49 protein-coding genes (1 of these 49 cut by a window edge) are annotated in these 52,237 nt (G+C 62.6%); 39 read left to right on the top strand and 10 right to left on the bottom strand.

Annotated elements, in window-relative coordinates; genetic code table 11:
- Nucleotides 1–36: 36 nt before the first annotated feature.
- The 4 genes from APH44_RS02380 to APH44_RS02365 form a co-directional block, all read right to left on the bottom strand.
- Nucleotides 37–447: a SufE family protein gene (locus APH44_RS02380; protein WP_054891089.1), complete on the bottom strand. Its 411-nt coding sequence runs from the start codon at nt 445–447 to the stop codon at nt 37–39.
- A complete protein-coding gene (locus tag APH44_RS02375; protein ID WP_054891088.1) occupies nt 444–1,649 on the bottom strand; it encodes a cysteine desulfurase in 1,206 nt (401 codons plus the stop codon). Before APH44_RS02375 ends, APH44_RS02380 begins: the two co-directional genes overlap by 4 nt.
- A gap of 121 nt (nt 1,650–1,770) precedes the next feature.
- Nucleotides 1,771–2,805: a 2,3,4,5-tetrahydropyridine-2,6-dicarboxylate N-succinyltransferase gene (gene dapD, locus APH44_RS02370; protein ID WP_054891087.1), complete on the bottom strand. Its 1,035-nt coding sequence runs from the start codon at nt 2,803–2,805 to the stop codon at nt 1,771–1,773.
- 36 nt (nt 2,806–2,841) lie between these two features.
- Complete coding sequence (locus tag APH44_RS02365; RefSeq protein ID WP_054891086.1) at nt 2,842–3,189, bottom strand: ArsC family reductase; 348 nt, start codon at nt 3,187–3,189, stop codon at nt 2,842–2,844.
- Between the two features lie 282 nt (nt 3,190–3,471).
- On the opposite strand from APH44_RS02365, the gene APH44_RS02360 reads away from it, so the two are divergent.
- On the top strand, nt 3,472–5,118 hold the full coding sequence (locus APH44_RS02360; protein WP_054891085.1) for a Na+/H+ antiporter: 1,647 nt from the start codon (nt 3,472–3,474) through the stop codon (nt 5,116–5,118).
- A 43-nt stretch (nt 5,119–5,161) separates the two neighbouring features.
- On the opposite strand, the gene dapC is transcribed toward APH44_RS02360, so the two are convergent.
- Genes dapC through map form a run of 3 tightly spaced genes read right to left on the bottom strand, consistent with a single transcriptional unit; the run spans nt 5,162 to nt 9,884 of the window.
- Nucleotides 5,162–6,358 (bottom strand): succinyldiaminopimelate transaminase, encoded by a 1,197-nt coding sequence (gene dapC, locus APH44_RS02355; RefSeq protein ID WP_054891084.1) that lies wholly within the window; start codon nt 6,356–6,358, stop codon nt 5,162–5,164.
- Between the two features lie 21 nt (nt 6,359–6,379).
- Nucleotides 6,380–9,079: a [protein-PII] uridylyltransferase gene (locus APH44_RS02350; RefSeq protein ID WP_054891083.1), complete on the bottom strand. Its 2,700-nt coding sequence runs from the start codon at nt 9,077–9,079 to the stop codon at nt 6,380–6,382.
- A 22-nt stretch (nt 9,080–9,101) separates the two neighbouring features.
- Nucleotides 9,102–9,884, bottom strand: coding sequence for a type I methionyl aminopeptidase (map, locus tag APH44_RS02345; RefSeq protein WP_054891082.1), 783 nt, complete (start codon nt 9,882–9,884; stop codon nt 9,102–9,104).
- 344 nt (nt 9,885–10,228) lie between these two features.
- Here map and rpsB point away from each other — a divergent pair, with 344 nt between their 5' ends.
- The 23 genes from rpsB (at nt 10,229) to ispD (ending at nt 36,178) form a co-directional block, all read left to right on the top strand.
- On the top strand, nt 10,229–10,966 hold the full coding sequence (rpsB, locus tag APH44_RS02340; protein ID WP_054891081.1) for a 30S ribosomal protein S2: 738 nt from the start codon (nt 10,229–10,231) through the stop codon (nt 10,964–10,966).
- Between the two features lie 186 nt (nt 10,967–11,152).
- Nucleotides 11,153–12,016 carry a translation elongation factor Ts gene (gene tsf, locus APH44_RS02335; RefSeq protein WP_054891080.1) on the top strand — a complete coding sequence of 288 codons (864 nt, stop codon included), beginning with the start codon at nt 11,153–11,155 and terminating at the stop codon, nt 12,014–12,016.
- A 180-nt stretch (nt 12,017–12,196) separates the two neighbouring features.
- Nucleotides 12,197–12,940 carry a UMP kinase gene (gene pyrH, locus APH44_RS02330; RefSeq protein WP_023381972.1) on the top strand — a complete coding sequence of 248 codons (744 nt, stop codon included), beginning with the start codon at nt 12,197–12,199 and terminating at the stop codon, nt 12,938–12,940.
- Nucleotides 12,937–13,494 (top strand): ribosome recycling factor, encoded by a 558-nt coding sequence (gene frr / locus APH44_RS02325; protein WP_054891079.1) that lies wholly within the window; start codon nt 12,937–12,939, stop codon nt 13,492–13,494. The genes pyrH and frr overlap by 4 nt, the downstream gene beginning before the upstream one ends.
- Nucleotides 13,495–13,509: 15 nt before the next feature.
- On the top strand, nt 13,510–14,265 hold the full coding sequence (uppS, locus tag APH44_RS02320; RefSeq protein ID WP_054891078.1) for a polyprenyl diphosphate synthase: 756 nt from the start codon (nt 13,510–13,512) through the stop codon (nt 14,263–14,265).
- Nucleotides 14,265–15,080 carry a phosphatidate cytidylyltransferase gene (locus APH44_RS02315; protein ID WP_054891077.1) on the top strand — a complete coding sequence of 272 codons (816 nt, stop codon included), beginning with the start codon at nt 14,265–14,267 and terminating at the stop codon, nt 15,078–15,080. Before uppS ends, APH44_RS02315 begins: the two co-directional genes overlap by 1 nt.
- A complete protein-coding gene (ispC, locus tag APH44_RS02310; RefSeq protein WP_054891076.1) occupies nt 15,077–16,267 on the top strand; it encodes a 1-deoxy-D-xylulose-5-phosphate reductoisomerase in 1,191 nt (396 codons plus the stop codon). Before APH44_RS02315 ends, ispC begins: the two co-directional genes overlap by 4 nt.
- A gap of 46 nt (nt 16,268–16,313) precedes the next feature.
- Nucleotides 16,314–17,666 carry an RIP metalloprotease RseP gene (rseP, locus tag APH44_RS02305; protein ID WP_054891075.1) on the top strand — a complete coding sequence of 451 codons (1,353 nt, stop codon included), beginning with the start codon at nt 16,314–16,316 and terminating at the stop codon, nt 17,664–17,666.
- A 76-nt stretch (nt 17,667–17,742) separates the two neighbouring features.
- Nucleotides 17,743–20,091 (top strand): outer membrane protein assembly factor BamA, encoded by a 2,349-nt coding sequence (gene bamA / locus APH44_RS02300; RefSeq protein WP_054891074.1) that lies wholly within the window; start codon nt 17,743–17,745, stop codon nt 20,089–20,091.
- Nucleotides 20,092–20,135: 44 nt separating this feature from the next.
- Complete coding sequence (locus APH44_RS02295; protein ID WP_054891073.1) at nt 20,136–20,639, top strand: OmpH family outer membrane protein; 504 nt, start codon at nt 20,136–20,138, stop codon at nt 20,637–20,639.
- A 1-nt stretch (nt 20,640) separates the two neighbouring features.
- Nucleotides 20,641–21,696 carry a UDP-3-O-(3-hydroxymyristoyl)glucosamine N-acyltransferase gene (gene lpxD / locus APH44_RS02290; protein WP_054891072.1) on the top strand — a complete coding sequence of 352 codons (1,056 nt, stop codon included), beginning with the start codon at nt 20,641–20,643 and terminating at the stop codon, nt 21,694–21,696.
- Nucleotides 21,697–21,809: 113 nt separating this feature from the next.
- Nucleotides 21,810–22,250, top strand: a complete 441-nt coding sequence (gene fabZ, locus APH44_RS02285; protein WP_054891071.1) for a 3-hydroxyacyl-ACP dehydratase FabZ — start codon at nt 21,810–21,812, stop codon at nt 22,248–22,250.
- On the top strand, nt 22,247–23,023 hold the full coding sequence (gene lpxA / locus APH44_RS02280; RefSeq protein ID WP_054891070.1) for an acyl-ACP--UDP-N-acetylglucosamine O-acyltransferase: 777 nt from the start codon (nt 22,247–22,249) through the stop codon (nt 23,021–23,023). Before fabZ ends, lpxA begins: the two co-directional genes overlap by 4 nt.
- A 1-nt stretch (nt 23,024) precedes the next feature.
- A complete protein-coding gene (gene lpxB, locus APH44_RS02275; RefSeq protein WP_054891069.1) occupies nt 23,025–24,152 on the top strand; it encodes a lipid-A-disaccharide synthase in 1,128 nt (375 codons plus the stop codon).
- A gap of 1 nt (nt 24,153) precedes the next feature.
- The gene (rnhB, locus tag APH44_RS02270) at nt 24,154–24,777 is read left to right on the top strand and encodes a ribonuclease HII (RefSeq protein WP_054891068.1); all 624 of its coding nucleotides are present in this window, start codon (nt 24,154–24,156) and stop codon (nt 24,775–24,777) included.
- A gap of 90 nt (nt 24,778–24,867) precedes the next feature.
- On the top strand, nt 24,868–28,392 hold the full coding sequence (gene dnaE / locus APH44_RS02265) for a DNA polymerase III subunit alpha (RefSeq protein WP_054891067.1): 3,525 nt from the start codon (nt 24,868–24,870) through the stop codon (nt 28,390–28,392).
- 105 nt (nt 28,393–28,497) lie between these two features.
- Entirely contained in the window at nt 28,498–29,445 is a 948-nt protein-coding gene (gene accA, locus APH44_RS02260) for an acetyl-CoA carboxylase carboxyl transferase subunit alpha (protein ID WP_054891066.1), read from the top strand.
- A gap of 105 nt (nt 29,446–29,550) precedes the next feature.
- Nucleotides 29,551–30,846, top strand: a complete 1,296-nt coding sequence (gene tilS, locus APH44_RS02255; protein ID WP_054891065.1) for a tRNA lysidine(34) synthetase TilS — start codon at nt 29,551–29,553, stop codon at nt 30,844–30,846.
- Nucleotides 30,847–31,115: 269 nt separating this feature from the next.
- A complete protein-coding gene (locus tag APH44_RS02250) occupies nt 31,116–32,744 on the top strand; it encodes a CTP synthase (protein WP_054891064.1) in 1,629 nt (542 codons plus the stop codon).
- A 3-nt stretch (nt 32,745–32,747) separates the two neighbouring features.
- Nucleotides 32,748–33,593, top strand: a complete 846-nt coding sequence (kdsA, locus tag APH44_RS02245; RefSeq protein ID WP_054891063.1) for a 3-deoxy-8-phosphooctulonate synthase — start codon at nt 32,748–32,750, stop codon at nt 33,591–33,593.
- 153 nt (nt 33,594–33,746) lie between these two features.
- On the top strand, nt 33,747–35,036 hold the full coding sequence (eno, locus tag APH44_RS02240) for a phosphopyruvate hydratase (protein WP_054891062.1): 1,290 nt from the start codon (nt 33,747–33,749) through the stop codon (nt 35,034–35,036).
- Nucleotides 35,037–35,192: 156 nt separating this feature from the next.
- Nucleotides 35,193–35,474, top strand: coding sequence for a cell division protein FtsB (gene ftsB, locus APH44_RS02235; protein WP_054891061.1), 282 nt, complete (start codon nt 35,193–35,195; stop codon nt 35,472–35,474).
- The gene (ispD, locus tag APH44_RS02230) at nt 35,471–36,178 is read left to right on the top strand and encodes a 2-C-methyl-D-erythritol 4-phosphate cytidylyltransferase (RefSeq protein WP_054891060.1); all 708 of its coding nucleotides are present in this window, start codon (nt 35,471–35,473) and stop codon (nt 36,176–36,178) included. The genes ftsB and ispD overlap by 4 nt, the downstream gene beginning before the upstream one ends.
- Before the next feature lie 24 nt (nt 36,179–36,202).
- Here the strand turns inward: ispD and APH44_RS02225 are convergent, their stop codons facing one another.
- Nucleotides 36,203–37,099, bottom strand: a complete 897-nt coding sequence (locus tag APH44_RS02225) for a LysR substrate-binding domain-containing protein (protein WP_054891059.1) — start codon at nt 37,097–37,099, stop codon at nt 36,203–36,205.
- Between the two features lie 106 nt (nt 37,100–37,205).
- On the opposite strand from APH44_RS02225, the gene APH44_RS02220 reads away from it, so the two are divergent.
- The 8 genes from APH44_RS02220 (at nt 37,206) to rpoS (ending at nt 44,365) form a co-directional block, all read left to right on the top strand.
- A complete protein-coding gene (locus APH44_RS02220; protein WP_009686067.1) occupies nt 37,206–38,318 on the top strand; it encodes an S-(hydroxymethyl)glutathione dehydrogenase/class III alcohol dehydrogenase in 1,113 nt (370 codons plus the stop codon).
- Between the two features lie 8 nt (nt 38,319–38,326).
- Nucleotides 38,327–39,181 (top strand): S-formylglutathione hydrolase, encoded by an 855-nt coding sequence (fghA, locus tag APH44_RS02215; protein WP_054891058.1) that lies wholly within the window; start codon nt 38,327–38,329, stop codon nt 39,179–39,181.
- Between the two features lie 72 nt (nt 39,182–39,253).
- On the top strand, nt 39,254–39,727 hold the full coding sequence (gene ispF / locus APH44_RS02210; RefSeq protein ID WP_054891057.1) for a 2-C-methyl-D-erythritol 2,4-cyclodiphosphate synthase: 474 nt from the start codon (nt 39,254–39,256) through the stop codon (nt 39,725–39,727).
- Nucleotides 39,724–40,782 carry a tRNA pseudouridine(13) synthase TruD gene (gene truD / locus APH44_RS02205; protein WP_054891056.1) on the top strand — a complete coding sequence of 353 codons (1,059 nt, stop codon included), beginning with the start codon at nt 39,724–39,726 and terminating at the stop codon, nt 40,780–40,782. The genes ispF and truD overlap by 4 nt, the downstream gene beginning before the upstream one ends.
- Nucleotides 40,770–41,519 (top strand): 5'/3'-nucleotidase SurE, encoded by a 750-nt coding sequence (surE, locus tag APH44_RS02200; protein WP_054891055.1) that lies wholly within the window; start codon nt 40,770–40,772, stop codon nt 41,517–41,519. Before truD ends, surE begins: the two co-directional genes overlap by 13 nt.
- Before the next feature lie 41 nt (nt 41,520–41,560).
- Nucleotides 41,561–42,199 (top strand): protein-L-isoaspartate(D-aspartate) O-methyltransferase, encoded by a 639-nt coding sequence (locus tag APH44_RS02195; protein ID WP_162714454.1) that lies wholly within the window; start codon nt 41,561–41,563, stop codon nt 42,197–42,199.
- 188 nt (nt 42,200–42,387) lie between these two features.
- A complete protein-coding gene (locus APH44_RS02190; RefSeq protein ID WP_054891053.1) occupies nt 42,388–43,248 on the top strand; it encodes a peptidoglycan DD-metalloendopeptidase family protein in 861 nt (286 codons plus the stop codon).
- Between the two features lie 109 nt (nt 43,249–43,357).
- Nucleotides 43,358–44,365 (top strand): RNA polymerase sigma factor RpoS, encoded by a 1,008-nt coding sequence (gene rpoS, locus APH44_RS02185; protein WP_054891052.1) that lies wholly within the window; start codon nt 43,358–43,360, stop codon nt 44,363–44,365.
- Nucleotides 44,366–44,867: 502 nt separating this feature from the next.
- Here the strand turns inward: rpoS and fdxA are convergent.
- Both fdxA and mutS read right to left on the bottom strand, forming a co-directional pair.
- Entirely contained in the window at nt 44,868–45,191 is a 324-nt protein-coding gene (gene fdxA, locus APH44_RS02180; protein ID WP_054891051.1) for a ferredoxin FdxA, read from the bottom strand.
- A 136-nt stretch (nt 45,192–45,327) separates the two neighbouring features.
- Entirely contained in the window at nt 45,328–47,898 is a 2,571-nt protein-coding gene (gene mutS / locus APH44_RS02175; protein WP_054891050.1) for a DNA mismatch repair protein MutS, read from the bottom strand.
- Nucleotides 47,899–48,045: 147 nt separating this feature from the next.
- On the opposite strand from mutS, the gene APH44_RS02170 reads away from it, so the two are divergent.
- The 7 genes from APH44_RS02170 to APH44_RS02140 all read left to right on the top strand — a co-directional run.
- Complete coding sequence (locus APH44_RS02170; RefSeq protein WP_153773116.1) at nt 48,046–48,486, top strand: hypothetical protein; 441 nt, start codon at nt 48,046–48,048, stop codon at nt 48,484–48,486.
- 64 nt (nt 48,487–48,550) lie between these two features.
- On the top strand, nt 48,551–49,285 hold the full coding sequence (locus APH44_RS02165; RefSeq protein WP_054891094.1) for an XRE family transcriptional regulator: 735 nt from the start codon (nt 48,551–48,553) through the stop codon (nt 49,283–49,285).
- 540 nt (nt 49,286–49,825) lie between these two features.
- Nucleotides 49,826–50,149: a phage holin family protein gene (locus tag APH44_RS02160; protein WP_054891048.1), complete on the top strand. Its 324-nt coding sequence runs from the start codon at nt 49,826–49,828 to the stop codon at nt 50,147–50,149.
- A gap of 11 nt (nt 50,150–50,160) precedes the next feature.
- Nucleotides 50,161–50,658, top strand: coding sequence for a hypothetical protein (locus APH44_RS02155; RefSeq protein WP_054891047.1), 498 nt, complete (start codon nt 50,161–50,163; stop codon nt 50,656–50,658).
- Complete coding sequence (locus APH44_RS02150; RefSeq protein WP_054891046.1) at nt 50,655–51,215, top strand: phage baseplate assembly protein V; 561 nt, start codon at nt 50,655–50,657, stop codon at nt 51,213–51,215. The genes APH44_RS02155 and APH44_RS02150 overlap by 4 nt, the downstream gene beginning before the upstream one ends.
- Before the next feature lie 87 nt (nt 51,216–51,302).
- Nucleotides 51,303–51,629, top strand: a complete 327-nt coding sequence (locus tag APH44_RS02145) for a GPW/gp25 family protein (RefSeq protein ID WP_054891045.1) — start codon at nt 51,303–51,305, stop codon at nt 51,627–51,629.
- Nucleotides 51,626–52,237, top strand: the 5' portion of a protein-coding gene (locus APH44_RS02140; RefSeq protein ID WP_054891044.1) for a baseplate J/gp47 family protein. It continues 270 nt past the right edge of the window; 612 of the gene's 882 nt are visible here — the first part of the coding sequence; it begins with the start codon at nt 51,626–51,628; its stop codon lies beyond the right edge, outside the window. Before APH44_RS02145 ends, APH44_RS02140 begins: the two co-directional genes overlap by 4 nt.

The following is a 52,237-nucleotide window of genomic DNA, read 5'->3' as shown; positions in this document are numbered from 1 at the left end:
GGGGCTGGATTTATCCGCGAATCACGTGCTGCCGACTCAAGGGTTGGTCACCAACTCCGTCATCCGCAACAACACCGCATGCAGCCCATTGCTGCGTGAAGGCGAAAGCTGCCGCTCCAGCCCCAGTTGTGTGAACCACTCACGCAGGTCCAACCCGGCCAACGCGTCGCTGTCCAGCCCCTGTACCCGCACCAGCAGCAGCGCCAGTAGACCGCGCAGCAGCCGGGCATCGCTGGTTGCCTTGAAGCGCCACTGTCCGTCGACCTGGCCAGCCACCAACCAGACCAGGCTTTCGCAGCCATGCACGCGGTTGGCGTCGGTCTTGTCAGCCTCGTCCAGTGGCTCCAGGCGATCGCCTATCTGCATCAACAGGCGTGCGCGCTGTTCCCAGCCTTTTGCCTGGGTGAAGGTGTCCAGTGCCTGCTGGGCGTCGGCAGGCAGGCTCACCGCAGCAGCTCCAGGCCCTGGTCGAGCGCGTCGAAGAAGCGCTGCAGGTCGTCGCTGTCGTTGTACAGCCCCAGCGAAACGCGGATCGCGCCTTCCAGCCCCAGTCCCTTGAGCAATGGCATCGCGCAATGGTGGCCGGCGCGCACTGCGATCCCTTGTTCGGTCAGCAGGTGGGCGATATCGGCGTTGTGCACGCCATCGATGACGAAACTGGCCAGTGCGCTCTGTGGGGTGCCGAGCATGCGCACGCCTTCGCGGTCGGCCAGGCCGCGCACCAGGTGCTGGTGCAGGCTGGCTTCGTGGGCTGCCACGGCCGCAGGATCGAGGCTCGCGAGGTAATCGAGGGTCGCGCCCAGGCCGATGACACTGGCGATCGGCGGCGTGCCCGCCTCGAAGCCCAGTGGCGCGGGACGAAAGCTTGCCTCGTGGTAGTCGGCCAGTTGCACCATCTCGCCGCCGAACTGCCAGTGGCGCAGCCGTGCCAGGGCCTCTGTGCGGCCATAGAGCGCGCCAACCCCATCCGGGCCATATAGCTTGTGGCTGGAAAATACGTAGAAATCGCAGCCCAGTTGCTGCACGTCGTGGCGGCCATGAACCACGCCCTGGGCGCCATCGACCACGCTCAGAGCGCCTTGGGCGCGGGCATGAGCGAGCAGCGCAGGCAATGGCTGCCAGGTGCCGAGCACGTTGGACAGTTGGCTCAGCGCCACCAGGCGTGTGCGCGGCCCGATCAGTTGCAGCGCCTGGTCGAGGTCGATCCGGCCATGTTCGTCCAGCGGCAGCACTACCAGGCGCAGATTGCGGCGCCGCGCCAATTGTTGCCAGGGCAGCAGGTTGGCGTGGTGCTCCAGCGCGCTGACGGCGATTTCGTCGCCGGCTTCGAAGCCATGCTCCAGCCCGTATGCCAGCAGGTTGAGCGCCGAGGTGGCGCCGTGGGTGAAGATGATCTGCCGGGAGTCAGCGGCGTTGAGCCAGGCAGCAACCTTGTCGCGGCTGGTCTCGAATGCCTGGGTCGCCAGCGCGCCAGGCAGGTGCTGGGCGCGGTGCACATTGGCTGCGCCATGGCTGTAGTAGTGGCTCAGGGCGTCAAGCAGGGCTTGGGGTTTCTGCGTTGTGGCGGCGCTGTCCAGGTAGGTCTGGTGCTGCCGTTGCAGGGCGGTGATGGCGGGAAAGTCGGCACGCCAGGGGGAGGGCTGGAACATGATCGCGGGGCCTGGAATGAAAATCGGGTCTGGCGTGGTGCCAGACCCGATCTTAACATCTCAGACGCCGAGAGTCCGCTGATCGCGGGCAAGCCCGCTTCTACAGAGGCCTGCAAGGTTCTCAGTTGTGTGCGTGCAGCGCCTCGTTCAGCTCGATGGCCGACTTGTGGGTCTTGCACTCGACTGCGCCGTTGAGCGAGTTGCGACGGAACAGCAGGTCGGTCTGGCCGGCCAGGTCACGGGCCTTGACCACCTTGACCAGCTCATTGTGCTCGTCGAGCAGGTTCACCTTGGTGCCAGCGGTGATGTAAAGGCCGGCTTCGACAGTGTTGCGGTCGCCCAGCGGGATACCGATACCAGCGTTGGCTCCGATCAGGCAGCCTTCGCCAACCTTGATGACGATGTTGCCGCCACCGGACAGGGTGCCCATGGTCGAGCAACCACCGCCCAGGTCCGAGCCCTTGCCGACGAACACGCCTGCCGAGACACGGCCTTCGATCATGCCCGGGCCTTCGGTGCCAGCGTTAAAGTTGACGAAGCCTTCGTGCATGATGGTGGTGCCTTCGCCGATATAGGCGCCCAGGCGCACGCGGGCGGTGTCGGCGATACGCACGCCGCTCGGGACCACGTAGTCGGTCATCTTCGGGAACTTGTCCACCGAGAACACTTCCAGCAGCTCGCCCTTCAGGCGTGCTTCCAGTTGCTGCTCGGCCAGTTCGGCCAGGTCGATGGCACCCTGGTTGGTCCAGGCCACGTTCGGCAGCAGCGGGAAGATGCCGGCCAGGGAAACGCCGTGCGGCTTGACCAGGCGGTGCGACAACAGGTGCAGCTTGAGGTAGGCCTCGGGGGTCGAGGTCAGCGCGCCGTCTTCGGCGAGCAGGGTGGCGACCAGCGGCTTGTGGCTTTCGGCCAGGCGGGTCAGCAATGCGTGCTGGGTGGCGTCCACGCCCTTGACCGCGTCGGCGAGCTGGGCGGCCTGGGCCGGGCTGAAGGCGATCGCTTGGTTGCCGCCTTCGTAACCGAGGATCGGAGCGACGGCCGCGACCAGCTCGGTGGACGGGTTGAGCAAGGGCTGAGCGTAGAAGACTTCCAGCCAGGTGCCCTGGCGGTTCTGGGTGCCGACACCGAAGGCCAGGCTGAACAGAGTGGTGGACATGCAATTACCTCGTGCGAAATAGGGTGTGGAGCGGAATCAGGCCAGTGCCGCGGCGTACAGGTCGGGCTTGAAGCCCACCAGGGTGCGGTCACCCAGATCGAGCACCGGGCGCTTGATCATCGACGGTTGAGCCAGCATCAGCTCGATGGCCTTTGCCTGGTTCAGGTCGGCCTTGCTGGCCTCGTCGAGCTTGCGGAAGGTGGTGCCGGCGCGGTTCAGCACGACTTCCCAGCCGTGCTCGTCGCACCAGCGCTCGAGGCTGTCACGGTCGATGCCTTGGGTCTTGTAGTCGTGGAACGCGTAACCGATGGCCTGTTCTTCAAGCCAGGTGCGGGCCTTTTTCATGGTGTCGCAGGCTTTGATGCCGTAGAGAGTGTAAGCCATTGAATGCCTGGGGCTGCCGGGCCGGACCTGGCGTCCCCGATACTCCTTGAAGAATGGGTGGGGCGATTATGCGGTATCGATGGGCCTGGCGCCACGGCTTGCTGTCCGGCTAGGCGATCGATCTGTGTCACGACCTCTCAGGTAGCATTGTGTTACATATTCCCGGGTGGCGTTCGACCATGGTTCAGCGGTGCATCATCACCGCCCGCCGCTAACATATTGTTTCAAGGGCGAAGTCTGGCCCTTTTTTTCGTGTCTGCTTTCATACAGGAAGTCTTGCCAATGCAGTCAGCCTATACCGTTCTTATCCTGCTGATGCTGGTGAGCCTTTCCAAGCTGGTCGGACGCATGGTGCCGCTGCCCTTGCCGCTGGTGCAGATCGCGGCCGGCGCGCTGCTGGCCTGGCCCACGCTTGGGCTGCATGTGGCCCTCGATCCCGAGCTGTTCCTGTTTCTGTTCCTGCCGCCGCTGCTGTTCGCCGATGGCTGGCGCATCCCCAAGCGTGAGCTCTGGCGCATTCGTGGCCCGGTGGTGGCCTTGGCCGTGGGGTTGGTGCTGTTCACCGTGGTGGGAGCGGGGTACTTCATTCACTGGATCCTGCCAAGCATTCCACTGCCGGTAGCGTTCGCCCTGGCCGCGGTGCTCTCGCCCACTGATGCGGTGGCGGTTTCGGCGATTACCCAGGATCGCCTGCCAACCCCCTTGATGCATATGCTCCAGGGCGAAGCACTGATGAACGATGCTTCGGGCCTGGTGACGTTCAAGTTCGCGTTGGCAGCTGCCATTACCGGGGTATTTTCGTTGACCGATGCCAGCCTGACGTTCGTGCTGGTAGCCATCGGCGGGCTTGCGGTTGGCGTGGGCCTCAGCTGGCTGGTGGGGCGCCTGCGTGCCTGGATGATCGCCCGGGGCTGGGACGATCCGGCGACGCATGTGGTGTTCATGCTGCTGTTGCCGTTTGCCGCCTACGTACTGGCCGAACGACTCGGTGTCTCGGGCATTCTCTCTGCGGTGGCGGCAGGGATGATGCAGAGCTGGCTCGACCTGTTGCCGCGCCAGACCAGCACGCGCCTGCTCAACCGCAGCGTCTGGTCGCTGCTAGAGTTCGCCTTCAATGGTCTGATCTTCCTGCTGCTGGGCTTGCAATTACCCGACATCATCAAGGCAGTTGTCAGCCACGAAACGTCGTTGTGGCCGACCCTGGCCTGGCGTTGCCTCGATGTGGTGGCGATCTTCGTGGCGTTGGTGCTGCTGCGGTTCGTCTGGGTACAGAGCGTGTGGCGCGCTATCGGCGTGGTGCGCCGCTGGCGCGGTAAGTCGGCGTTGGTGCTGATGCCCAGCGCACGTTCGTGCTGGTTGTTGACCCTTGGCGGTGTGCGGGGGGCTGTGACCTTGGCGGGTGTGATGTCGGTGCCCTTGCTGATCGGGGCCGGCCAGGCGTTCCCGGAGCGTGATCTGCTGATCTTCATTGCCGCCGGGGTGATCCTGCTGTCGCTGATCAGTGCCTGCATCGCCCTGCCGATCCTGTTGCGCGGGGTGACCAAGAGCCCGGACGAGCGCCTGCACCAGGAGGTGCAGGAAGCCTGGAGGCGCACTGCAGAAGCCGCCATTCATGCCTTGGAGGCCGAGGAGGTCGTCGATGCTAATGCTCCGCAGGATGCCGCCCAGGCGACGCTGGCGACCGAGCTGAAGGCGCGCCTGATGGCAGAGTACCGGGACGAGCTGGACAGCTACAACGACAGCGCCGAAGCACGTGCACTTGCCGAACAGATGGATCTTCTGGAGCGTCGGCTGCGCCTGCGCGCATTGCGCGCGCAGCGGCTGGAGCTTTACAGCCTGCACCGCCAGCACCTGGTGGGGGATGAAGTCGTGCGCCAGGTGCTGGGGGAGTTGGACATGAGCGAGGCGAACCTGGGGCAGGTCAGGTAGCGCCGCCCTGGAGCGTTCGCCGGTTTACCCGCGAACGATCCGATCAACGACGTTGCAGGAACCCGCGAATCCTTTCGGCCGCCTCGATACACTCGGCCAGCGGCGCAACCAGCGCCATGCGTACGCGTCCTGCCCCGGGATTGACGCCATCCACTTCACGCGACAGGTACGAGCCAGGCACCACGGTCACGTGCTCGGCTTCGAACAGGTCGCGGGTAAAGTCGGCGTCGCTACCCGGTACTTTGGCCCACAGGTAGAAGCTGCCATCCGGGCGCTGTACATCCATCACTGGCTGCAGGATCTCGAGCACGGCGTCATATTTGGCGCGGTACTGATCGCGGTTCGCCCGCACATGGGCCTCGTCCTGCCAGGCGGCCACGCTGGCCAGTTGCGTCTGCACCGGCATGGCGCAACCGTGGTAGGTGCGGTACAGCAGGAATGGCTTGATGATCTTGGCGTCACCCGCGACGAAGCCCGAACGCAGGCCCGGCAGGTTGGAGCGCTTGGACAGGCTGTGGAACACCACGCAGCGCGCAAAATCGCTGCGGCCGAGTTCGGCGCAGGCACTCAGCAGGCCAGGCGGCGGGGCGTCTTCGTCGAAGTACAGCTCGCTGTAGCACTCGTCGGCGGCGATCACGAAATCGTGCTCGTCGGCCAGGGCGATCAGTTTTTTCAGGGTGTCCATCGGCACCAGCGCGCCAGTGGGGTTGCCTGGGGAGCACAGGAACAGGATCTGGCAACGCTTCCAGACCTCGGCAGGTACCGCGTCGAAGTCCGGATTGAAACCGTTGCTTTCCAGGCATGGCAGGTAGTGCGGGGTGGCGCCGGCCAGCAGCGCCGCGCCCTCGTAGATCTGGTAGAACGGGTTGGGGCTGACGACCAGGCCGTCATCGGCGCGGTTGACCACTGTTTGAGTGAAGGCGAACAGCGCTTCGCGGGTGCCGTTGACCGGCAGGATGTGCTGGTCGGCATCGAGCCAGCCGGCGGGTACGCCGAAGCGGCGCTCGCACCACTGACCGATGGCCTGGCGCAGGGCCGGCAGGCCGAGTGTGCTGGGGTAGACCGCCAATTTGTCGAGGTTGTCGGCCAGGGCCTTGGCGACGAACGCCGGGGATTCGTGCTTCGGCTCACCGATCGACAGGGCAATGGCGCGTTTGTCCGCGGCAGGCTTCACGCTGCCGAGCAGGGCGCGGAGCTTTTCGAAGGGGTAGGGCTGAAGCTGGGTCAAGGCATGGTTCATCGGCGCAAGGTCTCGTAATCGTCAGAAGGTCACGCGGGTGGGGCTGGTATCGCTGGACTGGCCGGCCTGCAACTGTTCGACGATGGCTTCCTGCAGGCGGCTGCACAGTTGCGGGTCGGAGAGCGGCTGGTTGTCGGCATCGGTGATGAAGAACACGTCTTCCACGCGCTCGCCGAGGGTGGCGATCTTGGCGTTCTGCAGCGACAGGTCGAACTCCAGGAAGATCCGTCCCAGGCGCGCCAGCAGGCCGGGCCGGTCGGGGGCCGTGATCTCGAGGATGGTCACCGGGCGCTGGGCGTCGTTGAGGATGGTCACCTGCGGCGCGAAGTTGAAGTGCTTGAGCTGGCGCGGCACGCGTCGCTGGATGATGGTCGGGTAATCCTCGGGATTGCGCAGTGCCTCGGTCAGCCCTTCGCGTATCTGCTTGACCCGCTGCGGGTTGTCACCGATCGAGCCGCCGTCGTTGTCGAGCACGATGTAGGTGTCGAGGGTGAACTGGCTGCTGGAGGTAATGATGCGGGCGTCATGGATGTTCAGGTTGAGCTGCGACATCGCCGCCACGGTCACGGCGAAGAAATCGTGCTGGTCGGGCGCGTAGATGAAGATCTGCGTGCCGCCTTCGAACTCGCGCTGGGTGGTTTCCTTGATCAGCACCAGCGGACCGCCATCGGCCGGCTGCTGAAGTATTGCATCGCTGTGCCAGGCCACGTCCGCTGCGGTGTGCTTGAGGAAATAGTCGTCGCCCAGCTGCGACCAGAGTTGCTCTACATCGTCCGGGTCGGTGCCTTCGCGCACGAGAATGTCCAGCGCCGCGCTCTGGGTCTGGCGGATCTGTTCTTCACGGTCCAGCGGGTTTTCGAGGCCCCGGCGCAGCGCGCGCTTGGTTTCGGTGTAGAGCTGGCGCAGCAGGCTGGCGCGCCAGGAGTTCCACAGGCTGGGGTTGGTGGCGTTGATGTCGGCCACGGTCAGCACGTAGAGGTAGTCCAGGCGGGTTTCGTCGCCGACGAACAGGGCGAAATCGTTGATCACCTGTGGGTCGGAGAGGTCCTTGCGCTGGGCCGTGGTGGACATCGCCAGGTGGCTCTGCACCAGCCAGGCAATCAGGCGCGAGTCCCAGGCCGGCAACTGGTGGCGCTCGCAGAAGGCTTGCGCGTCCACCGCGCCGAGCTCGGAGTGATCGCCCTGGCGACCCTTGCCGATATCGTGATAGAGGCCGGCGAGGTAGATCAGCTCAGGTTTGGGCAGGCGTCCCATGAGCTTGCTGGCCAGCGGGAATTTCTCCGACACCGGGGTGTACTGCAATTTGCGCAGGTGCTTGATGAGGTTGAGCGTGTGCGCATCGACCGTATAGATGTGGAACAGGTCGTGTTGCATCTGTCCGACGATCAGGCCGAATTCCGGCAGGTAGCGACCTAGGATGCCATAGCGGTTCATGCGCCGCAGGTTGCGGTGGATGCCGATCTCGCACTTGAACAGCTCGATGAACAGACTGGTATTGCGGATGTCGTTGCGGAACTTGTCGTCGATCAGGTGCCGATGTTCGCGCAGAAGGCGTACGGTATCGGCGCGTACGCCCTTGATCTCCGGATGCTGGGCCATCAGCACGAAGATCTCAAGCATGGCGAACGGGGTGCGCTTGAAGACGTTCGGATTGACCGCTTCTATATAGCCATCATGCAGGCGAAAGCGCGTGTTCAGCGGTTGGGTGCTGCCGTTGTCGTCAGCGAGGATCACTTCCTCGAAGTGCTGGATGATCAGGTCGCACAACTGGCTGATGCTCATCACCACCCGGTAGTACTGCTGCATGAACTGCTCGATGGCGCGCTTGGGGTTCTCGTCGCTGTAGCCGAGCAGCGCCGCGATGCTGCGCTGGTGATCGAACAGCAGGCGGTCTTCGGCACGTCCGGCAAGCATGTGCAAGGCGTAGCGCACGCGCCAGAGGAAGGCCTGCGAGGAGGCCAGCAGGTCGTTCTCGCTTTCCAGCAGAAAACCTTCACCGGCCAGTGCGTGCAGGTTGAGGGTGCCGTACTGGCGGCGGGCAACCCAGAGTACGGTCTGGATGTCGCGCAGGCCGCCTGGCGAACCTTTGACGTTGGGCTCCAGGTTGTACTCGGTGTCGTTGTACTTGTGGTGCCGTGCCTTGAGCTCGGCGCGCTTGGCCAGGAAGAACTCCTTGCTCGGCCACATGTGCGCAGTGCTGGTGACTTCCAGCATGCGCTCGCGCAGCGTCTCGGGGCCGGCGACGGTGCGGCTTTCCATCAGGTTGGTGATCACTGTCAGGTCGGCGCGCGCCTGCTCGGCGCATTCCTCGACCGTGCGCACGCTCTGACCGACCTCCAGGCCGATGTCCCACAGCAGTGTCAGGAAGCGCTCGATGGCGTCGCGATACTGCTCGTGTTCCGCCTGGTCGAGCAGGATCAGCAGGTCGATGTCCGACCAGGGGTGCAGCTCGCCGCGGCCATAGCCGCCGACCGCGACCAGGGCAATGCCGTCCGGATTGCCCCAGTCGAACTGGTTCCAGGCCTGCTGCAGGATATTGTCGACGAACCAGGCGCGGTCCTCGATCAGGCTCCGGATCTCGACACCCTCGCGAAAGCGTCTGTCGAAGACGTCTGCTGCCTGGCGCAGAGCCTTCTTGAAGGCGGGGATGGGGCTTGCCTTGAGCGCCAGTTCCGCCTGGAACTGGCCACGGTCGAACAGCTCTGGATCCACCTGGGGCATCGAGTCGCCTTCCTGAGTTGAATTACGCCGAAGTACGGGGAATGGTGTCGTCTTTGCGCAGGGTGAAGATTTCATATCCCGTGGCGGTGACCACCAGCGTATGTTCCCACTGTGCCGAGAGCTTGCGATCCTTGGTGATGGCGGTCCAGCCATCGCCCAGCACCTTGGTGTCGGCCTTGCCCTGGTTGATCATGGGCTCGATGGTGAAGGTCATGCCTTCTTTCAGTTCCATCCCGGTGCCGGCCTTGCCGTAGTGCAGGATCTGCGGTTCTTCATGGAAGACCTTGCCGATGCCATGGCCGCAGAACTCGCGAACCACCGAGAAACCGTTCTTTTCGGCGTGTTTCTGGATCACTTCGCCAATGTCGCCCAGGCGGCAGCCAGGCTTGATGAGCTCGATGGCCTTGTACAGGCACTCTTGCGTGACCTTCGACAGGCGCTCGGCCCAGGGCGCGACGGTGCCGACATGGAACATGCGGCTGGTGTCGCCGTGGTAGCCATCCTTGATCACGGTCACGTCGATGTTGATGGTGTCGCCATCCTTGAGCGGCTTCTCGTTGGGAATGCCGTGGCAGACCACATGGTTGATCGAGGTGCAGATCGACTTGGGGAAGCCCTTGTAGTTGAGCGGTGCCGGGATCGCCTGCTGGACGTTGACGATGTAGTCGTGGCACAGGCGGTCGAGTTCCTCGGTGGTCACGCCAGGCTTGACGTGCTCTTCGATCATTTCGAGGACTTCGGCGGCCAGGCGGCCGGCGATGCGCATCTTCTCGATGTCTTCTGCGGTCTTGATGGTGACGGTCATTACAGGCTCTCTACGGCGCCGGGCGGCGCGCAACAAACGGGAAAGGCCGGATTCTAACAGAGCAGGGCGTCGTTCTGTGGGGAGAAAACCGCGGATCCGGGGGTCTATGGGAGGCATTCTGGCGCGATTGTCGAACCGCTGCAAAAGCCGCTGACGGATGAAGCACCTTGCGGGTTCCGTTCGTCTTCTGTCTGTGGTATAAAATGCGCCGCTTTCGGGGAGGTCCCCGTCAGCTCAAACCCACACACGTGTCGACACGATGGCCTGGGTGCCCGGGATCTTCGGATCCATGGGTTGGTCATTGGGATACGTGGAGGCCCAACCCGACTTATCAAGGAACTATCATGTCCCAAGTCAACATGCGCGATATGCTGAAGGCCGGTGTGCACTTCGGCCACCAGACCCGTTACTGGAACCCGAAAATGGGCAAGTACATTTTCGGCGCGCGCAACAAGATCCACATCATCAACCTGGAAAAAACCCTGCCGATGTTCAACGACGCTCTGTCGTTCGTAGAGCGCCTGGCCCAGGGCAAGAACAAGATCCTGTTCGTCGGCACCAAGCGTTCCGCTGGCAAACTGGTCGCCGAGCAAGCTGCTCGTTGCGGTTCGCCATACGTTGATCACCGCTGGTTGGGCGGCATGCTGACCAACTACAAGACCATCCGTGCTTCGATCAAGCGTCTGCGCGACCTGGAAACCCAGGCCGAAGATGGCACCTTCGCCAAGCTGACCAAGAAAGAAGCCCTGATGCGCTCGCGCGACCTGGAAAAACTGGATCGCAGCCTGGGTGGTATCAAGGACATGGGCGGTCTGCCTGATGCACTGTTCGTCATAGACGTCGATCACGAGCGCATTGCAATCACCGAAGCCAACAAGCTGGGCATCCCGGTCATCGGCGTTGTCGATACCAACAGCAGCCCGGAAGGCGTTGACTTCGTGATCCCAGGCAACGACGACGCAATCCGCGCCATCGAGCTGTACATGACTTCGATGGCTGACGCCGTCATCCGCGGTCGCAACAACGTTGCCGGCGGTACCGAAGTCTACGCTGAAGAAGCGGCGGCACCAGCTGCTGAGTAATTGACGCCTGGCGTCTACTTGGCACGCGAAAAGGGGGCTTGGCCCCCTTTTTGCCACCTGAAATCCTCCTGTCAGCAAGCACGCCGCATCATGTGTGACGCTGGTGTGAAGACAGTGGATTTCCAGAATTGAACGCCCGTGATGAACGGGTGGAATGGTTGAAAAACTTTCCAAGAGGATTTTGAAATGGCAGCAATTACTGCAGCGCTGGTCAAAGAACTGCGCGAGCGTACCGGCGAAGGCATGATGGATTGCAAAAAGGCCCTGGAAAAGGCCGGCGGCGACATCGAGAAAGCCATTGACGACATGCGTGCCTCGGGCGCCATCAAGGCCGCCAAGAAGGCTGGCAACGTTGCCGCTGAAGGCGCTATCGCCGTCAAGACCGACGGTAAGGTCGCCGTTCTGCTGGAAGTGAACTCGCAGACCGACTTCCTGGCCCTGCAAGACGACTTCAAGAACTTCGTCGCCGAAAGCCTGGAAGAAGCCTTCGCCCAGAAGCTGACCGACGCAGCTCCGCTGATCGCCTCGCGTGAAGCCGCTCGTGAAGCCCTGGTCGCCAAGTGCGGCGAGAACGTCAACATCCGCCGTCTGGTGCGTGTTGAAGGTGACGTGGTCGGTGCCTACCTGCACGGCAACAAGATCGGCGCTGCCGTCGTTCTGAAAGGCGGTGACGTAGAGCTGGCCAAGAACATCGCCATGCACGTTGCAGCCTCGAACCCTGAGTTCCTGGATTCGTCGGAAATCTCCGCCGAGGCCATCGAGCGCGAGAAGGGTGTCTTCCTGCAGCTGAACGCCGACAAGATCGCCGGCAAGCCGGAAAACATCGTCGAGAACATGATCAACGGCCGTATCACCAAGTTCAAGGCAGAAGCCTCGCTGAAAGAGCAGGCCTTCGTCATGAACCCGGAAGTCAAGGTTGGCGATCTGGCCAAGAAAGCCGGTGCTGAAATCGTTTCCTTCACCTACTTCAAGGTTGGCGAAGGCATCGAGAAGCCGGTTGACGACTTCGCTGCCGAAGTTGCCGCCCAGGTCGCTGCCGCCAAGCAGTAAGACGGACTCGTCTGTCGCCCCAAAGAGGCTGCCCGCTCACGCGCGCAGCCTCTTTGTCAAAGCGCGCAAGGGTTTATCTGGCCCTGTGCGCTGGCACTGAAGCAGTGCCACGCTACAGTTAGCAGGCTGCACACAGCCCGCACGGAATTTTCTAAAAGTACGCCGCAGGAGAGACTCGCAATGGCTCAGCAGGTGAGTGGTCGCCAACCTCGCTATAAACGCATTTTGCTCAAACTTAGCGGCGAGGCCCTGATGGGCTCGGAAGACTTCGGGATCGACCCGAAGGTGCTGGACCGCATGGCCCTGGAAGTTGGCCAACTGGTCGGTATCGGTGTCCAGGTCGGCCTGGTGATCGGTGGTGGTAACCTGTTCCGCGGCGCCGCGCTCAGTGCAGCCGGCATGGACCGCGTCACGGGCGACCACATGGGTATGCTGGCCACCGTGATGAACGCACTGGCCATGCGCGATGCGCTGGAGCGCTCGAACATCCCGGCACTGGTCATGTCCGCCATCTCCATGGTTGGCGTCACCGATCATTACGATCGTCGCAAAGCTATTCGCCACCTCAACTCCGGGGATGTGGTAATTTTCTCCGCCGGTACCGGCAATCCGTTCTTCACCACCGACTCCGCAGCCTGCCTGCGTGCCATCGAAATCGATGCCGACGTGGTGCTGAAGGCGACCAAGGTCGATGGTGTGTACACTGCCGACCCATTCAAGGACCCGCATGCCGAGAAGTTCGACCACCTCACCTACGACGAGGTGCTGGATCGCAAGCTCGGTGTCATGGACCTGACCGCAATCTGCCTGTGCCGCGACCACAAGATGCCATTGCGGGTATTCAACATGAACAAGCCTGGCGCCCTGCTGAACATCGTGGTGGGTGGCGCTGAAGGTACTTTGATCGAGGAAGGCGAAGCATGATCAACGACATCAAGAAAGACGCGCAGGAGCGCATGGGCAAGTCCCTCGAGGCGTTGGCCCGCAACCTGGCAGCGATCCGCACCGGTCGCGCCCACCCAAGCATCCTGGATGGCGTCAAAGTCCCGGCCTGGGGTAGCGAGATGCCGCTGAACCAGGTGGCTGCGATCACCGTCGAGGACGCTCGTACCCTGAAGATCGTCGCCCACGACAAGAACCTCAGCGCCGCGATCGAGAAGGCCATCCTGACCTCCGACCTGGGCCTGAACCCATCGAGCGCCGGTACCACCATTCGCGTGCCGATGCCGGCCCTGACCGAGGAAACCCGCAAGGGCTACACCAAGCAGGCCAGCGGCGTTGCCGAGGACGCCAAGGTTGCCGTGCGCAACGTGCGTCGCGATGCATTGGCTGATCTGAAGAAGCTGACCAAGGACAAGGAAATCAGCGAAGACGAAGAACGTCGTGCAGCTGACGAGATCCAGAAGCTGACCGACAAGTTCGTGGCGGAAGTCGATGCTGCGTTCAAAGCCAAGGAAAAGGACCTGATGGCCGTCTGAGGCCAGGACTTTTTCATGGAAAAGACCAAGCAGGCGGCACCCTCGTCGGTGCCGCGTCACGTCGCTATCATCATGGACGGCAACAACCGCTGGGCGAAAAAGCGCCTGCTGCCTGGCGTTGCCGGGCACAAGGCCGGCGTCGATGCGGTGCGTGCGGTGATCGAGGTCTGCGCCGAGGCCAAGGTCGAAGTGCTCACGCTCTTCGCCTTCTCCAGCGAGAACTGGCAGCGTCCGGCCGATGAGGTGGGTGCGTTGATGGAGCTGTTCTTCTCGGCCTTGCGCCGCGAGGCCAAGCGCCTGAACGACAACAACATCTGCCTGCGCATCATCGGTGACCGTTCGCGCTTCCATCCGGAGCTGCAGGCGGCGATGCGAGAGGCCGAGGCGCTGACTGCCGGCAACGATCGCTTCATCCTGCAGATCGCTGCCAATTACGGCGGTCAGTGGGATATCGCCCAGGCCGCCCAGCGCCTGGCGCGCGAAGTCCAGGCCGGCCATCTGCGCCCGGACGACATCACGCCCGGTCTGCTGCAGACCTGCCTTGCCACGGGTGACCTGCCGTTGCCCGACCTGTGCATCCGCACCGGCGGCGAACACCGCATCAGCAACTTCCTGTTGTGGCAGTTGGCCTACGCCGAGTTGTATTTCTCCGACCTGTACTGGCCGGACTTCAAACACGAGGCCATGCGTAGTGCACTGGCCGATTTCGCTTCGCGCCAGCGCCGCTTCGGTAAGACCAGCGAGCAGGTCGAGGCTGGAGCTCGTGCTTAATGCTTAAACAACGCATCATTACTGCGCTGATCCTGTTGCCGATCGCGCTGGGCGGTTTCTTCCTGCTCAACGGAGCGGATTTCGCCCTGTTCATCGGTTTCGTGGTGACCCTTGGTGCCTGGGAGTGGGCGCGTCTGGCCGGGTTGATGGCCCAGCCATTGCGCATCGCCTATGCCGCCGTGGTCGCTGGAGCGCTGATGGTGCTCTACCTCATGCCGGACCTTGCACCCTGGGTGCTGGGGGCGTCGGTGATCTGGTGGGGATTGGCCACCTGGCTGGTGCTCACCTACCCACGCAGCGCTGAGTTGTGGAGCAGTGCCGCTTGCCGTCTGCTGATCGGTCTGCTGGTGTTGTTGCCCGCCTGGCAAGGTTTGTTGCTGCTCAAGCACTGGCCGTTGGGCAATGGCTTGATCCTGGCGGTGATGGTACTGGTCTGGGCTGCCGACATCGGTGCATATTTCTCTGGCCGTGCCTTTGGCAAGCGCAAGCTGGCGCCGCACGTCAGCCCCGGCAAGAGCTGGGAGGGCGTGTATGGCGGCATGGCCGTGAGCCTGTTGATCACCTTGGTGGTCGGGCTCGTGCGCGACTGGGGGCTGGGGCAGTTGCTGCTTGGCCTGGTCGGCGCGGTGATCGTGGTCATGTCGTCGGTGGTTGGCGACCTGACCGAAAGCATGTTCAAGCGTCGTGAAGGCATCAAGGACAGCAGTAACCTGCTGCCCGGCCACGGCGGCGTGCTTGATCGCATCGACAGCCTGACCGCGGCGATCCCGATGTTCGCCGTGCTGCTCTGGGCGGCCGAATGGGGTGTGATGTGAGCCATCCCCAGCGGATTACCGTGCTCGGTGCGACCGGGTCGATCGGCCTGAGCACGCTGGATGTGATCGCCCGCCACCCCGAGCGCTACCAGGTGTTTGCCCTGAGCGGCTATTCGCGGCTGGATGAATTGCTGGCCCTGTGCCTGCGTCATCGACCGGCGTATGCGGTGGTGCCGGACGTCGATTCGGTCGCCCGCCTGCGTGAAGGGCTGGCGGCGGCGGGCAGCACCACCGAGGTGCTGGAAGGCGAAGCAGGGCTCTGCCAGGTTGCCTCTGCCAGCGAAGTGGACACCGTGATGGCTGCCATCGTCGGCGCTGCCGGTCTGCGTCCGACCTTGGCGGCGGTGCAGGCCGGCAAGAAGGTGCTGCTGGCCAACAAGGAGGCGCTGGTGATGTCCGGCGCGCTGTTCATGGAGGCAGTGCGCACCAGTGGTGCAGTGCTGTTGCCGATCGACAGCGAGCACAATGCCATCTTCCAGTGCTTGCCCGGCGACTATGCTCGCGGCCTGGCGCAAGTGGGGGTGCGTCGTATCCTGCTGACGGCGTCTGGCGGGCCCTTCCGTGAAACCTCGGCGAAGGCGTTGATGGATGTCACGCCGGAGCAGGCCTGCGCTCATCCGAACTGGTCGATGGGGCGCAAGATTTCGGTCGACTCGGCAAGCATGATGAACAAAGGGCTCGAGCTGATCGAGGCCTGCTGGCTGTTTGATGCTGCGCCAGCCAAGGTCGAGGTGGTGGTGCATCCGCAAAGCGTGATCCATTCGCTGGTCGACTATGTGGATGGTTCGGTGTTGGCGCAGTTGGGCAACCCGGACATGCGCACGCCGATCGCCAATGCCCTGGCATGGCCTGAGCGGATCGATTCCGGTGTTGCGCCGCTGGACCTGTTCGCGGTCGCCCGTCTGGATTTCCAGGCGCCCGACGAGCAGCGGTTCCCCTGCCTGCGCCTGGCGCGAGAAGCTGCTGAAGCGGGCAATAGCGCGCCGGCGGTGCTCAATGCCGCCAACGAGGTGGCGGTCGAGGCATTTCTCCAGCGGCGTATCCGCTTCCCGGAAATCGCGGGTATGATCGAACAGGTGCTCGAGCAGGAGCCGGTAGTGCCGTTGCCTTCGCTGGATTCGGTGTTCGCCGCCGACCAGCGAGCCCGGGAGCTGTCCCGGGAGTGGTTGAGGCGCCACGGCCGCTGATTTCCCATCGGCCCCAGGCCTGGCTGAACGTCATTCGGAGATGGATATGACTGCGCTCTACATGATTATCGGCACCCTGGTGGCTCTGGGTGTATTGGTCACGTTTCACGAATTCGGCCACTTCTGGGTGGCACGCAAGTGCGGGGTGAAAGTCCTGCGCTTCTCTGTGGGGTTCGGCACGCCGCTGGTGCGCTGGCACGATCGCCATGGCACCGAGTTCGTCGTCGCGGCGATTCCGCTGGGCGGCTACGTCAAGATGCTCGACGAGCGCGAAGGCGATGTACCGCCGGCGCTTGCCGAACAATCCTTCAATCGCAAATCGGTTGGGCAGCGTATCGCTATCGTTGCCGCAGGCCCCATTGCCAATTTCCTCCTCGCCATCCTGTTCTTCTGGGTGGTCGCCATGCTTGGCAGTCAGCAGGTGCGTCCGGTCATCGGTGCGGTCGAGTCTGGCAGCCTGGCGGCATCTGCGGGCCTTGTGGCAGGTCAGGAAATTGTTTCTATCGATGGCAAACCGACCAGTGGCTGGTCTGCGGTCAATCTGCAGCTGGTGCGCCGCCTCGGCGAGAGCGGCAGCCTGCGGGTAGGTGTACGCGATGATGGCGGCACGCTGGAGCGCCAGCACGAGATCCGCCTGAACCAGTGGCTCAAGGGCGCCGATGAGCCCGACCCGATCCAGTCCCTGGGGCTGCGTCCCTGGCGGCCGGCGGTGAGCCCGGTGCTCGCCGAAATCGACCCCAAGGGGCCGGCCGCTGCAGCCGGGCTGAAGAGCGGCGATAAACTCCTGGCGCTCGATGGCGTTGCACTGGGCGACTGGCAGCAGGTGGTAGACGCTGTCAGGGCACGCCCCGACGCGAAGGTGCAGTTGCGTATCGAGCGTGATGGCGCACAGTTGGAGCTGCCTGTGACGCTGGCCCGCAAAGGGGAAGGGCAGGCCTCCGGAGGCTATCTGGGCGCTGGGGTGAAAGGCGCCGAGTGGCCTGCGAACATGCTCCGAGAGGTCAGCTATGGGCCGCTGGAAGCGGTCGGTGAGGGGCTCTCGCGTACTTGGAACATGAGCGTCCTGACCCTTGAATCGCTGAAGAAAATGCTGTTCGGGGAGCTCTCGGTAAAAAACTTGAGCGGACCGATAACCATTGCTAAAGTGGCGGGCGCTTCAGCCCAGTCGGGCGTTGGGGATTTCCTGAATTTCCTGGCCTACCTGAGCATAAGCCTGGGGGTTCTGAACCTGCTGCCCATCCCGGTACTGGATGGGGGGCATTTGCTGTTCTACCTGATCGAGTGGGCGCGCGGTCGTCCGCTCTCTGATCGGGTGCAAGGTTGGGGGGTCCAGATCGGTATCAGTTTGGTCATTGGGGTGATGTTGCTCGCCCTGATCAACGATCTGGGTCGACTTTAACGCTTCGCTCTATTGCGAACCTGCCGCCGTGCTGCGGTGGCGGGTTGTTTATTGCCAGTTGGAATAAAAGGACTTCATGAAACGTCTGCTGCTAACTGCGGTCCTCTCCGCACTGATGATCGCTGAAGTTCACGCCGAGTCCTTCACCATCTCCGATATTCGTGTCAACGGCCTGCAGCGGGTTTCCGCCGGCAGCGTGTTCGGCGCGTTGCCGTTGAACGTAGGCGACCAGGTCGATGACCGCCGCCTGGTGGAGTCGACTCGCTCGCTGTTCAAGACCGGTTTCTTCCAGGACATCCAGCTGGATCGCGACGGCAATGTCCTGATCATCAACGTGGTCGAGCGCCCATCGGTGTCGAGCATCGAGATCGAGGGCAACAAGGCGATCAGTACCGAAGACCTGATGAAAGGCCTGAAGCAGTCCGGTCTGGCCGAGGGCGAGATCTTCCAGCGTGCCACGCTCGAGGGCGTGCGTAACGAACTGCAGCGCCAGTACGTGGCCCAGGGCCGCTATTCGGCCGAGGTCGATGCCGAGGTTGTGCCGCAGCCACGCAACCGTGTCGGCCTGAAGATCAAGATCAACGAAGGTACCGTCGCGGCGATCCAGCACATCAACGTGGTGGGCAACACCGTGTTCAGCGATGAAGACCTCTCCCAGCTCTTCGAACTGAAAACCACCAACTGGCTGTCGTTCTTCAAGAACGACGACAAGTACGCCCGTGAAAAGCTCTCCGGTGACCTGGAGCGTCTGCGTTCCTACTACCTGGACCGCGGCTACATCAACATGGACATCGCGTCCACCCAGGTATCGATCACCCCGGACAAGAAGCACGTCTACATCACCGTCAACGTCAACGAGGGCGAGAAGTACACCGTCCGTGACGTGAAGCTTTCCGGTGACCTGAAAGTGCCGGAAGACCAGGTCAAGTCGCTGCTGCTGGTACAACCTGGCCAGGTCTTCTCGCGCAAGGTGATGACTACCACCTCCGACCTGATCACCCGTCGACTGGGTAACGAAGGCTACACCTTCGCCAACGTCAACGGCGTGCCGCAACCGAACGACCAGGATCACACCGTCGACATCATGTTCGTCGTCGATCCGGGCAAGCGTGCCTACGTCAACCGCATCAACTATCGCGGCAACACCAAGACCGAAGACGAGGTGCTGCGTCGCGAGATGCGTCAGATGGAGGGTGGGTGGGCATCCACTTATCTCATCGACCAGTCCAAGACCCGCCTCGAGCGCCTGGGCTTCTTCAAGGAAGTCAACGTCGAGACGCCGCCGGTGCCAGGCACCGACGACCAGGTCGACGTCAACTATGCGGTCGAGGAGCAGGCTTCCGGTTCGATCACCGCCAGCGTCGGCTTCGCCCAGAGCGCGGGCCTGATCCTGGGTGGTTCGATCAGCCAGAGCAACTTCCTGGGTACCGGTAACAAGGTGTCCATCGGCCTGACCCGAAGCGAATACCAGACCCGATACAACTTCGGCTTCGTTGACCCCTACTTCACTGCCGACGGCGTGAGCCTGGGCTACAACGCCTTCTACCGCAGCACCAACTACGACGACCTCGACGTCGACGTGGCGAGCTATGCGGTAGACAGCCTCGGTGCCGGCGTCAGCCTGGGCTACCCGATCAGCGAGACCTCGCGCCTGACCTACGGCCTGACGGTACAGCAGGACAAGATCAAGACCGGTCGCTACACCGTCGACGAGATCTTCAAGTTCCTCGACCAGGAAGGTGACAACTTCCTGAACTTCAAGGCGTCGATCGGCTGGTCCGAATCGACCCTGAACAAGGGCGTGCTGGCAACCCGTGGTCACTCGCAAAGCCTGACCCTGGAAACCACCGTACCGGGCAGCGACCTGTCGTTCTACAAGCTCGACTACCGCGGCCAGTTGTTCAAGCCGCTGAGCAACGACTACACCCTGCGCCTGCACACTGAGCTGGGCTATGGTGATGGTTTCGGCGGTACCTCGGGCCTGCCGTTCTACGAGAACTATTATGCGGGTGGCTTCAACTCTGTCCGCGGCTTCAAGGACAGCAGCCTGGGTCCGCGCAGTACCCCGAGCCAGGGCACCAATCCGGGTACCATTCGTGACCCGGACCAGGACCCGCTGCCGTTCGGTGGTAATGTCCTCGTACAGGGCGGTGTCGAGCTGTTGTTCCCGCTGCCGTTCGTCAAGGACCAGCGTTCGCTGCGTACCTCGGTCTTCTGGGATGTGGGTAACGTGTTCGACACCAACTGCGGCTCCAAGCCTGACTGCGCGAAGGTCGGTTTCTCCGACATGGCCAGCTCCGTCGGCCTGGGCGTGACCTGGATCACCGCGCTGGGCCCGTTGAGCTTCAGCCTGGCGATGCCGATCAAGAAACCGGACGACGCCGACACCCAGGTGTTCCAATTCTCTCTGGGCCAGACTTTCTAAGCTTGGCCCTTGCTTAACGACAACGGTTTATCCAGGAGTGCATCGTGCGTAAGTTGACTCAACTGGCCGTAGTGGCCGCGGCGCTGGTCGCCACCCCGGCTTTCGCCGAAATGAAGATTGCCGTTCTGAACTACCAGATGGCGCTGCTCGAATCCGACGCCGCCAAAAAGTACGCTGTCGATGCCGAGAAGAAGTTCGGTCCTCAACTGAACCAGCTGAAGACTCTGGAAAGCAGCGCCAAGGGCATCCAGGATCGACTGATCAAGGGTGGCGACAAGATGCAGCAGCAGGAGCGTGAGCGCCTGGAGCTCGAGTTCAAGCAAAAAGCCCGTGACTTCCAGTTCCAGTCCAAGGAACTGAACGAAGCGAAGGCCGTTGCTGACCGCGATATGCTCAAGCAGCTCAAGCCCAAGCTCGACGGTGCCGTCGAGGAAGTCATCAAGAAAGGTGGTTTCGACCTGGTGCTCGAGCGTGGTGCGGTAATCGATGTCAAGCCTCAATATGACATCACCCGCCAGGTCATCGAGCGCATGAACCAAGCGCGTTGATATGACCGTAACCATGACGCTCGGTCAGTTGGCCGAGACCCTCGGGGCCACGCTCAGTGGCCCCGAGTCGCTTGAAATCACCGGACTGGCCACCTTGCAGGAAGCCGGTCCGGGGCAGTTGAGCTTCCTCGCCAATCGCCAGTACCGCAAATTCCTGGATGACAGCCAGGCGGCAGCGGTACTGATCAAGGCCGAGGATGCCGAAGGCTTCACCGGCAATGCGCTGATCGTTCCCGATCCCTACCTGGCCTACGCCCGTATTTCTCACCTGTTCGATCCAAAGCCCAAGGCTGTGGCGGGAGTTCATCCCAGCGCCGTGGTAGCCGACGATGCCCAGGTGGATGCCAGCGCCAGCATCGGACCGTTCGCGGTCATCGAAAGCGGTGCGCGCATCGGTGCGAACGTGACCGTTGGCGCGCATTGCGTTGTCGGTGCCCGCTGCATCATCGGTGAAGGTGGCTGGCTTGCCCCGCGTGTGACGCTGTACCACGATGTCACGATCGGCAAGCGTGTCGTCATTCAGTCGGGTGCGGTGATCGGTGGTGAAGGCTTCGGTTTCGCCAACGAGAAAGGTGTGTGGCAGAAGATTGCCCAGATCGGCGGCGTGACGCTCGGTGACGATGTGGAAATCGGTGTCAACACGGCTGTGGACCGAGGCGCGCTCTCGGACACGCGAATCGGCAATGGCGTCAAGCTCGACAACCAGATTCAGATCGCCCACAACGTGCAGATCGGCGACCATACCGCGATGGCGGCTTGCGTCGGGATTTCCGGCAGCACGCGCATCGGCAAGCACTGCATGATCGCGGGTGGCGTCGGCATGGTCGGTCATATTGATGTATGCGACAACGTATTCGTCTCCGGCATGACCATGGTCACCCGCTCGATCACCGAGCCGGGCGGCTATTCTTCCGGTACTGCCATGCAGCCGTTGGCCGATTGGCGCAAGAGCGCAGCACGTATACGTCAGCTCGACGAGATGTCCAAGCGTCTGCAGCAACTGGAAAAACGCGTCGAGACCGTGACCTCAGGTGGCCAGCCGGCATCAGAAGGCTGATACCATTTCCTGAGCAAGAGTGAACAGTCGCTAGCTGGCTCCTCTTTGGACTGCAAAAGGAGCGTGTGGTCAGCACCTGCGCTCCCTATTCTTATTACAGGCTTCCCCCCGAAATGATGGACATCAACGAGATTCGCGAATACCTGCCTCACCGTTACCCGTTCCTGCTGGTGGATCGGGTCACGGAGCTGGACTTCGAGGCCCAGAGCATTCGTGCCTACAAGAATGTCAGCATCAACGAGCCGTTCTTCAACGGCCATTTCCCGGCGCACCCTATCATGCCGGGCGTGCTGATCATCGAGGCGATGGCCCAGGCGGCCGGGATTCTCGGCTTCAAGATGCTCGATGCGAAGCCTGCCGATGGCACTCTTTACTACTTCGTCGGCTCCGACAAGCTGCGTTTCCGCCAGCCAGTGCTGCCGGGTGATCAGCTCGTGCTGGAGGCCAAGTTCCTCAGCCGCAAGAGCATGATCTGGAAGTTCGAGTGCCGTGCTCTGGTCGACGGCAAGGCCGTCTGCTCGGCCGAGATCACCTGCGCGGAACGCTCCCTATGAGTTCGATTGATCCGCGGGCGATCATCGATCCGTCGGCCAGGCTGGCTGACGGCGTCGAGGTCGGCCCTTGGTCGATCGTAGGCCCCGATGTCGAAATCGGGGAGGGCACCGTCATCGGTCCGCATGTAGTGCTCAAGGGACCTACCCGGATTGGCAGGCACAACCGCATTTATCAGTTCAGTTCCATCGGCGAAGACACACCTGACCTCAAGTACAAGGGTGAGCCGACGCGACTGGTGATCGGCGATCACAACGTGATCCGCGAAGGTGTCACCATTCATCGCGGCACTGTGCAGGACCGTTCGGAAACCACGCTTGGCGATCACAACCTGATCATGGCCTATGCCCATATCGGTCATGACAGCGTGATCGGCAACCATTGCATCCTGGTCAACAATACTGCGCTGGCCGGTCATGTGCATGTGGGCGACTGGGCGATCCTGTCCGGCTATACCCTGGTGCACCAGTACTGCCATATCGGCGCTCACGCGTTCTCTGGCATGGGCACGGCGATCGGCAAAGATGTTCCGGCGTTCGTCACGGTGTTCGGCAGTCCGGCCGAGGCGCGCAGCATGAACTTTGAAGGTATGCGCCGTCGCGGTTTCAGCGATGAGGTCATTCATGACTTGCGCCGTGCCTACAAGATCGTCTATCGCCAGGGGTTGACCGTGGAAGAGGCGATCAAGGAACTGGACGAACTGGCCGGGCAGCACCCGGAGGTCGAACTGTTCCGTCAGTCGATCCTCAATTCTGCCCGCGGCATCACCCGCTGAGATGGCGTCGCTTTGCGTAGCGCTGGTCGCCGGTGAGGCCAGCGGCGATATCCTCGGTTCCGGCCTGATGCGCGCGCTCAAGGCGCGCCATCCCGATGTTCGCTTCATTGGCGTCGGTGGTCCGTTGATGGAAGCCGAGGGCATGCAGTCGTACTTCCCCATGGAGCGCCTGGCGGTGATGGGGCTGGTCGAGGTGCTTGGGCGCCTGCGTGAATTGCTCAAGCGGCGCAAGGACCTGATCCAGACACTGATCGCCGAGAAGCCCGACGTGTTCATCGGCATCGACGCCCCGGATTTCACCCTCAACATCGAATTGAAGTTGCGTCAGGCCGGGATCAAGACCGTGCATTACGTCAGCCCGTCGGTCTGGGCCTGGCGGCAGAAGCGGGTGCTGAAGATCCGCGAAGGCTGCGACCTGATGCTGACGCTGTTGCCCTTCGAAGCGAAATTCTACGAAGAAAAGGGTGTACCGGTCCGCTTCGTCGGCCACCCGTTGGCTGACACTATCCCGCTGGAGGCCGATCGTGCTGGGGCACGTGCTTCGCTGGGATTGGGCGATGGGCCGCTGGTAGCCTTGATGCCGGGCAGTCGCGGCGGCGAAGTGGGGCGCCTTGGCGAGTTGTTCCTCGATACTGCCAAGCGCTTGCAGGCGCTGGTACCCGGTGTGCGTTTCGTTTCGCCTTGTGCCAGTCCGGCGCGTCGTGCGCAGCTCGAGCAGATGCTGCAGGGGCGCGAACTGCCGTTGACCCTGCTCGACGGTCAGTCGCACCAGGCACTGGCCGCCTGTGACGCGGTGCTGATCGCTTCAGGCACTGCAACCCTCGAAGCCTTGTTGTACAAGCGCCCGATGGTTGTCGCCTATCGTCTTGCGCCGCTGACCTTCTGGATTCTCAAGCGCATGGTCAAGAGCCCCTACGTGTCGCTGCCCAACCTGCTGGCCCGGCGTTTGCTGGTCCCCGAGTTGCTGCAGGACGCCGCAACGCCCGAAGCGCTGGCAACCACGCTGGCTCCCTTGGTGGCAGACGGTAGCGAGCAGACCGATAGCTTCGATCAGATTCACCGCACCCTGCGCCGCGACGCCTCGAACCAGGCTGCCGACGCGGTGCTGGCATTGTTGAAGGATCGATGACATGCAGATGGGACTTGATTTCAACCTGGTCGAAGACCTGGTCGCGGGTGTCGACGAAGTCGGGCGTGGCCCACTGTGCGGTGACGTGGTCACTGCAGCGGTGATCCTTGATCCGCAGCGGCCGATCCTGGGTCTGAACGACTCGAAGAAGCTTACCGAGGCGCGTCGCGAGCTGCTGTTCGACGAAATCTGCGAAAAGGCCCTGGCCTTCTGTGTCGCTCGTGCCACGGTCGTCGAGATCGACCAGCTGAATATCCTGCAGGCCACCATGCTGGCCATGCAGCGCGCGGTGGAAGGGTTGAGCGTCACGCCGAAACTGGCGTTGATCGATGGCAACCGCTGCCCGAAACTGTCGGTGCCAGCAGCGCCGGTGGTCAAGGGCGATTCCCAGGTGCCGGCCATCGCTGCCGCTTCGATCCTGGCGAAGGTCACGCGTGACCGTGAGATGAGCGCCTTCGAGCTGATCTATCCGGGCTACGGCATCGGCGGGCACAAGGGCTACCCGACACCTTTGCACCTCGAAGCCCTGGCGCGACTGGGGCCTACGCCCATCCATCGGCGTTCGTTCGCACCAGTGAGGGCTGCATGGGAGGTCCGTGAAGGGCTTTCCAGCACGTTGATCTGATCTGTCGGGGCCGCTATGCGGCCCCAAAACATTCTGGCTAATTACGCTACAATCCCGCCCTTGTCGTTCAGCATTGCCACAGGATCTTCAATGTCGGTCTCCTTCGTTCACCTCCGCGTGCACTCCGAGTTCTCCCTGGTCGACGGCCTGGTGCGGATCAAGCCGTTGGCCAAGGCCCTGGCTGGAATGAACATGCCGGCGGTGGCGATCACCGACCAGAGCAACATGTGCTCGCTGGTGAAGTTCTACAAGACCGCCATGGGCGCAGGGATCAAACCGATCTGCGGCGCCGACCTGTGGCTGGCCGGTGCCGATCCGGAGGCACCGCTGTCGCGCATCTGCTTCCTGGCGATGAATCCCCAAGGCTATCGCAACCTGACCGAGCTGATCTCCAAGGGCTGGACCGACGGCCAGCGCAACGGCCTGGTGATCATCCAGCGCGAATGGATCGCGCCCGCCAGCGAGGGCTTGATCGGCCTGTCCGCCGCGCGTGAGGGCGATATCGGCATGGCACTGCTCTCCGGTCGTACCGACGAGGCCGAGGCCCTGTTGCGCGACTGGATGCAGATGCTGCCGGAGCGCTTCTATGTGGAAGTGCAGCGCACCAACCGGGCGGGCGACGAAGAATATCTGCATGCTGCCGTTGCCCTCGCCGACAAGGTCGGCGCGCCGCTGGTGGCGACCAACGATGTGCGCTTCATCAAACAGTCCGACTTCGACGCCCACGAGACCCGCGTCTGCATCGGCGAGGGCTGGACCCTGGACGACCCGCGGCGCCCACGCGCCTACAGCGACCAGCAGTACCTCAAGTCGCCCGAGGAGATGGCCGAGCTGTTCAGCGACCTGCCGGACGCCATCGCCAACACCGTCGAGATCGCTAAGCGCTGCAACATCACGGTGCAGTTGGGCAAGTACTTCCTTCCCGACTTCCCGACGCCCAACGGCATGGGCATCGACGACTACCTGCGCCACGTCTCCTACGAGGGCCTGGAAGAGCGTCTGGCCGTGCTCTGGCCGAAAGAGACCACCCCCAATTACGAAGAGAAGCGCCAGGTCTACCTGGATCGCCTGAAGTTCGAGCTGGATATCATCATCCAGATGGGCTTCCCCGGTTACTTCCTGATCGTTATGGACTTCATCAAGTGGGCCAAGAACAACGACGTGCCGGTGGGTCCTGGGCGGGGTTCGGGTGCTGGCTCGCTGGTGGCCTACGTACTGAAGATCACCGACCTCGACCCGCTGGCCTACGACCTGCTGTTCGAGCGCTTCCTCAACCCTGAACGTATTTCCATGCCCGACTTCGACGTCGACTTCTGCATGGATGGTCGCGACCGGGTGATCGACTACGTGGCCGAGGCCTACGGGCGCAATGCGGTGAGCCAGATCATCACCTTCGGCACCATGGCCGCGAAGGCGGTGGTGCGTGACGTGGCGCGTGTGCAGGGCAAGTCCTACGGCCTGGCCGATCGCCTGTCGAAGATGATCCCGTTCGAAGTGGGCATGACCCTGGAGAAGGCCTACGAGCAGGAAGAGATCCTGCGCGACTTCCTCAAGGGCGACGAAGACGCTCGCGAAATCTGGGACATGGCCCTCAAGCTCGAGGGGGTTACTCGCGGTACCGGCAAGCACGCCGGTGGCGTGGTGATCGCGCCGACCAAACTCACCGATTTCTCGCCGATCGCCTGTGACGAAGAGGGCGGCGGCCTGGTGACCCAGTTCGACAAAGACGACGTCGAGGCTGCCGGCCTGGTGAAGTTCGACTTCCTCGGCCTGCGGACACTGACGATCATCAAGTGGGCGATGGAGATCATCAACCGCGAGCAGAAAAAGAAAAACCTGCCCGACGTCAACATCGACTTCATCCCGCTGGACGACCGCAAGACCTACGAGCTGTTGCAGAAGGCCGAGACCACGGCGGTGTTCCAGCTTGAATCGCGCGGCATGAAAGAGCTGATCAAGAAGCTCAAGCCCGACTGCCTGGAAGACCTCATCGCACTGGTGGCCTTGTTCCGTCCCGGCCCGCTGCAGTCGGGCATGGTGGATGACTTCATCAACCGCAAGCACGGCCGCGCGGAGCTGGCCTACCCGCACTCCGATTACCAGTACGAAGGCCTCAAGCCGGTACTGGCCCCCACCTACGGCATCATCCTGTACCAGGAACAGGTGATGCAGATCGCCCAGGTGATGGCCGGCTACACCCTGGGTGGCGCCGACATGCTTCGCCGGGCAATGGGCAAGAAGAAGCCCGAGGAAATGGCCAAGCAACGCGGCGGTTTCATCGAAGGCTGCGTCGCCAACAACATCGATGCGGACCTTGCCGGTAACATCTTTGATCTGGTAGAGAAATTCGCAGGTTACGGCTTCAACAAGTCTCACTCCGCGGCCTACGGCCTGGTCTCGTACCAGACCGCCTGGCTCAAGACCCACCACCCGGCGCCATTCATGGCTGCGGTGTTGTCGGCGGATATGCACAACACCGACAAGGTGGTGGTGCTGGTCGAAGAAGTGCGCAACATGAAGCTGCGCCTCGATGCGCCGGACGTGAACTTCTCCGACTTCAAGTTCACCGTCAACAACGACGGTCGTATCGTCTACGGCCTGGGTGCGATCAAGGGGGTGGGTGAAGGCCCGGTGGAGGCGATCGTCGAGGCACGCGCCGAAGGTGGACCGTTCAAGGACCTGTTCGACTTCTGCGAGCGCGTCGACCTCAAGCGCATCAACAAGCGTACCCTCGATGCGCTGATCCGCAGCGGCGCGCTCGATCGCCTGGGCCCGCACTTCCATGATGAGATCAAGGCCTATCAGGCCAACATCGACCGCAACCGCGCGGTGCTGCTGTCGGCGCTCGAGGAGGCCATCAAGTCGGCCGAGCAGACCGCCCGCACCGCTGACAGCGGGCATATCGACCTGTTCGGTGGGCTGTTCGTCGAAGAAGACTCCGATGTCTATGCCAACCACCGCAAGGTCCGCGAGCTCACGCTCAAGGAGCGGCTGAAAGGCGAGAAGGATACCCTCGGGTTGTATCTCACCGGTCATCCGATCGATGAGTACGAAACCGAGATCCGCCGTTTCGCTCGCCAGCGCATCGTCGACCTCAAGCCTTCGCGCGAGACCCAGACCATCGCGGGGATGATCATTGCCCTGCGGGTGATGAAGAACAAGAAGGGTGACAAGATGGGCTTCGTCACCCTCGACGACCGCTCCGGTCGCATCGAGGCTTCGTTGTTCGCCGATGCGTTCATGGCGGCTCAGGCGCTGCTGCAGACCGACGCCATGGTGGTGGTCGAAGGCGAGGTCAGCAACGACGACTTCTCCGGCGGCCTGCGCCTGCGCGTCAAGCAGGTGATGACCATGGAGGATGCCCGCACCAAACTGGCTGAAAGCCTACGCCTTAAGATCGCCCACGAAGCGCTCAAGGGCGATCGCCTGGCCTGGCTGGGCGAGCTGATCACCCGTCATCGCGGCGGTTGCCCGATCACGCTCGAGTACACCGGCAGCGATGCCAAGGCCATGCTGCAGTTTGGCGACGAGTGGTCGATCGACCCCGCCGATGGCCTGATTCAGGCGCTGCGTGACCAGTTCGGACGTGAGAACGTCTTCCTGCAATACCGTTGAAACGACGAATTTTAATCTCGACCTGAATGCGCCAGATCCCGTAAGGTATGGCGCCAAACGGATCAACCGGCCGGCCGCCTGGCCGTAGACCCAAGACGGATGCCTATGAACCCGAATTTTCTCGATTTCGAACAGCCGATTGCCGACCTGCAAGCCAAGATCGAAGAGCTGCGCTTGGTCGGTAACGACAACTCGCTGAACATCAGCGATGAAATTGCCCGTCTGCAAGACAAGAGCAGCACCCTGACCGAAAGCATCTTCGGCAACCTGACCAGCTGGCAGATTGCCCGCCTGGCACGCCACCCGCGTCGTCCGTACACCCTGGACTACATCGACCACATCTTCACCGAGTTCGAAGAGCTGCACGGCGACCGTCACTTCTCCGACGACGCCGCGATCGTTGGCGGTACCGCGCGCCTGGACGGCAAGCCGGTGATGGTCATCGGTCACCAGAAGGGCCGCGAAGTGCGTGAGAAGGTCCGCCGTAACTTCGGCATGCCGCGTCCTGAAGGCTACCGCAAGGCCTGCCGCCTGATGGAGATGGCCGAGCGCTTCAAGATGCCGATCCTGACCTTCATCGACACCCCAGGTGCCTATCCGGGTATCGACGCCGAAGAGCGTAACCAGAGCGAGGCCATCGCCTGGAACCTGCGCGTCATGGCGCGCCTGAAAACCCCGATCATCGCCACCGTGATCGGTGAAGGTGGTTCGGGCGGCGCACTGGCTATCGGTGTGTGCGACCAGCTGAACATGCTGCAATACTCCACCTACTCGGTGATCTCGCCGGAAGGTTGCGCCTCGATCCTGTGGAAGACCTCCGACAAGGCGCCGGACGCTGCCGAAGCAATGGGCATCACCGCTGAGCGCTTGAAGAGCCTGAACATCGTCGACAAGGTGATCGGCGAGCCACTGGGCGGCGCTCACCGCGATCCGGCCAAGATGTCGGCCAGCATCCGTGCCGACCTGCTCGAGCAGCTCGACATGCTGGGCAAGCTCGACAACGATACCCTGCTCAAGCGTCGCTACGATCGCCTGATGAGCTACGGTCTCTGATTGGCAGGGGCGCCTGGCGCCCCATTCGCAGGCAAGCCGTCTCCCACTCGTGCGTCGTCTGTGGGAGCGGGCTTGCCCCGCGATGCGGTCCTCAGTGAGGCAACCATGCACGACCTCACCCAATCCCTCTTCCCCTGGCTCAAAGCCCCCGCCTGGCACGTCGCCTTCTCCGGCGGCCTCGACTCCACCGTCCTTCTAAACCTGCTCGTCGACTACGCTCGCGATCATGAAGCACCGCCATTGCGTGCCGTACATATTCATCACGGTCTGCAAGCGGCCGCCGACGCTTGGCCTGCACATTGTCAGCAGGTCTGTGATGCGCTGGGTGTCGAACTGCGCGTGATCCATGTCCAGGTCGAGCCTGTCGCCAGTCTCGAGCAAGCCGCCCGCACCGCGCGATACGACGCGTTCACAGCGCTTCTGGGCCCCGACGAAGTGCTGTTCACCGGCCAGCACCGCGAAGACCAGGCAGAGACCCTGCTGTTTCGCCTGTTGCGTGGTGCCGGTCTGCGCGGCCTGGCGGCGATGCCTGCTTCCCGTCCGTTGGGGCAAGGGCAGTTGGTCAGACCGTTGCTTGATCTGGCGCGGGATCAGTTGCAGCGATATGCCCAGGCATCGGGGCTGAGATGGATCGAAGACCCGTCCAACACCGATAGCCGCTTCGCCCGCAATTTCCTGCGCGCCGAAGTGTTCCCGCTGCTACGCCAGCGCTGGCCGCAAGCGAGCCAGAGCCTGGCACGCAGTTCCGCGCACCTGGGCGAGGCCCTGGCGCTGCTGGACGAACTCGCCGCCTCCGACATCGATGCCGCAAGTGCCGGAGCAGTGGTGCCTTGGCAATGCCTGGACTCGCTGGACATGGCAGTGCTGGCGGCGCTCTCGCCAGCGCGCCAGCGTAACGCCTTGCAGTACTGGCTGAGCAGTCGTACACGTCTGCCCGATAGCCGCCATTGGGCCGGCTGGGACAACCTGCGTGATGCGGCAGCCGATGCCCAGCCGCTCTGGCGCTTGACCGATGGCGAGCTGCAGCGCAGCCATGGACGGCTGTGGTGGTTGAGCGGCGATTGGCTGCAAGCGCCGCAGGGCGGGGTGGCTTGGCCGGATCCGAGCCAGCCGCTCTCGTTACCCGGCAATGGCAGCTTGCAGCTGGTGGGTGTCATTCCTGGGTCTGGCCTGCATGTCACCTATCGCCAGGGCGGCGAGGTCCTCGATATTCCAGGGCGCGGTCACCGCGACCTGAAGCGCCTGCTCAACGAGCACCGCGTGCCGCACTTCGTGCGTCATCGCCTGCCACTGCTTTGGCAGGGCGAGCGCCTGCTGGCGGTGGCCAACCTGCCGGAGCAGGGGCAGACCGACTGGCAACTGCAGTGGCAGCCGCCGACGAACGTGCAAGGTTTGAGCTGAAGGGTACATTCCGGTAGACTACCCTCCCTTCTTGATACAGCTTCTGTGGGTTCCGCGAAAACACAGGAGTTGCCGATTACCAAGCAGTTTTTTGCTGGGCTGATTCTTAAAATGACGAGCGAGCTCCACACTGGGGATACCCCCGGTCTGTACAGACGCGGCAGTTGTTCGAGATGCACTGTGATTGACGCAGGTGATCGGGGGCTTCGGCCTTCCTTCGCTTTCTCCGGCGGCGCTGGCCGCCTTAACGCAGACTTCTAGGGTTTTTCATGACGCGCTACATATTCGTCACGGGCGGTGTTGTTTCTTCATTGGGGAAAGGCATTGCCTCGGCTTCCCTGGCGGCCATCCTGGAAGCGCGGGGGCTCAAGGTCACCATGCTCAAGCTGGACCCGTACATCAACGTCGATCCGGGTACCATGAGCCCGTTCCAGCACGGTGAAGTGTTCGTCACCCACGACGGTGCCGAGACCGACCTCGACCTGGGCCACTACGAGCGGTTCATCCGCACCACGATGACCCAGAACAACAACTTCACCACCGGCCGTATCTACGAGCACGTGCTGCGCAAGGAACGCCGTGGTGACTACCTGGGCGCGACCATCCAGGTCATCCCGCACATCACCGACGAAATCAAGCGTCGCATCATCAAGGGCGCCGGCGATGCCGATGTGGCCCTGGTCGAGATCGGCGGCACCGTGGGCGACATCGAGTCGCAGCCATTCCTCGAAGCCATCCGTCAGTTGCGTGTCGAAGTGGGCTCCAAGCGCGCCATGCTGATGCACCTGACGCTGGTGCCGTACATCGCCACCGCCGGCGAAACCAAGACCAAGCCTACTCAGCACTCGGTCAAGGAGCTGCGCTCCATCGGCCTGCAGCCTGACGTGCTGATCTGCCGCTCCGACCACCCGGTCGATGCCTCTTCGCGCCGCAAGATCGCCCTGTTCACCAACGTCGAAGAGCGTGCGGTGATTTCGCTGGAAGACGTCGACACCATCTACAAGATTCCGGGCGTGCTGCACGCACAGGGCCTGGACGACTTCGTCGTCGAGCGTTTCGGCCTGCAGTGCAATGGCGCCGACCTGTCCGAGTGGGACAAGGTCGTCGACGCCAAGCTCAATCCCGAGCATGAAGTCACCATCGCCATGGTCGGCAAGTACATGGAGCTGCTGGATGCGTACAAGTCGCTGATCGAAGCGATGAGCCACGCCGGCATCACCAACCGCACCAAGGTCAACCTGCGCTACATCGATTCCGAAGACATCGAGAACCAGGGCACCGGCCTGCTCGAAGGCGCCGACGCCATCCTGGTGCCGGGCGGCTTCGGTCTGCGTGGCGTGGAAGGCAAGATCAAGGCCGTGCAGTTCGCCCGTGAGAACAAGGTTCCGTACCTGGGCATCTGCCTGGGCATGCAGGTCGCGGTCATCGAGTTCGCCCGTAACGTGGTGGGCTGGAAAGACGCCAACTCCACCGAGTTCGATCGCAACGGCGCGCACCCGGTCGTCGGCCTGATCACCGAGTGGGCCGATGCCACCGGCGCCGTCGAAACCCGTACCGAAGCGTCCGACCTGGGCGGCACCATGCGCCTGGGCGCGCAGGACTGCCAGCTGATCGCCGGTTCCAAGGTCCACGACTGCTACGGCAGCGACGTGATCACCGAGCGTCACCGTCACCGCTACGAGGTAAACAACAACCTGCTGCCGCAACTGATCGACGCCGGCCTCGTGGTTTCGGGTCGTTCCGAAGATGGCGCGCTGGTCGAAGTGGTCGAGTCGAAGGATCACCCATGGTTCGTCGCCTGCCAGTTCCACCCGGAGTTCACCTCCACGCCTCGTGACGGTCACCCGCTGTTCAGCGGCTTCGTCAAGGCAGCTCTGGCACAGAAGAACAAGGCCTGATCCATGACCCAGAAGATCATTCGCGTCGGCAACATCGAGATCGCCAACGACAAGCCGTTCGTCCTGTTCGGCGGCATGAACGTCTTGGAGTCCCGTGACCTGGCCCTGAAGGTCTGCGAGGAGTACGTGCGGGTGACCGAGAAGCTCGGCATCCCGTACGTGTTCAAGGCCAGCTTCGACAAGGCTAACCGTTCGTCGGTGGCCTCGTACCGTGGTCCGGGCATGGAAGAGGGGCTGAAGATCTTCGAGGAGATCAAACGCACCTTCAACGTGCCGGTGATCACCGATGTGCACGAACCCTACCAGTGCGAACCGGTGGCCAAGGTCTGCGACATCATCCAGCTGCCGGCGTTTCTCTCGCGCCAGACCGACCTGGTAGTGGCCATGGCCAAGACCGGCGCGGTGATCAACATCAAGAAGGCCCAGTTCCTCGCCCCGCACGAGATGAAGCACATCCTGGCCAAGTGCGTCGAGGCCGGTAACGACCAGCTCATCCTCTGCGAGCGCGGTTCGAGCTTCGGCTACAACAACCTGGTGGTCGACATGCTTGGCTTCGGCATCATGAAGCAGTTCGAGTACCCGGTGTTCTTCGATGTCACCCACTCGCTGCAGACGCCGGGTGGTCGTGCCGACTCCGCCGGCGGTCGCCGTGCCCAGGTCACCGACCTGGCCAAGGCGGGCATGAGCCAGGGCCTGGCCGGCCTGTTCCTCGAGGCTCACCCGGATCCGGACAACGCCAAGTGCGATGGCCCATGCGCCCTGCGCCTGGACAAGCTGGAGCCATTCCTGGCGCAGCTCAAGCAACTGGACGACCTGGTGAAAAGTTTTCCGACGGTAGAGACCGCGTAAAGCTCGTTTCTCGGGTAAAGTACCGCCCGTTCCACCCCCTGGCCTGCCGGTCAGGGGCTCCCTTCGCCAGGCCTGCCCGTGCCATGTCGCCTGGTGAACGGCAAGAATTCCCAAAGCTGCGTTGTTTTCGTCAATTCTGGAGTGCTTACAACAATGGCAAAGATCGTCGACATCAAAGGTCGTGAAGTTCTCGATTCGCGTGGCAACCCCACCGTGGAAGCCGATGTGCTGCTCGACAACGGCATCATCGGCAGCGCTTGCGCGCCGTCTGGTGCTTCCACTGGCTCGCGCGAAGCGCTGGAGCTGCGTGATGGCGACAAGAGCCGTTACCTGGGCAAGGGCGTGCTGAAGGCTGTCGGCAACATCAATGGTCCGATCCGTGACCTGCTGCTGGGCAAGGATCCTTCCGACCAGAAAGCACTCGACCGCGCCATGATCGAACTGGACGGTACCGAGAACAAGGCCAAGCTGGGCGCCAACGCCATCCTCGCCGTGTCCCTGGCCGCTGCCAAGGCTGCTGCACAGGACCAGGACCTGCCGCTGTACGCACACATCGCCAACCTCAACGGTACCCCTGGCCAGTACTCGATGCCGGTGCCGATGATGAACATCATCAACGGCGGCGAGCACGCCGACAACAACGTCGACATCCAGGAGTTCATGGTTCAGCCGGTCGGCGCCAAGACCTTCTCCGACGGCCTGCGCATGGGCACCGAGATCTTCCACCACCTCAAGGCTGTCCTCAAGGCCCGTGGCCTGAACACTGCCGTGGGTGACGAAGGCGGCTTCGCCCCGAACCTGGCCTCCAACGAAGACGCCCTGGCGGCCATCGCCGAAGCAGTCGAGAAGGCCGGCTACAAGCTGGGCACCGACGTCACCCTGGCCCTGGACTGCGCGGCTTCCGAGTTCTACGAAGACGGCAAGTACAACCTGTCTGGTGAAGGCAAGTCGTTCGACGCCGAAGGTTTCGCCGACTACCTGAAAGGCCTGACCGAGCGCTTCCCGATCATCTCGATCGAAGACGGCCTGGACGAGTCCGACTGGGCTGGCTGGAAGATCCTGACCGACAAGATCGGTGCCAAGGTGCAACTGGTCGGCGACGACCTGTTCGTGACCAACACCAAGATCCTGAAAGAAGGCATCGAGAAGGGCATCGGTAACTCGATCCTGATCAAGTTCAACCAGATCGGCTCGCTGACCGAAACCCTGGAAGCCATCCAGATGGCCAAGGCCGCTGGCTACACCGCGGTAATCTCGCACCGTTCCGGTGAAACCGAAGACTCGACCATCGCCGACCTGGCTGTCGGTACTGCTGCAGGCCAGATCAAGACCGGTTCGCTGTGCCGCTCCGACCGCGTCTCGAAGTACAACCAATTGCTGCGTATCGAAGAGCAACTGGGCGCCAAGGCCGTCTACCGTGGCCGTGCCGAGTTTCGCGGCTGAGCAAGAGATGGTAAAAAGGCAGCAGCCGGGGCTGTCTGAGCGTTCTCACTGAGCGTTCAGCGCCTTCAAACGGGTTTCTGTCGACGAAGCCTGGCCTCGGCCAGGCTTCGTGCTATCGGAAGCTCGCTGCGGCGGCCTTTTACCCTGGATATCTTCATGCGCAGTCCCTATTGGTTGTTCCTCGTCCTGCTGTTGTTGCTCGGAGGCCTGCAATATCGCCTCTGGGTCGGTAATGGCAGCCTGGCGCAAGTGGCCGAGCTGCAACAGCAGATCGCCGACCAGCATGCCGAAAACGAACGGCTGCTGGAACGCAATCGCGTGCTCGACGCTGAAGTGCTGGAGTTGAAGAAAGGTATGGAGACCGTGGAAGAACGGGCTCGTCATGAACTGGGGATGGTCAAGGAGGGCGAAACCCTCTACCAGTTGCCACAGAAATGATCCATGAACTGCCGGCCTTCTGGGCCGTGATTCCTGCCGCGGGCATTGGTGCCCGCATGGCTGCCGACCGCCCCAAGCAGTATCTGCAACTGGGCCGGCAGACCATCCTCGAGCATAGCCTCGACTGTTTTCTCGACCATCCCACGCTCAAGGGGGTGGTGGTCAGCGTTGCCGAAGAAGATCCTTACTGGCCTGGTTTGCGCTGTGCGAATGATCCTCGCATCCAGTGTGCAGCGGGTGGGCGTGAGCGTGCCGATTCGGTATTGAATGCCCTGTTGCTGTTGCACGCCCAAGGGGCGGCCGACGACGACTGGGTACTGGTGCACGATGCTGCGCGGCCGAACCTGGCGCGCAGCGATCTGGACAAGCTGCTGTCGGAGCTGGCCGATGATCCGGTGGGCGGGCTGCTGGCGGTGCCTGCGCGCGATACTCTCAAGCGTGCCGACGCGACTGGCCGGGTCAGCGCCACGGTGGACCGCACCACCGTATGGCAGGCCTACACGCCGCAGATGTTCCGGCTTGGCATGCTGCACCGTGCACTGGCCGAGTGCCTGGTGGCGGATGTGGCGGTGACCGATGAATCCTCCGCCATCGAATGGGCCGGGCATGCGCCGCGGCTGATCGAAGGGCGTAGTGACAACATCAAGGTGACCCGGCCGGAAGACTTGGAGTGGTTGCGTCAGCGCTGGGCTGGGCGGCGCTGAGACCGTCAGAAGAGATGCAACGCTTCAGCCTGGCTGATACTCCGGCAATCCTGCCAACCCGTCCTTCAGATAGTCGACCAACCGCCGTACCTTGGGTGACAGGTGCCGCTGTTGCGGATACAGCGCCCACACCGCGGTGTTCGGCGGCTGGTGCGCCTCCAGCAGCGACACCAGTGCCCCGGCATGCAGATGCTCGAGCACGTAGTAATCCGGTAACTGACACAACCCCATTCCCTGCAGCGCCGCGTCGAGTACCGCCTGGCCGCTGTTGCAGCGCCAGTTGCCTTGGACCCGTTGGCTGATTTCACGGCCATCCTGCTGCAGCACCCACAGGTCCGAACTGCCTACCAGGCAATTGTGCCGCGCCAGTTCCGACAGGCTGTGCGGTCGGCCGTAACGCTCCAGATACGCTGGCGATGCACACAGGTACATGCGTCGCGGTGCGAGGCGCGTGGCCACCAGGCGTGAATCCTGTAGGCGTCCCAGGCGAATAGCCAGGTCCATGCCCTCGTGCAGCAGGTCCAGCGTACGGTTGCTCAGCTCCACCTCGACGCGCAACTGTGGATACAGCGCCATGAAACGAGTCACCAGTGGCACGATGAAACGCTCGCCGTAGGCCACCGCGCAGGTCATGCGCAGCAGGCCCTTGGGTTCGCTGGCCAGGTCCCCCATCGCGCGCAGCGCTTCTTCGCGGCCATCCTGCAAACGCTGGCAGTGTTGCAGAAAGGTCTGCCCGGCCTCACTCAGGGTCACGCGCCGGGTGCTGCGGTACAGCAGGCGGGTTTGCAGGCGTTCCTCCAGGCGAGCGATCTGTCGGCTGATATGCGATGAGGAAACCCCTAGTCGTTCGGCGGCCGCGGTGAACTGGCCCGACTCGGCGACCGCGACGAACTCGTCGATTCCTTCCCAGCGACTGCTCATTGATTATCCCTGTGTGGCAATAATGTTTTGCATTTGCCCGGATTATTCATCAAAAAAGCATGAATTACACTGGTGACCTGAACCGATACCTAGCTTGGAGCCCTTCATGATCAAGTCCCGCGCCGCTGTTGCCTTCGAGGCCAAGAAACCCCTGGAAATCGTCGAAGTGGACGTGGCCATGCCCAAGGCGGGCGAGGTGCTGCTGCGCGTGGTCGCCAGCGGTGTCTGCCATACCGATGCCTACACACTCTCCGGCGCGGACCCGGAAGGTATCTTCCCGTCGATCCTCGGCCACGAGGGCGGGGCAATCGTCGAAGCGGTGGGTGAGGGTGTCACGTCGCTGGCCGTTGGTGACCACGTAATCCCGCTGTACACCCCGGAATGTGGCAAGTGCAAATTCTGCCTGTCGGGCAAGACCAACCTGTGCCAGGCCATCCGCGCCACCCAGGGCAAGGGCCTGATGCCTGATGGCACCACACGCTTCAGCTACAAAGGGCAGCAGTTGTTCCACTACATGGGCACCTCGACCTTCTCCGAGTACACCGTTCTGCCGGAGATCTCCGTGGCCAAGATCCAGAAGGAAGCGCCGCTGGAGAAGGTCTGCCTGCTCGGTTGTGGCGTGACCACCGGTATCGGTGCGGTACTCAACACCGCCAAGGTCAAGCCGGGTGACACCGTGGCCATTTTCGGCCTGGGCGGCATTGGTCTGTCGGCGGTGATCGGTGCGGTGAAGGCCAAGGCCTCGCGCATCATCGCCATCGACATCAACCCGGCCAAGTTCGAGATCGCCCGCCAGCTGGGCGCTACCGACTGCATCAATCCGAAGGACTACGATCGTCCGATCCAGGAAGTGATCGTCGATCTCACCGATGGCGGTGTGGACTTTTCCTTCGAATGCATCGGCAATGTCCAACTGATGCGTGCGGCGCTCGAGTGCTGCCACAAGGGCTGGGGCGAGTCGGTGATCATCGGTGTGGCCGGCGCCGGCCAGGAAATCGCCACCCGTCCATTCCAGTTGGTTACCGGCCGGGTATGGCGTGGTTCGGCATTCGGCGGCGTGCGTGGCCGCAGCGAGCTGCCAAGCTACGTGGAAATGTCCGAGAAGGGCGAGATTCCGCTGGACACCTTCATCACCCACACCATGGGTCTGGAGGACATCAACAAGGCCTTCGACCTGATGCATGAAGGCAAAAGCATCCGCAGCGTGATCCACTTCTGAGGTCAGCCATGAGCCTGGACAACATCTCCTGCCAGAAGAGCTTCGGCGGCTGGCACAAGCGCTACAAGCATCACTCCAAGGTGCTGGGCTGCGACATGGTGTTCGCCGTCTACCTGCCACCGCAGGCCGAGCAGGGCGAGAAACTGCCGGTGCTGTACTGGCTCAGTGGCCTTACCTGCACCGACGAGAATTTCATGCAGAAGGCCGGCGCCCAGCGCCTGGCCGCCGAGCTAGGCCTGATCATCGTTGCACCCGACACCAGCCCGCGTGGCGAGCAGGTGCCCGGCGATCCGGAGGGGGCCTGGGATTTCGGGCTCGGCGCCGGCTTCTACCTCAATGCCACCCAGCAGCCCTGGGCCCAGCATTACCGCATGCACGATTACGTGGTCCAGGAGCTGCCGGCGTTGATCGAGGCGCATTTCCCTGCGTCCGATCAGCGCAGTATCAGTGGTCATTCGATGGGCGGGCATGGGGCGCTGGTATGTGCCCTGCGCAACCCGGGGCGCTACCGATCGGTGTCGGCGTTCTCGCCGATCAGCAACCCGATGGATTGCCCGTGGGGCGAGAAAGCCTTCTCGCGCTACCTGGGTCATGACCGCGCGCGCTGGCGTGAATGGGATGCCAGCGTGCTGCTGGCCGAAACCCCGGCTGGCCAGTGCTCACCGCTGTTGGTCGACCAGGGCGATCGCGATGATTTCCTCGACAAGCAGCTCAAGCCAGCAGCGTTGGAGCAGGCGGCGCGCAAAGGAGGGCATGAACTGACCCTGAGGCTGCAGCCCGGGTATGACCATAGCTACTACTTCATCGCCAGCTTCATCGATGAGCACCTGCGTCATCACGCCGTCGCACTGGGGCGGGTGTAGTGATGCAGCAGCGGCCCCAATAGCGGCCAAAGCAGGTAGAATCACGCCCTGACTCAATCAGGGCGTTTTTCTATGCGTATTGGCCACGGCTACGATGTGCACCGTTTTGCTGACGGTGATTTCATTACCTTGGGCGGGGTGCGTATTCCCCACAAATACGGCCTGCTGGCCCATTCCGATGGTGATGTGCTGCTGCACGCCCTGAGCGATGCCTTGCTTGGCGCTGCAGCGCTGGGTGACATCGGCAAGCATTTTCCTGACACCGACCCACAGTTCAAGGGTGCTGACAGCCGCGTGCTGCTGCGTCATGTGGTGGCCGTCGTGCAGGCTAAGGGCTGGAAGGTGGGCAACGTCGACGCCACCATCGTCGCCCAGGCGCCGAAGATGGCGCCGCACATCGACACCATGCGCCGCTTCATCGCCGAGGACCTGCAGGTCGAGCTCGACCAGGTCAACGTCAAGGCGACCACCGAGGAAAAGCTCGGCTTCACTGGCCGTGAGGAGGGCATCGCCGTGCATGCGGTCGCCCTGTTGCTGCCAGCATGACCGAACTGGAACTGCTGGGCCCGCGCGCCAGCGGCGAGGCCCTTGGCCGCGCCGTGCTCAAGGCGGTCGCCGATGATTTTCAGGTCGATGAAGTGCTCGACATCCCACTGTCCGGTCAAGGCGAGCACCTGTGGCTGTGGGTCGAGAAGCGCGACCTGAACACCGAGGAAGCGGCCCGACGCCTGGCGCGCGCGGCCGGTGTGCCGGTTCGTGCCATCAGTTATGCCGGCCTGAAGGACCGTCAGGCGTTGACCCGGCAGTGGTTCAGTCTGCATCTGCCGGGCAAGGCCGATCCTGACCTGTCCCGTGCCGAAGACGACAGCCTGCGCGTGCTCAAACAGGTGCGTCACCAGCGCAAACTCCAGCGCGGCGCGCACTCGGCCAATGGTTTCACCCTGCGACTGACGGCACTGAGCGCCGATCACCAGGCGCTGGATGCACGTCTGGAACAGCTCAAGGTGCAAGGCGTACCGAACTATTTCGGTACCCAGCGCTTCGGTCATGCCGGCGGAAATGTCCACGATGCACTCGACTGGGCGTCTCGAGAGGCGCTGCCGGAGCAGCGCAATGTGCGTTCGCGGCTGCTGTCTGCGGGACGCAGCTACCTGTTCAATCAGGTTCTGGCGGCGCGAGTGGCGGACGGAAGCTGGAGCCAGGCGCAGGTTGGCGATCTTCTGGCCTTCACGGATAGCCGTAGCTTTTTTCCGGCTGGCGAGCAGGAATGCTCCGATCCTCGGCTGGCAATTCTCGACCTTCATCCCACCGGACCCCTGTGGGGCGCGGGTCTTCCGTCAAGCGCGGGCGGGACCGCGGCGCTGGAAACGGCAGTCGGTGAGCGCCATCCGGCACTCTGCAAATGGCTGGGCAGGGCGGGACTGGATCACGAACGGCGCATCCTGCGGCTCCCTATTGGGCGGCTGACGTGGCATTATCCCGAGCCTGATATCCTGCAACTGGAATTCGTCCTTCCGGCCGGATGCTTCGCCACCGTGGTGGTGCGCGAACTTGTGGATCTGGTGCCGGCAGGGCAGACGGAAAGCCCATGCGTATTCTGATTTCCAACGACGACGGTGTTACCGCCCCCGGCCTCGCTGCGCTTCACGGTGCGCTGCAGGACTACGCCGAGTGCGTGGTGATCGCCCCGGATCAAGACAAAAGCGGCGCCAGCAGTTCGCTGACGCTCGACCGGCCACTGCACCCACAGGTGTTGGCCAACGGTTTCATCAGCCTCAACGGCACGCCTACAGATTGCGTGCACCTGGGGCTCAATGGCCTGTTGCCGGAAACGCCAGACATGGTCGTCTCCGGTATCAACCTGGGCGCCAACTTGGGCGACGACGTGCTGTACTCCGGCACGGTCGCCGCTGCATTGGAGGGCCGCTTTCTCGGCGGCACTTCGCTGGCGTTCTCGTTGCTGTCGCGCCTGCCGGACAACCTGCCCACCGCCGCCCATATCGCCCGGCGCCTGGTCGAGGCGCAGTCGCGCCTGGAACTGCCGGCGCGTACCGTGCTCAACGTCAACATCCCCAACCTGCCGCTGGAGCATATCCGCGGGATACGCCTCACCCGTCTGGGGCATCGGGCACGTGCGGCCGCACCGACCAAGGTCGTCAATCCGCGTGGCAAGGAAGGGTACTGGATCGCCGTGGCCGGTGACGCCGAGGACGGCGGCCCGGGCACTGACTTCCATGCAGTGATGCAAGGCTACGTATCGATCACGCCGCTGCAACTGGATCGCACCTTCAACGATGCCTTCGAGCGCCTCGACGGCTGGCTGGAGGGGCTGCTTTGATGCGCGAACAGGATGATCTGCAGCGCCGTGGCGGCATTGGCATGACCTCCCAGCGTACCCGGGAGCGCCTGATCCAACGCTTGTATGAAGAGGGCGTGTCGAACACCAAGGTGCTCGAGACCATTCGCCGCACCCCTCGCCACCTGTTCGTCGATGAAGCCTTGGCCCATCGGGCATATGAAGATACTGCGCTGCCGATCGGCCATAACCAGACGATTTCCCAGCCATTCATGGTTGCGCACATGAGCGAACTGCTGCTGGAGGCCGGCCCGCTGGACAAGGTGCTGGAGATCGGCACCGGTTCTGGTTACCAGACGGCCATCCTGGCGCAGCTGGTCGAGCGTGTGTTTTCGGTCGAGCGGATCAAGGTGCTGCAGGATCGTGCCAAGGAGCGTCTGGTCGAGCTCAACCTGCGTAACGTGGTGTTTCGTTGGGGCGACGGTTGCGAAGGCTGGCCGGCGCTGGCGCCTTACAACGCCATCATCGTCACCGCGGTGGCGCCGGAAGTCCCCCAGGCCTTGCTCGATCAGTTGGCACCCGGCGGACGCATGGTGATTCCGGTAGGGGCGGCGGGCGAAGCACAGCAACTGTTGCTGATCGTTCGTGAGGAACAGGGCTTCTCGCGCCGGGTACTGGGCGCCGTACGCTTCGTGCCGCTGCTCAACGGACCACTGGCCTGACGGCCGACGGAATATCTGCGGTTGTAACGAATTCTTGCGCCGCGGGCTTGTCTATCTGGCGGGGTGAGGCAAACCCCGCCAGAATGACAGCGCCCGTACGGGCCACCCAAGCGGGTCGGGCTCGGTTATAATTGAAACAATATTGCATATCGTCATATCCAGTTTTCGGCACCATGAGGGGAGCGCGGGTGGGTCACACAATCATTCGGCAGCGCAAGGATCGGTCGGTTTTCAAGCTTCTGGTGATTGCGCTGGCCATGGGAACCTTGCTGGCGGGATGCTCCAGCACCGGCTCCAGTGGCGCTCGGGTGGTCGATCGCAACAACGCGGCACCCAAGCGTCCGACCGTGACCTCGGGGCAGTATGTGGTCAAACCTGGCGATACCCTGTTCTCCATCGCCTTCCGCTACGGCTGGGACTACAAGGAGCTGGCCGCGCGCAATGGCATCTCGGCGCCCTACACCATCCGTCCTGGCCAGCCGATTCGTTTCAGCAGCGGCGCTGTAGGCTCCACCACCGTCGTATCGTCCGGTCCCTCGTCGTCGAGCAGGACCACGGTCATTCGCCGTCCGGTTGGTACGCAGACCCCGCCAGTAACAAATAGCGACAAGCCGGCAACCGCTTCCCCTGCCACGACCGCTCCGACCGTCACCCAGGTGCCGGCCGCAGAGCGTGCGGTGGGGGGCTGGACTTGGCCGGCGAACGGCGTGCTGATTGGAAAATTCGCTTCAAACGGTAGTTTGAATAAAGGCATTGATATCGCCGGAGATTTGGGACAGCCTGTTTTTGCTGCATCTGATGGTGCGGTGGTTTACGCCGGGAGTGGCTTGCGGGGCTACGGCGAACTCATCATCATCAAGCACAATGATACCTACGTCAGTGCCTACGGCCACAACCGCAGGCTCATGGTTCGGGAGGGGCAGCAGGTCAAGGCAGGGCAGACGATCGCAGAAATGGGGTCTACGGGCACTGATCGGGTGAAGCTGCATTTCGAGATTCGCCGCCAGGGCAAACCCGTCGATCCACTCCAGTTCCTGCCACGCCGTTGATTGTTGCACCAGCCTGTTCCTGAAGACGTAAAGGGGACAGGCTTTAGCGCTGCCAGGGAATCAGGCGACGCTAGAGTCTGAGGTTCGAACTCAGCAAAGGACTATAACAATGGCTCTCAGCAAAGAAGTGCCGGAGTTTGACATCGACGATGACCTCCTCCTGATGGAGACAGGTATCGTTTTGGAAACGGATGTGGTGTCAGACGAACCTGCTGTACCTTCGGTTCGGACCAGGGCCAAAACGGGCTCATCGCTCAAGCAGCACAAGTACATCGATTACAGCCGTGCGCTCGACGCCACGCAGCTGTACCTCAACGAAATCGGTTTCTCGCCATTGCTCTCCCCGGAAGAGGAAGTGCACTTCGCGCGCCTGTCGCAGAAGGGCGACCCGGCCGGCCGCAAACGCATGATCGAAAGCAACCTGCGTTTGGTCGTTAAGATTGCCCGCCGCTACGTCAATCGTGGCCTGTCGCTGCTCGACTTGATCGAGGAGGGCAACCTGGGGTTGATCCGCGCCGTGGAGAAGTTCGATCCGGAGCGGGGCTTCCGTTTCTCGACCTACGCGACCTGGTGGATCCGCCAGACCATCGAACGGGCGATCATGAACCAGACCCGCACCATTCGCCTGCCGATCCACGTGGTCAAGGAGCTCAACGTCTACCTGCGCGCTGCGCGCGAGCTCACCCAGAAGCTCGACCATGAGCCGTCCCCCGAAGAAATTGCCGGGCTGCTGGAGAAACCAGTGGCTGAGGTCAAGCGCATGCTTGGGCTCAACGAGCGTGTCTCCTCGGTCGACGTGTCCTTGGGCCCGGATTCGGACAAGACGCTGCTCGACACCCTTACGGATGACCGCCCCACCGATCCGTGTGAATTGCTGCAGGATGACGACCTGTCGCAGAGCATCGACCAATGGTTGGGCGAGCTGACCGACAAGCAGCGGGAGGTGGTGATTCGCCGCTTCGGCCTGCGTGGACATGAGAGCAGTACGCTCGAGGATGTTGGCCTTGAGATTGGCCTCACCCGTGAGCGTGTACGGCAGATCCAGGTGGAGGGGCTCAAGCGTCTGCGTGAGATCCTGGAAAAGAACGGCCTGTCCAGCGAGTCGCTGTTCCAATAAGCTGCTGCGCGCAAACAGAATGCCCCGATGACCTCGGGGCATTTTTTTGCCTGGGAAATTGTTCAACCTGCTAGCGCTGTTGCTTGGCGTGTAAGAGATCGCTTACTTGTGGTGTAAGCCTTCGCTACCACCAAGAGTAAACAATTGCCTTTTTCAGCAACGATATTTTCTTAACTCTCTGAAAATCATGGATTTTTTTGATATTTGCAAATGTGTCAGCTGTAGCATCTTGTGAGGTGCGCGGGTTGCTCGCGCTGGGGAAATCGCTAGTATCTGAAGTGTGCCGACGGACTGGCACAGGCTTTCAAGGATGATCGCCAAGGACATCGCAGGATGCGATTCATCAGGATGATGAATGGGACAAGCAGGGACTACGGAAAAAATGTGGGCGGGTCAAACCGCCCCTTTTTTTGCCTGCGATTTCTCCTCGCTCGGGCTTGCATGAGCTCGAATGCCAGGCACAAAAAAGGCCCTTGCGGGCCTTTTTTTGTCACTGCAGCGATCAGCGCTCCAGATCAGCGATCTTGCCTGGCTTGCCATCCCATTCTTCAGCGTCCGGCAGGGGATCCTTACGCTCGGTGATGTTCGGCCATATCTCAGCCAGCTCGGCGTTGAGCTCGAGGAAGTTCTCCATCCCCGCAGGCACTTCGTCCTCCGAGAAAATGGCCTGAGCCGGGCACTCGGGCTCGCACAGCGCACAGTCGATGCACTCGTCCGGGTGAATGACCAGGAAATTCGGGCCTTCGTAGAAGCAGTCCACCGGACAGACTTCCACGCAGTCGGTGTACTTGCATTTGATGCAGTTGTCGGTGACGACGAAGGTCATTTCTAATTTTCTCCTCAGGCGACGGCAGCGTGCCCTTCCTTCCAGGGCAGCGCGGTTCACGTTGGCTGCAGGCCAGGCTAATAACCTGCAGCTCCGGCAAACCGCGGCGGATTCTACCAGCTTGCGCGGCTGGCCGTTATAACAGGTTTTTCAGTTGATATAGCATTTCGATAGCTTGGCGAGGCGTCATGTCGTCCAGTGCCAGCTTGCCCAGCTTCTCGATGACCGGGTGGGGCAGGCTGGCGAACAGGTCGCTCTGGTGCGGCACGTGCGGTTCGCCCTTGGCTTTGGTCACCGGCGCCTCGTGGGGCAGGCTGGCGGTTTCCAGGCGGCCCAGGTGTTCGCGAGCGCGCAGGATGACTTGCGACGGCACGCCCGCCAGTTGCGCCACTGCCAGGCCATAGCTCTGGCTGGCGGGGCCTGGCAGCACATGGTGCAGGAACACGATACGCTCGTTGTGCTCGGTGGCGTTCAGGTGCACGTTGGCCACCAGCGGCTCGCTGTCCGGCAGTACGGTCAGTTCGAAGTAGTGGGTGGCGAACAGGGTGTAGGCGCGCAACTGCGCCAGACGTTCGGCGGCGGCCCAGGCCAGCGACAGGCCGTCGAAGGTACTGGTGCCGCGGCCGACCTCGTCCATCAGTACCAGGCTGCGGTCGGTGGCATTGTGCAGGATGTTGGCGGTCTCGCTCATCTCTACCATGAAGGTCGAGCGGCCGCCGGCCAGGTCGTCGCTGGAACCGATGCGGGTGAAGATGCGGTCCACCAGCGACAGCTCGCAGCGCGCTGCCGGCACGAAGCTGCCGATATGCGCCATCAGCACGATCAATGCAGTCTGGCGCATGTAGGTGGATTTACCGCCCATGTTCGGGCCGGTGATGATCAGCATGCGGGTGTTGTTGTCCAGGCCCAGGTCGTTGGCCACGAACGGCGTGGTCAGTACCTGCTCGACCACTGGATGACGCCCCTGCTCGATGCGCAGGCACGGCTCGTCGACGAAGCTCGGGCAGTTCAGGTCCAGGGTCAGTGCGCGCTCGGCGAGGTTGCTCAGCACGTCCAGCTCGGCCAGCGCCGCAGCGCTGTCCTGCAACGGCGCGAGGTGGCTGATCAAGGTCTCGAGCAGTGCATCGTAGAGCATCTTCTCGCGGGCCAGGGCGCGGCTCTTGGCCGACAACGCCTTGTCTTCGAACGCCTTGAGTTCAGGCGTGATGAAGCGCTCGGCGCCCTTGAGCGTCTGGCGGCGGATATAGTCGCCCGGCGCTTGTTCGGCTTGTTTGGTGGGCAGCTCGATGAAATAGCCATGCACACGGTTGTAGCCGACCTTGAGATTGGCAAGCCCGGTGCGGGCTTTCTCACGGGCTTCGAGGTCGATCAGGAACTGACCGGCGTTCTCGCTCATGGCCAGCAGTTCGTCGAGTTCGCTGTCGTAGCCGGTCTTGAGCACGCCGCCGTCGCGGATCACCGCAGGCGGGTTGTCGATGATTGCCCGCTCCAGCAGGCTGGCCAGCTCCGGGTAGGTGCCAGTGATCGCCGCCAGGCGGGCCAGGTGGGGGGCTTCGAGCTCGGCCATGGCGTTCTGCAGTTCGGGCAGGGCGCCAAGGGCATCGCGCAGGCGTGCCAGATCACGTGGGCGGGCGTTGCGCAGGCCGATACGGGCGAGAATCCGCTCGATATCACCGATTTCCTTGAGTTGCGGCTGCAGCTTCTCGAAACGGTAGCCGTCGAGGAAGCAGCGGATCGAATCCTGGCGTGCCTGCAGGACTTTCAGGTCGCGCAGCGGGCGGTTCAGCCAGCGGCTCAGCAGGCGGCTGGCCATGGCCGTCTGGCAGCGGTCGATGACCGACTGCAGCGTGTTGTCGCGGCCACCTGCCAGGTTGATGTCCAGCTCGAGGTTGCGGCGGCTGGCGCCGTCGAGAATCACCGTGTCATCCATGCGCTCATGGCGCAGGCTGCGCAGGTGCGGCAGGCTGGTGCGCTGGGTTTCCTTGGCGTAGGTCAGCAGGCAGCCGGCGGCGCCGATGGCCAGGGTCAGCTTGTCGCAGCCGAAGCCCTTGAGGTCCTGGGTTGCGAACTGCTGGCACAGACTCTTGCGCGCCGAGTCACGATCGAAGTCCCACGGAGCCCGACGCCGCGCTCCCGGGCGTTTCTCTGCCGGAAGGCCCTGGGGCCAGTCGTCGGGAATCAGCAGCTCCACCGGGTTGATACGCTCGAGTTCGGCGAGCAGGTTTTCCCAGCCCTTGATCTCCTGCACGGTGAAGCTGCCGCTGGTGATGTCCAGTACCGCGAGGCCAAACAGGCGTTCGTCACCCAGCAGGGCGGCGATCAGGTTGTCGCGGCGCTCGTCGAGCAGCGCCTCGTCGCTGACCGTACCCGGCGTGATGATACGCACCACCTGGCGCTCAACCGGGCCCTTGCTGGTGGCCGGGTCGCCGATCTGCTCGCAGATCACCACCGATTCGCCGAGCTTGACCAGCTTGGCCAGGTAGCCTTCCAGCGAGTGGAACGGAATCCCGCACATGGGGATCGACTGGCCCGCCGACTGACCGCGTGCGGTCAGGGTGATGTCCAGCAGTTTCGCGGCTTTCTTCGCATCTTCGTAGAAGATTTCGTAGAAGTCGCCCATGCGGTAGAACATCAGCTGGTCTGGATGCTGGTTCTTCAGCTTCCAGTACTGTTGCATCATCGGGGTGTGTGCGGAGAGATCAGACATTCAGGGCCTTGAAACAGGTGGTCTGGTGGCAATTTCGAAACCCGCAATAGTACAGGCTTTTTTCGCCTGCTGCAGGACACAAAGGGCAGGGCACCGCTATGATTTATCGATTTTCCGGACAGGCCCGAATACAGCGCGAGGAATTCCATGCCAAGGGTGGCGTTTTATCTGATGGTCGCAGGCTTGAGCCTGCCGTTGCCGGTCATGGCGGCTGCACAGTGCCCTTTCCCGCAGGGTATGCAGGCGTCGATAGAGGCTTCGCGGCATGTCGTCCAGGCACGGGCTGACGGGACACCGCGGGAGCAGTTGCTGCAGGGGATACCGGCCAAGCTGGACGAGCCGACCCGCCAGTTGCTGCGCGAGATCGTGAGCGAAGTCTATGACAATGAGCCGGTGCAGGCCGATGTGTATGCGGCCTATCGCTTCGAGCATTGTTTCCTGTCTCAGCAGCATGCCGAGACTGTCGCTGCAATCAAGTTCAGCGACGCATTGCCGTTGCTGCGCAAGTGCGAGCAGATCGAACCCCAGGGCGCGCGTCCGCCTTGCGCGATGCGGGCGGTGCATGCGGTGACGGGGATCCCAGAATGATCGCGTGTTCAGGGCGCGCGGTATGCATTTGCATTTCCCATCGATCTGCAGCAATATGCATTTTATGCAAAAGCGCAACGTAGCCACTGTACTCAGAGAACTGCTCGATCGCCACGGCCTGTCCCCGACGGAGCTGCACCGGCGCACGGGCGTACCGCAATCCACCCTGTCTCGGATTCTCAGCGAGAAAATTGTCGATCCGTCAGACAAGCATGTCTCCAGGATCGCCGATTACTTCGGCGTGAGCACCGATCAGTTGCGTGGCCGCATAGAGCTGGGTGAGTCCCGCGAGGCGCAGCCCATGCATGGTCATGTGGACCTGAGCGACATCAGCCTGTGGGACGATGAAACCCCCGTCGAGGATGACGAGGTGTCCGTTCCATTTCTTCGAGAGGTCGAATTGGCAGCAGGATCAGGAAGATTCGTCATCGAGGAAAGCGAGCGCGCGCGCCTGCGTTTCGGCAAGCGCAGCCTGCGCCACAATGGTGTGCAGTTCGACCAGGCCAAGTGCGTCACGGTGCGCGGCAACAGCATGCTGCCGGTGCTGCGCGATGGTGCGACGGTCGGCGTCAACACCGGCAAATGTGCCATTGGCGACATCATCGATGGCGATCTCTACGCTATCAACCACAATGGCCAGCTGCGGGTGAAGCAGGTCTATCGCCTGCCCACCGGCATACGCCTGCGCAGCTTCAACCGCGATGAACACCCCGACGAAGACTACAGTTTCCAGCAGATGCAGGAAGAGCAGATCAGCCTGCTCGGGCATGTCTTCTGGTGGGGCATGTACGCACGCTGACCCGCAAATCCGCTGTATAAAAACCCGCTTCGGCGGGTTTTTTCATGCATACGAAATATCCCCGCCTCCTGCCTTTCATCCCCGTCGCCACAAACCCTACCCGGCCTACAAAATTTTTAGGCTCTCTGAAAAGCCCTACAAGCCATACCCGACAAGGCCTTCATGCATTTAAGCAACTCCTCATGCATAAATATTTTCAAAAATGCATTGACTGCATATGCATCAGTGCATAGCCTGTATCTCAAGCCGGACAGCAACCGGTTGTTACACAGGCAGCGATGAACAGGCCTTGACTGTTCAGAGGGTTGGCAACTGGCCCGGGTGTGCAGCGTAAAGCACCACGATCAGTTATCCGGCGGGCAGGTGGCCGCGGTCGGAGTCACCAATTTGAAGCGGAACCGGTCGGTGTCACCAGATGTGACCGGCGGTTCGACAACGCATTACTGAAGGGCCTGCACGGACGGGCCTTTTGGAATGCCGCGTTATACGGCAAGGGATCCACCGGCACTCGCCGGTGGCCATGACACAGGAGACAGGACAGTGACGAACGAGCAACAGGCGTTGCTGGAGATGCCGCTCTGGCTGGTGATCGTCCTGGCATTGCTGGGAGGGCTTTCCGGCGAGATGTGGCGGGCCGACAAGGCCGGTGCCCGAGGCTGGTCGCTGCTGCGGCGGCTGGCGCTGCGCTCGGGGGCTTGCATGGTCTGCGGGGTGTCGACGGTGATGCTGCTGTATGCCAGTGGCATGTCGATCTGGAGCGCCAGCGCCTTCGGGTGCCTGACCGCGATGGCGGGGGCCGATGTGGCCATCGGCCTCTACGAACGCTGGGCAGCCAGGCGCCTTGGTTTGAAGGACGAACGATAGGAGTGCGGCACATGAGCGAACTGGCCACCTTGCATGCGGCCTTGACCGCAACGATTCGAGAGGCGATTCCGGAGCTGGCATCGGTCGATGCCTATACGGAAGTAGGACATGCCCCGGCATTGCCTGCGTTGCGCCATGGCATCGTGCGCATGACTGCCGATGCTGCGCCCAGGGATGGACGCTCGGTGCTGGTCACCACCTTCGAGGCGGACATCACCCCCGATGCCGCCAACCCCGAGGCACGCCTGCAGGGCAGCGTGCTGGCCGCGCAACTGATGGACCTGTTGCGCCAGCAGCTATGGGGGCTCGACTTCGTCGAGCCGAGCCGCAATGTACGGGCGTTCTTCGCCGGTGCTGGCTGGCGCGTGCGCTGGGATCAGCCGGTGCTGCTGGGCGAACTGCAATGGCACTGGCCCGACCAACCGCCGGGCAGCCTCCGGCTGGGCTTCAGTCCAGACACGGGGCCCGGCAATGAAAGCCAGTACATCGCCCCGGAGGACCTGGCATGAGCTACGTCAGCGCCACGCATGACCGCATGCTCGCCACCCTGGTGATTCCCTGCCGCGTGGTGGCGGTGGATTTGGCCGCTGCCCGGGTCCGGGTGTCCGATGGTGGAGGCTGGACCAGCGCCTGGGTGCGTTGGCATGCCCAGGCGGCGGGCAAGGCTCGGCACTGGCGGGCGCCGAGCCTGGGTGAGCAGGGCGTGTTGCTCAGCCCCAGCGGTGAACCGGCGCAAGGTACTTTTTTTGCCGGGCTGTATGGCGATGCCGGCTTCCCGCCAGACAATCGCGAGCACGCCGAGGTCTGGCGCTTCGATGACGGCGGTTCGCTGACCTACGACTGGCAGGCCCGGCGTTATGACATCGAACTGCCCAGCGGCAACGCACGCATCAAGGTCGGTGCCAGCACTCTGGTGGTCAGTGACGGCGCGATCACCCTCGAGGCCTCGAGCATCACCCTGACCGGCAAGGTCACGGTCAACGGCCCGCTGACTGTCAGCGGTGACATCAACGGCGGCGGGCGGATCATCGATACCGCCGGCAACACGCCCAACCACAAACACTGAACCCAGCCCGCCATCGCGGGCTTTTTCATGCCAGGAGAACGCAATGGATACCCATCAACGCGCCCGGGCTTTTCCGGGAGGCGCGCCATGATCGGCCTGGACCGTCGCACCGGCTTGCCACTGGCCGGGATCGCTCACCTGCGCCAGTCCGTCGAGGACATTCTCACCACCCCTCTGGGCAGTCGCCGAATGCGCCCGGACTACGGCAGCCGGTTGCGCCGCTATGTCGACCTGCCGGTCAACGAAGGCTGGAAGAGCGCAGTTCAGGCCGAGGTCGCCCGCGCCCTTGGGCGCTGGGAGCCGCGCTTGCAACTGGAGCGAGTGAAGGTCGTGGCCGTGCTCGACGGCCAGGTCAGCCTGGCCCTGAGCGGTCGTTACCTGGGCGACGACGCCCTGGTGGAGGTGAGCGTATGAGCCAGGTAGACCTGTCAAAACTGCCCGCCCCGCAACTGCTCGAAGACCTTGATTTCGAGGCGCTGTACGAGGCCGACCTTGAAACCTTTCGGGCACATATGGGCGATGGCTGGACGGCACAGCTGGAAAGCGATCCGGTCACCAAGCTGCTCGAAGTCGGCGCCTACCGAAAACTGCTCAACCGGGCACGCATCAATGATGCTGCGAAGGCTTTGCTGCTCGCCTATGCCCAGGGCCGCGATCTTGACCAACTGGCGGCCAACGTTTCGTTGCAGCGCCTGGTGATCCAGGCTGCCGACCCCGCCACCGTTCCACCCACCGAGACGATTCTCGAGTCCGACGACGCCCTGCGCGAACGTGTGCAACTGGTCTATGAAGGCCTGACCACCGCCGGCCCGCGCAACAGTTACATCCTCCACGCCCGCAACGCCTCGGGACGGGTCGCCGACGCGACCGCCGAAAGCCCGTCGCCGGCGGTGGTCGATGTCACGGTACTGAGCATCGATGACGACGGTGTCGCGCCCCAGGCGCTGCTCGACGAAGTCAACGCCTACCTCAACGACGAGGACATCCGCCCCGTTGCCGACCGGGTCAACGTGCGCAGCGCC

The sequence above is a fragment of the Pseudomonas sp. NBRC 111143 genome, from assembly GCF_001320965.1.
GTDB classification, from domain to species: domain Bacteria; phylum Pseudomonadota; class Gammaproteobacteria; order Pseudomonadales; family Pseudomonadaceae; genus Aquipseudomonas; species Aquipseudomonas machongensis.
Note: the sequence above shows the minus strand (reverse complement) of the source record. Positions and strands in the feature narration are given on the sequence as shown.

Excerpts from the sequence above, each read along its gene's own strand:
- APH44_RS02375 (WP_054891088.1), bottom strand. The coding sequence starts at position 1,649 with ATGTTCCAGCCCTCCCCCTGGCGTGCCGACTTTCCCGCCATCACCGCC.
- dapD (WP_054891087.1), bottom strand. The coding sequence starts at position 2,805 with ATGTCCACCACTCTGTTCAGCCTGGCCTTCGGTGTCGGCACCCAGAAC.
- APH44_RS02365 (WP_054891086.1), bottom strand. The coding sequence starts at position 3,189 with ATGGCTTACACTCTCTACGGCATCAAAGCCTGCGACACCATGAAAAAG.
- APH44_RS02360 (WP_054891085.1), top strand. The coding sequence starts at position 3,472 with ATGCAGTCAGCCTATACCGTTCTTATCCTGCTGATGCTGGTGAGCCTT.
- dapC (WP_054891084.1), bottom strand. The coding sequence starts at position 6,358 with ATGAACCATGCCTTGACCCAGCTTCAGCCCTACCCCTTCGAAAAGCTC.
- APH44_RS02350 (WP_054891083.1), bottom strand. The coding sequence starts at position 9,079 with ATGCCCCAGGTGGATCCAGAGCTGTTCGACCGTGGCCAGTTCCAGGCG.
- map (WP_054891082.1), bottom strand. The coding sequence starts at position 9,884 with ATGACCGTCACCATCAAGACCGCAGAAGACATCGAGAAGATGCGCATC.
- rpsB (WP_054891081.1), top strand. The coding sequence starts at position 10,229 with ATGTCCCAAGTCAACATGCGCGATATGCTGAAGGCCGGTGTGCACTTC.
- tsf (WP_054891080.1), top strand. The coding sequence starts at position 11,153 with ATGGCAGCAATTACTGCAGCGCTGGTCAAAGAACTGCGCGAGCGTACC.
- pyrH (WP_023381972.1), top strand. The coding sequence starts at position 12,197 with ATGGCTCAGCAGGTGAGTGGTCGCCAACCTCGCTATAAACGCATTTTG.
- frr (WP_054891079.1), top strand. The coding sequence starts at position 12,937 with ATGATCAACGACATCAAGAAAGACGCGCAGGAGCGCATGGGCAAGTCC.
- uppS (WP_054891078.1), top strand. The coding sequence starts at position 13,510 with ATGGAAAAGACCAAGCAGGCGGCACCCTCGTCGGTGCCGCGTCACGTC.
- APH44_RS02315 (WP_054891077.1), top strand. The coding sequence starts at position 14,265 with ATGCTTAAACAACGCATCATTACTGCGCTGATCCTGTTGCCGATCGCG.
- rseP (WP_054891075.1), top strand. The coding sequence starts at position 16,314 with ATGACTGCGCTCTACATGATTATCGGCACCCTGGTGGCTCTGGGTGTA.
- bamA (WP_054891074.1), top strand. The coding sequence starts at position 17,743 with ATGAAACGTCTGCTGCTAACTGCGGTCCTCTCCGCACTGATGATCGCT.
- lpxD (WP_054891072.1), top strand. The coding sequence starts at position 20,641 with ATGACCGTAACCATGACGCTCGGTCAGTTGGCCGAGACCCTCGGGGCC.
- fabZ (WP_054891071.1), top strand. The coding sequence starts at position 21,810 with ATGATGGACATCAACGAGATTCGCGAATACCTGCCTCACCGTTACCCG.
- lpxA (WP_054891070.1), top strand. The coding sequence starts at position 22,247 with ATGAGTTCGATTGATCCGCGGGCGATCATCGATCCGTCGGCCAGGCTG.
- lpxB (WP_054891069.1), top strand. The coding sequence starts at position 23,025 with ATGGCGTCGCTTTGCGTAGCGCTGGTCGCCGGTGAGGCCAGCGGCGAT.
- rnhB (WP_054891068.1), top strand. The coding sequence starts at position 24,154 with ATGCAGATGGGACTTGATTTCAACCTGGTCGAAGACCTGGTCGCGGGT.
- dnaE (WP_054891067.1), top strand. The coding sequence starts at position 24,868 with ATGTCGGTCTCCTTCGTTCACCTCCGCGTGCACTCCGAGTTCTCCCTG.
- accA (WP_054891066.1), top strand. The coding sequence starts at position 28,498 with ATGAACCCGAATTTTCTCGATTTCGAACAGCCGATTGCCGACCTGCAA.
- tilS (WP_054891065.1), top strand. The coding sequence starts at position 29,551 with ATGCACGACCTCACCCAATCCCTCTTCCCCTGGCTCAAAGCCCCCGCC.
- APH44_RS02250 (WP_054891064.1), top strand. The coding sequence starts at position 31,116 with ATGACGCGCTACATATTCGTCACGGGCGGTGTTGTTTCTTCATTGGGG.
- kdsA (WP_054891063.1), top strand. The coding sequence starts at position 32,748 with ATGACCCAGAAGATCATTCGCGTCGGCAACATCGAGATCGCCAACGAC.
- eno (WP_054891062.1), top strand. The coding sequence starts at position 33,747 with ATGGCAAAGATCGTCGACATCAAAGGTCGTGAAGTTCTCGATTCGCGT.
- ftsB (WP_054891061.1), top strand. The coding sequence starts at position 35,193 with ATGCGCAGTCCCTATTGGTTGTTCCTCGTCCTGCTGTTGTTGCTCGGA.
- ispD (WP_054891060.1), top strand. The coding sequence starts at position 35,471 with ATGATCCATGAACTGCCGGCCTTCTGGGCCGTGATTCCTGCCGCGGGC.
- APH44_RS02225 (WP_054891059.1), bottom strand. The coding sequence starts at position 37,099 with ATGAGCAGTCGCTGGGAAGGAATCGACGAGTTCGTCGCGGTCGCCGAG.
- APH44_RS02220 (WP_009686067.1), top strand. The coding sequence starts at position 37,206 with ATGATCAAGTCCCGCGCCGCTGTTGCCTTCGAGGCCAAGAAACCCCTG.
- fghA (WP_054891058.1), top strand. The coding sequence starts at position 38,327 with ATGAGCCTGGACAACATCTCCTGCCAGAAGAGCTTCGGCGGCTGGCAC.
- ispF (WP_054891057.1), top strand. The coding sequence starts at position 39,254 with ATGCGTATTGGCCACGGCTACGATGTGCACCGTTTTGCTGACGGTGAT.
- truD (WP_054891056.1), top strand. The coding sequence starts at position 39,724 with ATGACCGAACTGGAACTGCTGGGCCCGCGCGCCAGCGGCGAGGCCCTT.
- surE (WP_054891055.1), top strand. The coding sequence starts at position 40,770 with ATGCGTATTCTGATTTCCAACGACGACGGTGTTACCGCCCCCGGCCTC.
- APH44_RS02195 (WP_162714454.1), top strand. The coding sequence starts at position 41,561 with ATGACCTCCCAGCGTACCCGGGAGCGCCTGATCCAACGCTTGTATGAA.
- rpoS (WP_054891052.1), top strand. The coding sequence starts at position 43,358 with ATGGCTCTCAGCAAAGAAGTGCCGGAGTTTGACATCGACGATGACCTC.
- fdxA (WP_054891051.1), bottom strand. The coding sequence starts at position 45,191 with ATGACCTTCGTCGTCACCGACAACTGCATCAAATGCAAGTACACCGAC.
- mutS (WP_054891050.1), bottom strand. The coding sequence starts at position 47,898 with ATGTCTGATCTCTCCGCACACACCCCGATGATGCAACAGTACTGGAAG.
- APH44_RS02170 (WP_153773116.1), top strand. The coding sequence starts at position 48,046 with ATGCCAAGGGTGGCGTTTTATCTGATGGTCGCAGGCTTGAGCCTGCCG.
- APH44_RS02165 (WP_054891094.1), top strand. The coding sequence starts at position 48,551 with ATGCAAAAGCGCAACGTAGCCACTGTACTCAGAGAACTGCTCGATCGC.
- APH44_RS02155 (WP_054891047.1), top strand. The coding sequence starts at position 50,161 with ATGAGCGAACTGGCCACCTTGCATGCGGCCTTGACCGCAACGATTCGA.
- APH44_RS02150 (WP_054891046.1), top strand. The coding sequence starts at position 50,655 with ATGAGCTACGTCAGCGCCACGCATGACCGCATGCTCGCCACCCTGGTG.
- APH44_RS02145 (WP_054891045.1), top strand. The coding sequence starts at position 51,303 with ATGATCGGCCTGGACCGTCGCACCGGCTTGCCACTGGCCGGGATCGCT.